This is a genomic window from Clostridioides mangenotii TR, from assembly GCF_000498755.1.
Classification (GTDB): Bacteria; Bacillota; Clostridia; order Peptostreptococcales; family Peptostreptococcaceae; genus Metaclostridioides; species Metaclostridioides mangenotii_A.
The window spans coordinates 115,343-173,013 of sequence record NZ_AXUS01000001.1; the positions used below are offsets into that span (position 1 = coordinate 115,343).

The 57,671-nt window shown below is 31.3% G+C and carries 55 protein-coding genes and 1 pseudogene (2 of these 56 running past the window's edge); 52 read left to right on the forward strand and 4 right to left on the reverse strand.

Annotation, left to right across the window (positions count from 1 at the left end):
- From recQ to T473_RS0100545, 9 genes are all read left to right on the forward strand, one after another.
- A protein-coding gene (recQ, locus tag T473_RS0100505; protein ID WP_024620134.1) for a DNA helicase RecQ crosses the window boundary here: on the forward strand, nt 1–674 show its 3' portion. Its footprint begins 1,864 nt before the window's first position; 674 of the gene's 2,538 nt are visible here — the last part of the coding sequence; its start codon lies off the left edge, out of view; it ends in the stop codon at nt 672–674.
- 401 nt (nt 675–1,075) lie between these two features.
- Nucleotides 1,076–2,443 (forward strand): GTP pyrophosphokinase, encoded by a 1,368-nt coding sequence (locus tag T473_RS0100510; protein ID WP_024620135.1) that lies wholly within the window; start codon nt 1,076–1,078, stop codon nt 2,441–2,443.
- A gap of 90 nt (nt 2,444–2,533) precedes the next feature.
- A complete protein-coding gene (locus T473_RS17105) occupies nt 2,534–2,746 on the forward strand; it encodes an NTP transferase domain-containing protein (RefSeq protein ID WP_024620136.1) in 213 nt (70 codons plus the stop codon).
- Between the two features lie 178 nt (nt 2,747–2,924).
- Nucleotides 2,925–3,299: a CoA-binding protein gene (locus T473_RS0100520; protein WP_024620137.1), complete on the forward strand. Its 375-nt coding sequence runs from the start codon at nt 2,925–2,927 to the stop codon at nt 3,297–3,299.
- 265 nt (nt 3,300–3,564) lie between these two features.
- Complete coding sequence (locus T473_RS0100525) at nt 3,565–4,068, forward strand: MogA/MoaB family molybdenum cofactor biosynthesis protein (RefSeq protein WP_024620138.1); 504 nt, start codon at nt 3,565–3,567, stop codon at nt 4,066–4,068.
- Nucleotides 4,069–4,090: 22 nt separating this feature from the next.
- On the forward strand, nt 4,091–5,047 hold the full coding sequence (gene moaA / locus T473_RS0100530) for a GTP 3',8-cyclase MoaA (RefSeq protein WP_024620139.1): 957 nt from the start codon (nt 4,091–4,093) through the stop codon (nt 5,045–5,047).
- A 1-nt stretch (nt 5,048) separates the two neighbouring features.
- Nucleotides 5,049–5,516, forward strand: a complete 468-nt coding sequence (moaC, locus tag T473_RS0100535; protein WP_024620140.1) for a cyclic pyranopterin monophosphate synthase MoaC — start codon at nt 5,049–5,051, stop codon at nt 5,514–5,516.
- Nucleotides 5,517–5,532: 16 nt separating this feature from the next.
- Entirely contained in the window at nt 5,533–5,961 is a 429-nt protein-coding gene (locus T473_RS0100540) for an MOSC domain-containing protein (RefSeq protein ID WP_024620141.1), read from the forward strand.
- Between the two features lie 156 nt (nt 5,962–6,117).
- Nucleotides 6,118–6,396 (forward strand): hypothetical protein, encoded by a 279-nt coding sequence (locus T473_RS0100545; protein WP_024620142.1) that lies wholly within the window; start codon nt 6,118–6,120, stop codon nt 6,394–6,396.
- A 139-nt stretch (nt 6,397–6,535) separates the two neighbouring features.
- Here the strand turns inward: T473_RS0100545 and T473_RS0100550 are convergent, their stop codons facing one another.
- Nucleotides 6,536–8,146, reverse strand: coding sequence for a Na/Pi cotransporter family protein (locus tag T473_RS0100550; protein WP_024620143.1), 1,611 nt, complete (start codon nt 8,144–8,146; stop codon nt 6,536–6,538).
- Between the two features lie 309 nt (nt 8,147–8,455).
- On the opposite strand from T473_RS0100550, the gene T473_RS0100555 reads away from it, so the two are divergent.
- The 7 genes from T473_RS0100555 (at nt 8,456) to T473_RS0100585 (ending at nt 12,617) form a co-directional block, all read left to right on the forward strand.
- A complete protein-coding gene (locus tag T473_RS0100555) occupies nt 8,456–8,893 on the forward strand; it encodes a COG2426 family protein (protein WP_024620144.1) in 438 nt (145 codons plus the stop codon).
- A gap of 310 nt (nt 8,894–9,203) precedes the next feature.
- The gene (locus tag T473_RS0100560) at nt 9,204–9,740 is read left to right on the forward strand and encodes a biotin transporter BioY (protein ID WP_024620145.1); all 537 of its coding nucleotides are present in this window, start codon (nt 9,204–9,206) and stop codon (nt 9,738–9,740) included.
- Nucleotides 9,741–9,880: 140 nt separating this feature from the next.
- Complete coding sequence (locus T473_RS0100565) at nt 9,881–10,261, forward strand: hypothetical protein (protein ID WP_024620146.1); 381 nt, start codon at nt 9,881–9,883, stop codon at nt 10,259–10,261.
- Nucleotides 10,262–10,306: 45 nt separating this feature from the next.
- Entirely contained in the window at nt 10,307–10,744 is a 438-nt protein-coding gene (locus T473_RS0100570) for a hypothetical protein (RefSeq protein WP_024620147.1), read from the forward strand.
- 126 nt (nt 10,745–10,870) lie between these two features.
- Nucleotides 10,871–11,242: an MmcQ/YjbR family DNA-binding protein gene (locus T473_RS0100575; RefSeq protein WP_024620148.1), complete on the forward strand. Its 372-nt coding sequence runs from the start codon at nt 10,871–10,873 to the stop codon at nt 11,240–11,242.
- 190 nt (nt 11,243–11,432) lie between these two features.
- Nucleotides 11,433–11,855 carry a DUF1284 domain-containing protein gene (locus tag T473_RS0100580; protein WP_024620149.1) on the forward strand — a complete coding sequence of 141 codons (423 nt, stop codon included), beginning with the start codon at nt 11,433–11,435 and terminating at the stop codon, nt 11,853–11,855.
- Nucleotides 11,856–11,981: 126 nt separating this feature from the next.
- Nucleotides 11,982–12,617, forward strand: coding sequence for a hypothetical protein (locus tag T473_RS0100585; protein ID WP_024620150.1), 636 nt, complete (start codon nt 11,982–11,984; stop codon nt 12,615–12,617).
- 101 nt (nt 12,618–12,718) lie between these two features.
- Here the strand turns inward: T473_RS0100585 and T473_RS0100590 are convergent, their stop codons facing one another.
- On the reverse strand, nt 12,719–13,237 hold the full coding sequence (locus T473_RS0100590) for a GNAT family N-acetyltransferase (protein ID WP_024620151.1): 519 nt from the start codon (nt 13,235–13,237) through the stop codon (nt 12,719–12,721).
- 586 nt (nt 13,238–13,823) lie between these two features.
- Here T473_RS0100590 and T473_RS0100595 point away from each other — a divergent pair.
- The 5 genes and pseudogenes from T473_RS0100595 (at nt 13,824) to T473_RS0100615 (ending at nt 17,685) form a co-directional block, all read left to right on the forward strand.
- The gene (locus T473_RS0100595; RefSeq protein ID WP_024620152.1) at nt 13,824–14,036 is read left to right on the forward strand and encodes a FeoA family protein; all 213 of its coding nucleotides are present in this window, start codon (nt 13,824–13,826) and stop codon (nt 14,034–14,036) included.
- Between the two features lie 19 nt (nt 14,037–14,055).
- Entirely contained in the window at nt 14,056–14,277 is a 222-nt protein-coding gene (locus tag T473_RS0100600; protein WP_024620153.1) for a FeoA family protein, read from the forward strand.
- A gap of 23 nt (nt 14,278–14,300) precedes the next feature.
- Nucleotides 14,301–16,447: pseudogene (gene feoB, locus T473_RS15865) on the forward strand (ferrous iron transport protein B).
- Nucleotides 16,448–16,481: 34 nt separating this feature from the next.
- A complete protein-coding gene (locus tag T473_RS17545) occupies nt 16,482–16,619 on the forward strand; it encodes a FeoB-associated Cys-rich membrane protein (RefSeq protein WP_077065750.1) in 138 nt (45 codons plus the stop codon).
- Between the two features lie 94 nt (nt 16,620–16,713).
- Nucleotides 16,714–17,685, forward strand: a complete 972-nt coding sequence (locus T473_RS0100615) for an arsenic resistance protein (RefSeq protein WP_024620154.1) — start codon at nt 16,714–16,716, stop codon at nt 17,683–17,685.
- Nucleotides 17,686–17,825: 140 nt separating this feature from the next.
- On the opposite strand, the gene T473_RS0100620 is transcribed toward T473_RS0100615, so the two are convergent.
- A complete protein-coding gene (locus T473_RS0100620; RefSeq protein ID WP_051365838.1) occupies nt 17,826–19,073 on the reverse strand; it encodes a sodium/glutamate symporter in 1,248 nt (415 codons plus the stop codon).
- A gap of 413 nt (nt 19,074–19,486) precedes the next feature.
- Here T473_RS0100620 and T473_RS0100625 point away from each other — a divergent pair, with 413 nt between their 5' ends.
- The 31 genes from T473_RS0100625 (at nt 19,487) to T473_RS0100780 (ending at nt 57,562) form a co-directional block, all read left to right on the forward strand.
- Nucleotides 19,487–21,094, forward strand: coding sequence for a hypothetical protein (locus T473_RS0100625; protein WP_024620156.1), 1,608 nt, complete (start codon nt 19,487–19,489; stop codon nt 21,092–21,094).
- 326 nt (nt 21,095–21,420) lie between these two features.
- Entirely contained in the window at nt 21,421–21,576 is a 156-nt protein-coding gene (locus tag T473_RS18395; protein WP_161627520.1) for a hypothetical protein, read from the forward strand.
- 268 nt (nt 21,577–21,844) lie between these two features.
- On the forward strand, nt 21,845–22,633 hold the full coding sequence (locus T473_RS0100635) for an FAD binding domain-containing protein (protein ID WP_024620157.1): 789 nt from the start codon (nt 21,845–21,847) through the stop codon (nt 22,631–22,633).
- Complete coding sequence (locus T473_RS0100640) at nt 22,633–23,082, forward strand: (2Fe-2S)-binding protein (protein WP_024620158.1); 450 nt, start codon at nt 22,633–22,635, stop codon at nt 23,080–23,082. The genes T473_RS0100635 and T473_RS0100640 overlap by 1 nt, the downstream gene beginning before the upstream one ends.
- A 1-nt stretch (nt 23,083) precedes the next feature.
- Nucleotides 23,084–25,354 (forward strand): xanthine dehydrogenase family protein molybdopterin-binding subunit, encoded by a 2,271-nt coding sequence (locus T473_RS0100645; protein WP_024620159.1) that lies wholly within the window; start codon nt 23,084–23,086, stop codon nt 25,352–25,354.
- A gap of 400 nt (nt 25,355–25,754) precedes the next feature.
- The gene (locus T473_RS0100650) at nt 25,755–26,273 is read left to right on the forward strand and encodes a YfbU family protein (RefSeq protein WP_024620160.1); all 519 of its coding nucleotides are present in this window, start codon (nt 25,755–25,757) and stop codon (nt 26,271–26,273) included.
- 336 nt (nt 26,274–26,609) lie between these two features.
- Entirely contained in the window at nt 26,610–27,113 is a 504-nt protein-coding gene (locus tag T473_RS0100655) for a QueT transporter family protein (RefSeq protein WP_024620161.1), read from the forward strand.
- A gap of 178 nt (nt 27,114–27,291) precedes the next feature.
- A complete protein-coding gene (locus T473_RS0100660) occupies nt 27,292–28,008 on the forward strand; it encodes a hypothetical protein (protein ID WP_024620162.1) in 717 nt (238 codons plus the stop codon).
- A gap of 78 nt (nt 28,009–28,086) precedes the next feature.
- Nucleotides 28,087–29,127, forward strand: coding sequence for a sigma-54 interaction domain-containing protein (locus tag T473_RS0100665; protein WP_024620163.1), 1,041 nt, complete (start codon nt 28,087–28,089; stop codon nt 29,125–29,127).
- A gap of 314 nt (nt 29,128–29,441) precedes the next feature.
- Nucleotides 29,442–30,833, forward strand: coding sequence for a uracil-xanthine permease family protein (locus T473_RS0100670; protein ID WP_024620164.1), 1,392 nt, complete (start codon nt 29,442–29,444; stop codon nt 30,831–30,833).
- A 46-nt stretch (nt 30,834–30,879) separates the two neighbouring features.
- Nucleotides 30,880–32,235, forward strand: coding sequence for a uracil-xanthine permease family protein (locus T473_RS0100675; protein WP_024620165.1), 1,356 nt, complete (start codon nt 30,880–30,882; stop codon nt 32,233–32,235).
- 55 nt (nt 32,236–32,290) lie between these two features.
- Nucleotides 32,291–33,685: an amidohydrolase family protein gene (locus tag T473_RS0100680; protein WP_024620166.1), complete on the forward strand. Its 1,395-nt coding sequence runs from the start codon at nt 32,291–32,293 to the stop codon at nt 33,683–33,685.
- A 70-nt stretch (nt 33,686–33,755) separates the two neighbouring features.
- Nucleotides 33,756–34,226, forward strand: coding sequence for a (2Fe-2S)-binding protein (locus T473_RS0100685; RefSeq protein WP_024620167.1), 471 nt, complete (start codon nt 33,756–33,758; stop codon nt 34,224–34,226).
- Nucleotide 34,227: 1 nt separating this feature from the next.
- Entirely contained in the window at nt 34,228–36,441 is a 2,214-nt protein-coding gene (locus tag T473_RS0100690; protein WP_024620168.1) for a xanthine dehydrogenase family protein molybdopterin-binding subunit, read from the forward strand.
- Nucleotides 36,442–36,539: 98 nt separating this feature from the next.
- Nucleotides 36,540–37,211 (forward strand): flavodoxin family protein, encoded by a 672-nt coding sequence (locus T473_RS0100695; protein WP_024620169.1) that lies wholly within the window; start codon nt 36,540–36,542, stop codon nt 37,209–37,211.
- 45 nt (nt 37,212–37,256) lie between these two features.
- Nucleotides 37,257–38,624 carry a dihydropyrimidinase gene (hydA, locus tag T473_RS0100700; RefSeq protein ID WP_024620170.1) on the forward strand — a complete coding sequence of 456 codons (1,368 nt, stop codon included), beginning with the start codon at nt 37,257–37,259 and terminating at the stop codon, nt 38,622–38,624.
- 17 nt (nt 38,625–38,641) lie between these two features.
- Nucleotides 38,642–40,048: an amidohydrolase family protein gene (locus T473_RS0100705; RefSeq protein ID WP_024620171.1), complete on the forward strand. Its 1,407-nt coding sequence runs from the start codon at nt 38,642–38,644 to the stop codon at nt 40,046–40,048.
- A gap of 49 nt (nt 40,049–40,097) precedes the next feature.
- The gene (locus T473_RS0100710) at nt 40,098–40,550 is read left to right on the forward strand and encodes a (2Fe-2S)-binding protein (RefSeq protein ID WP_024620172.1); all 453 of its coding nucleotides are present in this window, start codon (nt 40,098–40,100) and stop codon (nt 40,548–40,550) included.
- 146 nt (nt 40,551–40,696) lie between these two features.
- A complete protein-coding gene (locus tag T473_RS15870) occupies nt 40,697–41,413 on the forward strand; it encodes an FAD binding domain-containing protein (RefSeq protein WP_024620173.1) in 717 nt (238 codons plus the stop codon).
- Nucleotides 41,403–43,682 carry a xanthine dehydrogenase family protein molybdopterin-binding subunit gene (locus T473_RS0100720; RefSeq protein WP_024620174.1) on the forward strand — a complete coding sequence of 760 codons (2,280 nt, stop codon included), beginning with the start codon at nt 41,403–41,405 and terminating at the stop codon, nt 43,680–43,682. Before T473_RS15870 ends, T473_RS0100720 begins: the two co-directional genes overlap by 11 nt.
- Before the next feature lie 13 nt (nt 43,683–43,695).
- Complete coding sequence (locus T473_RS0100725) at nt 43,696–45,006, forward strand: amidohydrolase family protein (protein ID WP_024620175.1); 1,311 nt, start codon at nt 43,696–43,698, stop codon at nt 45,004–45,006.
- Nucleotides 45,007–45,054: 48 nt separating this feature from the next.
- Nucleotides 45,055–46,140, forward strand: a complete 1,086-nt coding sequence (locus T473_RS0100730; protein WP_024620176.1) for a hypothetical protein — start codon at nt 45,055–45,057, stop codon at nt 46,138–46,140.
- A 416-nt stretch (nt 46,141–46,556) separates the two neighbouring features.
- Complete coding sequence (locus tag T473_RS0100740; protein ID WP_024620177.1) at nt 46,557–48,338, forward strand: glycerophosphodiester phosphodiesterase; 1,782 nt, start codon at nt 46,557–46,559, stop codon at nt 48,336–48,338.
- Nucleotides 48,339–48,579: 241 nt separating this feature from the next.
- Entirely contained in the window at nt 48,580–49,344 is a 765-nt protein-coding gene (gene yqeC / locus T473_RS0100745) for a selenium cofactor biosynthesis protein YqeC (RefSeq protein WP_038300099.1), read from the forward strand.
- An 86-nt stretch (nt 49,345–49,430) separates the two neighbouring features.
- Nucleotides 49,431–50,012: a molybdenum cofactor cytidylyltransferase gene (mocA, locus tag T473_RS0100750; RefSeq protein ID WP_024620179.1), complete on the forward strand. Its 582-nt coding sequence runs from the start codon at nt 49,431–49,433 to the stop codon at nt 50,010–50,012.
- Nucleotides 49,999–51,018 carry a molybdopterin-binding protein gene (locus T473_RS0100755; RefSeq protein WP_024620180.1) on the forward strand — a complete coding sequence of 340 codons (1,020 nt, stop codon included), beginning with the start codon at nt 49,999–50,001 and terminating at the stop codon, nt 51,016–51,018. Before mocA ends, T473_RS0100755 begins: the two co-directional genes overlap by 14 nt.
- Before the next feature lie 92 nt (nt 51,019–51,110).
- Nucleotides 51,111–52,739 carry an ABC-F family ATP-binding cassette domain-containing protein gene (locus tag T473_RS0100760; RefSeq protein WP_024620181.1) on the forward strand — a complete coding sequence of 543 codons (1,629 nt, stop codon included), beginning with the start codon at nt 51,111–51,113 and terminating at the stop codon, nt 52,737–52,739.
- Nucleotides 52,740–53,239: 500 nt separating this feature from the next.
- Complete coding sequence (locus T473_RS0100765) at nt 53,240–54,574, forward strand: SpaA isopeptide-forming pilin-related protein (protein ID WP_024620182.1); 1,335 nt, start codon at nt 53,240–53,242, stop codon at nt 54,572–54,574.
- Nucleotides 54,575–55,058: 484 nt separating this feature from the next.
- Entirely contained in the window at nt 55,059–55,631 is a 573-nt protein-coding gene (locus tag T473_RS0100770) for a class D sortase (protein WP_024620183.1), read from the forward strand.
- Nucleotides 55,632–55,963: 332 nt separating this feature from the next.
- The gene (locus tag T473_RS0100775) at nt 55,964–56,605 is read left to right on the forward strand and encodes a lactate utilization protein (protein ID WP_024620184.1); all 642 of its coding nucleotides are present in this window, start codon (nt 55,964–55,966) and stop codon (nt 56,603–56,605) included.
- Nucleotides 56,606–56,935: 330 nt separating this feature from the next.
- Nucleotides 56,936–57,562 carry a TetR/AcrR family transcriptional regulator gene (locus tag T473_RS0100780; RefSeq protein ID WP_024620185.1) on the forward strand — a complete coding sequence of 209 codons (627 nt, stop codon included), beginning with the start codon at nt 56,936–56,938 and terminating at the stop codon, nt 57,560–57,562.
- 80 nt (nt 57,563–57,642) lie between these two features.
- Here T473_RS0100780 and T473_RS0100785 read toward each other — a convergent pair whose 3' ends face one another.
- Nucleotides 57,643–57,671 carry the end of an N-acetyltransferase gene (locus tag T473_RS0100785; protein ID WP_024620186.1) on the reverse strand. 730 nt of this gene lie beyond the right edge of the window, so 29 of the gene's 759 nt are visible here — the last part of the coding sequence; its start codon lies beyond the right edge, outside the window; the stop codon is at nt 57,643–57,645.

Consider the following 57,671-nt stretch of genomic DNA (forward strand, 5'->3'; position numbering starts at 1 on the left):
AATTAAGCTCTAAAAGAAAATCTGAAAAAGTTGAAATAGAAGATGAGTTTTTTAGTGTTGAGTCCAATAAAGAATTGTATGATGTGTTAGATATATTTAGAAAAAAGTGTGCTGAAAAGGATAGAAGTTTACCATCAATGGTTTTATCTAAAGATACTATTAAGGAAATAAGTGGTAGATACCCAATAAATGAGGAACAGCTCTCTGATATAGCTGGGATAGGGCCTACTAAAGTTAAAAAGTACGGAGAAAGTATAATTAGTATTGTTAAAGTGTATATTGATAAAAATTCAATAGATACTTTATGGACTGATAAAAAGAGAAAGACATTGATACTTGACGGAGAGAGCAGAAAGAAAAATGAAATAGCTTTAGATTTATTAAACCAAGGTCAAAACGTAGAAGAAGTAGGAGAATTTTTGGAAGCTTCACAGTCTACAGTCTTAGGTTATGTACACAATTATTTAGAAGAGGGAAATAACCTGACATTTGATTTAGACATAAATGGATACTACGATGAGCAAGAAAAAGAAATGATATTAGATATGTATAGTAAACACGGTGACAAAAACCTAAATATTTTAAAGAGAAAACTGCCTGATAATATAAAATACGAAACTATACGAGCTGTCTTGTTGGTTAAATTGCTCGAAGATATGGACAAAAAAATGTAAAATTGTGATTCATGCCGTAAGTTTTTTGCATAAAAAAGCAAGTTTTGATATGAAATAGATTATATATGCGAAATAATGCGTTAAAATCAATTTTAAGAACAATTATTGATGCAGACAACAAAAGCATCTGAAATAATGCAGAAACGCATAGAGGGTGTAAATATTGCCTGGGAAATGGTAATAGATATATCTAGAAGACGATATTATATTAATAAATAAATGTGAAACATGTAAATAGTTTTCATACTATTAATATAGTATAAAGTATACGCATATTTAGAGTTTCGTTTGAATTATATGTGAATTTTAGTCTGTAAGACTCAAATAGCTTTAAAAAAATGTTAGAATAAATATGTAACAAAAAATAAAGATCGACTACGAGAATTACAGGAGAATTAATTATGGGATTAAAAGAATTTGACTTTATTGAAGAATCTATAGAGATGTTGAGAACAATGAGTCCTGCTCTAGAGAGTATATCAGATGAAATAAAGGATCACTTTGAAGAAATTTTGAAAGAAAAAAATCAGGAGTATATAAACCTTACTTCTAGGATTAAATCTGAACCGAGCTTGAGAGAGAAGATTATAAGAAATAGATATATCAAGAAGTACAGTGAAGCTGGTGATTTGATAGACAATATGTCAGATATAATCGGTATCAGAATAGAGTGCAGGTTTATAGAAGATGAAGCTAAAATATATAGATTGTTTCGTAGACACTTCAATAAAACAGATGACAAAATATACTACTACAATAAAGATAATAAAAATATCAAACTAAAGTTATCAGAAAAACAACCTAATAAGCAGAAAAATGGTTTTGAGATATACAAGATCGACGGTGTTTACGACTATTTAAATAAAGAAGTAAATTTTGAGCTTCAGATAAAATCACTGGTAAATGTGTTCTGGAGTGAAATTGAACATAAAATAATTTACAAAAATAATACTTATTTACTAGCGGATAAGTTTATAAAAGATATGATGTCTTCGATTAGAAGCAATTTAACAATGATTGATGGTCAGTTGCTTAGTCTTTATAAAAACTTTAATTCAAATCAAAAGTTCAACATGAATACTAGTAAGATGGAGATGGAAAAGCTATTTGCAAAGCTTGTGTACGATGTATTCTACGATAAGATGGACAGCAGTATAGGTTTTGTAGTGGATTTTAAAAAGCCATGTGAGACTATACTAAACTACTCATTTAGCAAAAAGGATATTGTAGAAGACGATTTAGGTGAATTTATGTTGGAAGAATTTTTGAGGTTAGGTGAGATTGTAAATAAAGAAATCGACTTTAATGAAGAGTTAGTATTCGTAAACGAACCAGATTTTGAGGATGATTTCTGTAAAACAGTTGGAGAACATTTTAGAAGTAGATTGAATACAGAGTTCCCTTGGAATCTATTCTTTAGGATCTTATTTGAAATAGAGCAATGTGATAACAAACAAGATTTTGAAAATTTTGTACTATATATAAAAGAAAATATAATAAGTTTGGAAATTAAGGAACAACTTCAAAGTTACTTTAAAGGAGATTCCGATAAGATTGTAGATGAAATATATAAATGCGTTGCTGAAAGCATAACTAAAATAGACAGCGTGGAGATATTATATAATTACAACTTAGAAAAGATAGCTTTCAACTGCGGTGAAGTAGTAGGATTGATATGTAGGGAATTTGATACTTATGAAGAGTACTTAAATAACAAAGAAGATTTACTGACATCATTTAAGGAAAAGATAACTCAAATATTTGAATAAATTTGCAACAACACTCATATATTAATTTGCAAAAGGAGAGGAGCCAAAATTAAACCTATACAGAAGACAGGAGTTATTTTAGCTGGAGGATTGGGACCTAAAGGTGGTATATACGCAGCTTTAAACGTTTCAAAACACGATATTGTTGTCGTTTCCTGTGATATGCCTTTTGTAAATACCTTTGTAGTTGAAAAAATTGCAAAGCAGATGTATGATAGAAGTATAGTTTCTGTATGCAATGAAAAAATAAAGCCGTTGTGTTCTGGCTATAAAAAAGAAATATTAAAAGAAGTTTATGCATAAGCAAGAATAATTTAAAGCTTAAAAATCTAGTAGACAGAATAGATAAAAAACATGTATACTTTAACCTAAGCGAAAATTATTTTGAAAACATCAATACTATAGAAGAATTTGAGATATGTAGAATATAAAATAGTATGGTAAATTTATAAGATATGCTTAAGTATGGAAGGAGATATATATGAATCTTAATAGATACAATTCATGGGCTGTTGTAACTGCCGAGTGCAGCAAAGAGAGCAAGGTTTTTTCAATAATTAAAGAATTACAGGATAAGGATTTTAAAGTAGTCGCTATAGATGAAAATTTAAATCCTATAGATGGAGTAGAGGTGTACGAAAGCCTTAAAGATGTACCAAATAATATCGATGTTGTCACAATCGTTGAAAAATACACTATGATAGAATCTATTTTTGATGAAATGGAACTTTTAGACATAAGAAATCTGTGGTTTGAAGAGGGAAGCTTTAATGCAGCAATTTTAAAGAAGGCTAAAGAGCTTAAATTAAATATAGAGCATGAATCAGATCTTTGCAGAGAACTTAACGATCTATAGGATCGGTAGTTTTTTTGTGAAATAAATAGTTTTGTAGAGTTAATAAATAGCTTTGTCAATATAAAAGTATATTATAATTTAAAATTAATTGAAAGAAATCATTAAACTTTACGGATGATTTCTTTTTTTATGTAGATTAAGTATGAATATAGGGATTTATATTATATAATGTATATGTAGACTTTAATTTTTTTTTTAGTATGTATTAAAATAATAATCAATATATAAATTAAAACAAATTAATAATTTGTTTTGAGGAGGATATATGTTTAATGTTGCAATTATAACTCTTAGTGATAAAGGATCTCGCGGAGAAAGAGAAGATATTACTGCTAAGAGACTTATGGAATTTGTTGAAGGTAAAAAAATATATAGAGTTGTAAAGTATTTGTTGCAAAGTGACAATTGCGATGAATTAAAAGAGAATTTAATAAAATTATGTGATAGCAATGAAGTGGATTTGATTCTTACCAATGGCGGTACAGGGTTTTCAAAGAGAGATAATACCCCAGAGGCAACTAATGCTGTTTTAGAGAGAGAAATACCAGGACTTAGTGAGTACATGAGAATGAGATCGACAGAAATAACAAAGCAAGCTATTTTAAGTAGAGGTGTTAGTGGTATAAGAAAGAATACAATAATAGTAAACTTGCCGGGAAGTCCTAAGGGAGCAGTTGAAAATCTAGAGTTTATTATAGATGTATTGCCTCATGGTATTGAGATATTAAAGGGAGAAGCTACAGAATGTGCCACTAATGACAAAAAATAATTAGCAAAGAGGTAGATTCAATATGGTAGATAATTATGGAAGAGAAATAAACTATCTTCGAATTTCGCTAACTGATAAATGCAATTTAAGATGTCTATATTGTATGCCAAATGGCGTAGAATTTGATGATGAGTATATAAATGATTTTTTAAGTTTTGATGATTATAAATTTATTATAAGTTCTATGGCTGAAATGGGAATCAATAAAGTTAGATTCACGGGTGGAGAACCTCTTTTATATCCTAAATTAGAGCAACTTATAAAGCATACCAAAGACTCTGGTATAGATGACGTGTGCATGACTACTAATGCGATAGGGTTGACTGAAAGACTGCAAACGTTGAAGCAAAATGGGCTTAGTAAAGTAAATATTAGTCTAGACTCTTTAAAAGAATATAGATACAAGTCTATAACTCAGGGTGGAGAGTTAAAATATGTACTATCGGCTATAGATAAATGTATTGAACTTGGTATAAAAGTTAAGATAAACTGTGTTGCAATCAAAGAATTTAATGATGATGAGATACTAGATCTTATGAATATGACTATAAGAAAATATGTAGATGTTAGATTTATAGAATTGATGCCGCTTGGAGAAGCTAGGAAAATATACAAAAAAGGATATTTAAATATTAAGGACATGATAAACTCGGTTGGTGGGCTAGAAAAAGTTGAAGATACCGAAAACAGTACAGCTGATTACTATAGATTTAAGAATTCAAAGGGGAAAATAGGTGTAATTACACCTTTAAGCTGTTCTTTTTGTAATACTTGCAGTAGACTAAGACTTACATCAAGAGGTTTTATCAAAACATGTCTACATTCAAAAGAAGAAATAGACATAAAACCTTTTATAAATAAGCCACTTCTGTTTAAGGCTGAGATGAAAGACATTGTAAAATCTAAACCGGAGAGACATCATTTAATAGAAAATAAAACTACAGATACTGATAGATGTATGTACGAAATTGGAGGTTAGAATGTTAACTCATATAAATGAAAAAGGCTATGCTAAAATGGTAGACATAAGCGATAAAGATGATACTCAGAGAATAGCCGTAGCAACAGCTACAATAACTCTGAGCAAGGAAGCATTAGAAAAGGTAAAAAATGGTCAAATTAAAAAAGGTGATGTTTTATCTGTAGCACAGGTTGCCGGTATTATGGGTGCAAAGAATACTTCTAATAATATACCTATGTGCCATCAAATAAACCTTGTAGGATGCGATCTAGACTTTGAGATAGATGATGAAAACTCTAGTATAAAGATATATTCAACATGTAAATCAATGGGTAAAACAGGAGTTGAGATGGAAGCGTTAAATTCATGTTCCATAGCAGCTCTTACAATATACGATATGTGTAAAGCAGTAGATAAGAAGATGGTAATAAGCAATATCCATCTAATAGAGAAAACTGGTGGAAAATCAGGTGACTTTAAATTTTAGGGTGAGGTAGGAGATTATGGCTAAGGTAGTATCAATTAACATTAGTAAAAAAAAGGGAGTAATAAAAGTCCCTGTAAAGAGTGCTGAACTAAAAATAGATCATGGAATAGTAGGAGATGCTCATGCTGGCAACTGGCACAGACAGATAAGTTTACTTGGTGATGAGAGTATAGACAAGATGAGACATGCAAAGTCTGATTTAAAATCAGGTGACTTTGCAGAAAACATAACTACATCTGGTATTGAAGTATTCACTCTTCCGATTGGGACAAGACTTAAAATGGGTGGGTGCGTAGTAGAAGTAACTCAGATAGGTAAAAAATGCCACAGCGGATGTGAAATAAAACAGATAACAGGCGACTGTATAATGCCTAGAGAAGGTATATTTGTTAAAGTCATAGTAGGTGGAGCATTAAATGTAGGAGATGAAATTGCAATTCTGTAGTTTATATTCTACTAAAATAGATGATATTTTAAAGATTAAACGGTATTCGTTAAGTGCGAGGCCGTTTTTTTATGTGCTATTTTTAAAAAAAGTCATAAATAAGCTATTGTGCGAATATAATCTAATATTTAGATAATGTATTTAGGTGGTGATTTTATGGCGTCAAAAGGTTTACCTAGAAATTCAGATGAGAAGTTTTTAAGGATAAGAGTTTTATCACACACTGGTGACAAGGTTAATATAAAGTTGCCAATAGAATTTTCTAAGCAGATGATTCAAGACAACGCTTTAGATTTTTTTGAAGAAAATGATGGTGTAATAGACGGTAAGAAGATAACAGATATGTTAATAAGCGCTTTCGACTACGATCTGACAGGTGAGATAGTTACCTTTGAAAGGAATAATAAGGATATAATAAAGGTATTTATCGGATAGAAGTTTAGATATGAAAACCTGTAAAACTAAAAATCACTTCCAGTATTGTAGATTTTAAATGATTGTGTATTTAAATCTATAAATATTGAAAGTGATTTTGTTTTTTATTTAAATATTTTATTATACTTAAGTTAAATGTTTACTGAAAATCTAGAACCATTCTAGCAATATTTTTACAGTGGTCCGAGATTCTCTCAATATTTGTAAGTAAATCTAAGAATATTACTCCGGCATCTATAGTACAATCGCCTTCGTTAAGTCTAGTTATATGAGCTTTTCTATATGTTTTTTCTAAATAGTTGACTTCTTCTTCAGTTTTTAATACTTCATTAGCTAAGTTGAAATCCATATCGTTAAGAGCTGTCATAGAGAACTCAAGATTTTGTAAAGTTTTACCGTAGATTTCATTTATTTCTTGTATAGCAGTTTCAGAGAATACTAAATCACTCTTGATCATTTCTCCTGCTAATTCTGCTATATTTTCTGCGTGATCTGATACTCTCTCGATATCATTTACAGTATGGTAAAGTGAATCTATCATAAATCTCTCATCATCTCTTAGTGGCTCTTTTGAAAGCTTTAATAGATAAGTAAGTAGGTCTTTCTGAAGTTTATTGACCGTCTTTTCAGATTCGAAAGCTTTTTTAAGTACAGCACTATCTTTATCGATCAAGGCGCTCATCGAATACTTTAGAGTGTTTGTAGATTTATTTCCCATTCTAATAACTTCTTGTACAGAGTTTGCAAGGGCTATTGAAGGTGTTTCGAACATTCTATCATCAAGATATTTTGTATTGCTTGAAATTTCATCTTCATTGTCTCTAAGAGGCATAATCTTAGTAGAAAGTCTTACTATGTATTTAGAGAATGGAAGCAAGATAATCACGTTTGTTAAATTAAACAGTGTATGTGCATTTGCAAGTTGTCTAGCCGTATTTCCCGGATCTAGATATGTTACAATTGCAGAGATAGGTTTGTTTAATATAAGCATAAATATAATTGTTCCTATTACATTAAAAGATAGATGCATTATAGCTGCTCTTCTAGCGTTTCTACTTGCACCAACGCTTGATATAAGAGAAGTTACACAAGTACCTATGTTATCTCCATAAAGAATTGGCAGCGCAGCAGATAGTGGAAGAATTCCCTGAGATGCTAAAGCTATAAGCATACCCATAGAAGCACTCGAACTTTGAATAATACCAGTAATCATAAAACCAGCTAGAACTCCTAGAATTGGGTTCTTACCAAAGTATAAAAGGGCATCGGTAAAAGACTTATAATGAGCGAGAGGTTCCACTGCATTTTTCATAAATTCCATACCAGTAAAAAGTATACCAAAACCTATAAGAATTTCAGCAGTATGTTTTACTTTATCATTTGTAGCAAATAAATAAAATATAATACCTATACCAAGTGCTAATGGAGCCAATGCGTTAAGATCAAAAGATACCAACTGTGCTGTAACAGTAGTACCGATATTAGCCCCCATTATAATACCTATTGCCTGACTCAAGTTCATAATACCTGCATTTACAAAACCTACGACCATTACCGTAGTGGCACTAGAACTTTGGATAATACCTGTTACGACTGCTCCAACGAGAACTCCCATAACGACATTGCTTGTTAGCATTTCGATTATTTTCTTTAACTTATTTCCGGCAGATTTCTGAAGTCCTTCACCCATAAGGTTCATTCCGTAAAGAAATAGACCAAGTCCGCCCATAAGGCTAATTGCTATATTCACTTGTATCCTCCTAAATGATTTATTTAATTTTTATTTTTGGCATAAAAAAGTCTCACAGATATAGAATAACAAATTTGTTCAAAGATAATATTAACATACTGTTAAGTAAAAGTTAAGAAAATGTTAAATGAAGGTTATGGATATTTGTTGAATTTGTTAAATTTGTTATAATATTTAACAAAAAGTTTAAATTTCAATTTAATTTAAAATAGATTTAATATTTCACAAATTATTCCATTTGAGCTATACTAAGAGGTAGAATTAAAATAAAGGAGATGTATATAAATTGAAAAAATTTAGGAGGTCGCTTTGAAATACATACAAATAATGATTCTATCAATGATACCAATTACTGAACTCAGGGGTGCGATACCAATAGGTATAGCTATGGGTCTAAACCCAATTGCTGTGTATATTGTAAGTGTGATAGGGTCAACTTTAGTTTCAATACCACTTGTGATGACTTTTAGGCAAATAATGCTCTATTTAAAGAGAAAAAAACTTTTCACTAAAATAGTAGAAAAGATAGATAGAAAAATTGATACTGGAATCAAAAAATTAAAGAGTGCAACAATAATTGGGATTATAATATTTGTTGGAATTCCACTTCCAACTACTGGAACATGGACGGCTTCTGCTATTGCCTCTATATTGAAAATGAGGATTAGGGATGTGCTATTTGGGGTATTTGTAGGTAATGCTGTCGCTGGAATTATAGTTTCTGCGATTTCTTTACATCTAATATAAAAATAACAAAATCAAGTTTAATTTTACATATTTGACAGTTTAAAGATGGTTATATGAATTATAACATACAAATTTAATTTTATAAGTTTTGTAGGTAGGAATTTAGATTTGGCGCCATAGTATAAAGTGTGGTGCCAAATCTTATTTAATTTATTTAATTTTTTTTGGATAATAAAGCACTTTATAAAATTAAGTTTATACATGCGATTTGACAAGTTAGAACTTAATAATTAAAATTATAGATGTAATTAATTTAATTAAGATAATTAACTTCATTTTTAATTATAAATTTCTGATAAGGGGTTGAAATATGAAACTATCTACTAAAGATTTAATTTTATGTGGTATATTTGCAAGTATTACGGCTATTCTTTCTCAGATATCTATACCGCTACCTTTTACTACAGTTCCTCTTACAATGCAGACTTTTGCAGTAGGACTAACTGGTGTAATCCTCGGTGCTAAAAGAGGATTTATATCCCAGCTTATCTACGTTTTAGTTGGAGCAGTAGGATTACCGGTATTTGCTCAGATGACAGGAGGAATGGGAATTGTTTTGGGACCCACAGGAGGTTATATACTAGGGTTTCCGCTTATGGCACTCATAGTTGGTTATTTTAAAGATAAATTTGATTCAAAGATTGCAATTATATTTGGTATGATTTTAGGGCTATTGGTGGATTATACACTTGGAACTGCAATGTTTATTTTTATAACAAAGATGACCGTTGTTCAAGCTTTACTTGCATGCGTAGTACCATTTATTCCACTGGATTTAGTAAAAGTAGTATTTGTTTCTGTAATAGGGGCAACTTTATCTAAAAGATTGTATTTAGGTAAGGTTTAAATTAAAATGATATATAGATGAAATAATGGAGATTCTATTTATGGGATCTCTATTATTTTGTAGCATCTTTTTATAAAACACAACAGGAGAATTTTTAAGAATTTTATTTAAATTATTCTTTAAATTTTGAGGAGAGAAAAATGGAAAAAGAAGATTTTTACTTTATGTTAAGAAATCTGTATGAGAATTGTGATGGAAGAGAGAATAAAATAGACGTCGAGCTAATAAAGATGTATATAAATGATTTTAAACCATTTGATGAAAACTTTTTAGTTTTACAGCCAAGTGAGCCAATAGGGGAAAGTCGTTACTTACAAATGGCATCATCGAGAAAAAATGAAGAACTGGAAATAGAGACTAGAATCTATTTCTCAAATTCAGATGATGACTTTAAACACTACAGAAAGAGTTTTGGATTTTCAGAGAATGATTTTGATGAAATATATACAATTTTTTGCAGTTATTTAGATAAAAAAGTTCCGGATTTAAAATTGTGGAATGATGTAACTGAAGAATTTTAATGTACTTAATAATAATTAACAAGAATCAGAGGAGATAAAGATATTATGGAATTACTAAATATATACGCTATTACTAGCGATGATGGACTAGATATGTTGGGACAACTTTTAGAGAATATGGATTTTTCAGATTTCAGACTAAAAGATATGATCGAAAACTTGGAAAGGGACAATGCTTTTGAATACGAAGAAAGAGGGGATATTGCAGCGATACTTTTGGCTGAGATTGTATCTATTTACAAAAAGGAGCTAGAGGATGGGTTTGAAATAACTTTTAGAGATAAATCGAGTATATTGATACTTGATAACGACAGTTTGTTGATGATATTGAAGAGTTTAGAAATAATAGATGAACAACATGAGATATACGAAATATGGAGTGAAGATGATAATGGGGAAGATTGGTTTTCACATTTAGAAAGAATGAAATCGGTTATCGATGATACTTTAAAACAAAATATAGATATCTTAGAGTTATATTAACATAATTATGTATTATTTTACATTACAGATATAATTTAAAGAGATATAATAGTACAAAGATTTTTTGAATGATATAATAAAAAACATTTGGAATTAATAAAAAGATGTTTGAAAGGATTTAATAATATGATAGAGAAATACAACTGGATAACTGAAAAAGCAAATTCATTAAATGGAACAGATATAACATTTAAAGAAGAATGGAAGGCACATGTTTTTAAAATTGCTGATAAAATGTACGCATTTATAGGACATGATAATGAAGGTCGAGATATTTTAAATATAAAAGGGCTCCCTGAAGCAAATGAAGAGCTTAGAACTTTTTATAAGAGCATAATACCTGGATATTATTCAAATAAAGTTCATTGGAACTCTATTCTGCTTACGAATGACGATGCACCAGAGAATAATGTAGTATTGGACTTACTTAAAGAATCTTATGATTTAGTATTTTCTAAACTTACTAAAAAAGTAAGGGATGAGATTGAAGGAAAATAAGTAGCGTCGACATAACAAATATTATAAAAAAGTACCGTATAGTAATAAGTAAAAGCCTTAATATATTAGGGCTTTTTATTTTTTATTAAATTAAAGTATAATATTAATAGCAACTAATTTTTAAAAATAAATTAAAGAAATTTATTATATTAACCAAATAAATAACATAATAAATAAGTAAGGAGAATATATGATAAAAATAAGACCGCATCATATTTTGTGTATGAGAGCATATCAAGGCAATGGATATAGTGAAGAGTTTAATATTAATATGAAAAAGGTAATTATAGATGTTGATTTATACAATAGGGCCTATAACAAAACCCCCGATATTTATAAAGATACCCAAGTCGAACTTATTTTTGGATTAGATTCACTTTGCGGTAGTTGTCCAAATAATTTAGGCGAAGAATGTAGAAGTCAAGATAATATAAGTAGATTAGATAAAAAAGTAATAGAGATATTCGATTTAAAAGAGGGCGTATACTTGTATAAAGAATTGGAAGAGAAGGTATTTAATGATATGAATAGTGATTTTTATAATCAAATATGCAGTAAATGTGAATGGAACATCAGTATGAAGTGTAGGGACTTTGTGGTTACACAGGATTAATTAAATGTGCATTAGAGGGGAGTCAAAGATTATATTTTAACAGGATATTTGATAATAATATCTAATTAATATTATATATAGTTAGTTAAAAATATTATTTTAAAGAAAAGCTATGGTGGTATTATTATGAAAGTCAGAAAATATATAGTAATATTTGTTGCTGTAACGCTACTGGGTCTTGTCGGGTGCTCTTCAAATGACGAAGCCACTGATGAAAAAAACAATAGTGGAAAAGCAAATACTAAAAGTGAAACTACTAAAGAAGACAATGATCAAAATAGATCAGAAACTGAGGATTTATACGGTATAGAAATAAAACCTACATACAATAAAGAAAAATTGAATCAGTCTGGTCAAATAGACAGTATAAAGTATAAAATAACAGATATACAAGTTTCTAAAGGAAAGGTATCAGATGAGGCTAGAGCAAAAGAATTAGAGGTTGTGAAGGACAAAGAGTTAACTGTAGTTACTTTATTTGCAGTATTTGAAAATAAAACAGATAGAATCGTGACTTACAATCCAAGTTCATCTACTTTAGTTGCAAATACAGATGGCGGTGAGACAGAAAAAGCGGATTTTGCACATTTAATCGATGAAAAATTAGATGAAGATTATGTAGCTAAAGACAAAAAAGAAGGATCATTTTTCTTTATACTTAAGAATACCAACGTAGAAGATTTAAAAAGCGTCGATTTATCTTTAGATGTTCCGGTTAAAAGTTATGTAGATCAACCAGTAATCAGCATCAATACAAAATAAAGATTGGATAAGCTCTCAAATGATAATATGTATTATCACTTGAGAGTTTTCTTTTATAATAAATTTGGGATTAAGTATTAAATAATTAATTCTATTATTTTCTAGAGATTGGGATTAGTAGCTCTGAAAACCAAATGCGGCATATCTATTCTGTAGTAGTGCTTAGTGAATTTACCGACTACTTCCATTCCATTTCTCTTTGCAACATTTTGAGAAGAGATATTGGTATCGCGTATTATAGAGAAAACTTCATTTATATTTAATTCCTCAAAAGCATATTTTTTGCATCCGACTGCAGATTCAGTAGCATAGCCATTATGCCAAAAAATTTTCTGAAAGAGGTATCCAATCTCCAAAACATCTCTTCCGTCGAAATCTTGAACCGTAAGCCCGCATTGGCCTATCATTTCATTTGTATCTTTTAGTATAACCGCCCACAGCCCGAATCCGTATTTACTGTATCTCGTAAGTTGATTTTCAAGCCATGCGCTACATTCTTGATCACTAAATGCGTGTTCATATGCGTACATAACTTCTTTATCTTGTAAAATTCTACATAGAGAATCGTAGTCGGATTTATTCATTTCTCTTAAAATCAGTCGCTCGGTTTCAAGTATCATAGTCTATAGTCTATAAATCAAAATAGTATTGATTATCTCCTTTCAAATTTCTTGATTATAAAATTATAATTTTTGTAATCTTTTAATTATAAGTCTAACTCATAATCATTTAGATATAATTAGATCATTTATTTCTAAATATATTATATCACTGAAAAGTTATTGTATTGAGATTAAAAAAAAGTAAGAAAGTTAAAAATATTTGTATAAATATAGAGCTTAAGTACTCAAATTGGGTATTATATATGAAATCAATAATTAACATATATAATAATACATAGAATAATCAATTTGAATGTCGAGAAAAATCTCTTGAAATAAGGGGGTTTTCTTGGCTTTTTTATTTAAACTATTATACTAGACTATTGCAATATTTAATATTTGGAGTTATTTATAATCTAAGCAGTATTTATCTTTTATCATAATAAAGGGAGTTCTAAAGAAATTATAAATATTAATACATGAGAATGAATTTCGTTATTGTTTTTTGGAGCATTGATGTTATAATGACAATAGTTAAATATTGCTAGTACCTTAATTGGTGAGCATATAGTTATTATTTAAACACTAAGGATGGTGAAAGTTTATGATGCCGCTTACAATGTTACGTTCAGGTGAGACCTTTTCCGTTAAAAAAATAACTGGAAAAGATGAAATAAAACATCATTTAGAAAATCTAGGATTTACGGTAGGAACAGAAGTTACTGTTGTTGCTGAAAATGCTGGAGGAATAATCTTAAATGTTAAAGGTTCACGTATAGCAATAAATAAATCTATGGCAAAACGAATTATGATATAAATACAAGGGGTGAGGGTTTATGAAGACACTTAGGAATGTTGCAAATGGCGAAACTGTACGTGTAATTAAGATACATGGACAAAGTGATATCAAGCGCCGTATTATGAATATGGGTTTAACAAAAGGTACAGAAGTACTAGTACGTAAAGTTGCTCCTCTAGGGGATCCAATTGAAATAAATGTACGAGGTTATGAACTGAGTCTGCGTAAAGATGATGCAGAAATCATCGAAGTTGAGTAAAACATACTAAAGGAGGAGATTAGATGTCATTGAAGATTGCACTAGCTGGAAATCCCAACTGTGGAAAAACGACAATGTTTAATGACTTGACTGGAAGCTCGCAATATGTGGGTAACTGGCCAGGTGTAACTGTAGAGAAAAAAGAGGGAAAATTAAAAGGTCAGAAAGATATTATTATACAAGATTTACCGGGAATTTATTCATTATCACCGTATACACTGGAAGAAGTTGTATCGAGAAATTATTTAATTAATGATAAGCCAGATGCTATTATAAATATTGTTGATAGTACTAACATTGAAAGAAACTTATTTTTAACTACACAATTAATTGAAATAGGTTTACCTGTTGTTATTGCCTTAAATATGATAGATTTATTGGAAAAAATGGAGATACAATTGATACAAAGAATTTGAGTAAACTTCTAGGATGTGAAGTAATTGAGACTTCAGCGCTTAAGGGGATCGGTTCAAGAGAAGTGGTAGAAAAAGCTGTATCGGCTTCTAAAAGAACTTCTAGCATTAGACAAAAAGGTATTTTCTCAGAGGAGATTGAAACAGCTTTAGAAAAAATAGGAGACTTAATTAAAAGTAAACTAGATGGCGAAAATATACGTTGGTATTCAATAAAAGTATTTGAGCGCGATAGTGAAATAATGAAACAAATTAAACTTGATGAGTCAACTAAAAGTGAAATAGAAAGTATAATCGATCAGTGTGAAACTGATTTAGATGATGACAGCGAAAGTATAATTACAGATTCGCGTTATATTTATATAACTGATATAACTAAAAAATGCGTTAAACATAAAAATAGAAATAAAGAGTCAGTATCGGATAAGATCGACAAGATCGTTACGAATAGAATACTTGCGCTACCAATATTTGCAGCTATAATGTTCCTTATTTATTATATTTCTATATCGACAGTTGGTACGTGGATGACAGACTGGGTAAATGACAGTTTATTTGGAGATAGTATGATACCAGCAGTTATAGGAAATTTCTTAGATAGTGTTGGTACAGCTGAATGGTTAAACTCTCTAATTCTTGATGGTATTATTGCTGGGGTTGGAGCTGTTCTTGGATTCTTACCACAAATGCTTACATTATTCTTATGTTTAGCAATCTTAGAAGATTGTGGTTACATGGCTAGAATAGCATTTATTATGGATAGAGTATTCAAGAAATTCGGTTTATCTGGTAAATCTTTTATACCTATACTTATAGGTACTGGTTGTGGAGTTCCTGGGATAATGGCATCTAGAACCATTGAGAATGAAAGTGATCGCCGAATGACAATTATTACTACTACATTTATACCATGTGGAGCTAAACTTCCAATTATAGCACTGATTGCAGGAGCTTTATTCCCTGGTTCAGCTTGGGTTGCCCCTTCTGCATACTTTATTGGAATTGCAGCTATTATTACTTCAGGGATCATATTAAAGAAAATGAAGCCTTTTGCTGGAAATCCAGCACCATTTGTTTTAGAACTACCACCATACCATATGCCTGCTGCTAAAAGTGTTTTAATACATATGTGGGATCGTGGGAAAGCATTCGTTAAAAAAGCGGGTTCAATTATATTACTTGCAAGTGTTTTAATATGGTTCTTAAGTACATTCAACTGGTCTATGCAGATGGTCGAAACTAATGAATCTATGCTAGCTTCATTAGGGAAAATAATTGCTCCACTATTTGCTCCATTAGGATGGGGGAATTGGAAAGCAGCAGTTGCTTCAATAACAGGATTAATTGCTAAAGAAAATGTTGTTGGTACATTTGGGGTACTTTACGGATATGCTGAAGTTGCTGAAGATGGTTTAGAGTATTGGGCAACATTAAGAGCAGAGTATACTCAACTTGCAGCATACAGTTTCCTAGTATTCAACTTACTGTGCGCTCCTTGTTTTGCTGCTATAGGTGCAGTTAGAAGAGAAATGATGTCAGCAAAATGGACTTGGTTTGCAATTGCTTACCAAACAGGATTTGCATATATAGTTTCACTTACTATATATCAATTAGGTATGTTCTTTACTGGTAATGGTTTTGGATTTGGAACTGCAGTGGCAATTCTAATACTAATAACATTTATTTATCTTCTGTTTAAGAAATCTTATACACCAGAAGAAAAAGTAAAAACTGCTGCATCGCATGCAAGTCGTTAAATTAGGTTTTATTATAGAAAAGTGGTGAGAAAAAATGGCTACTATAGTTATTGCTTCAATTGTATTTATATGTATTGCATTTGCAGGATACAATACATATAAATCATCAAAAAAAGGCCCTGGTTGCAGTTGCGGTTGTTCTGGCTGCGACAAAGCTAATGGGTGTCATTAATCAATTTATAAGGGTGCAGATAAAGTTCTGCACCCTTAATATATTTTACAACAGTATATTTTATTGTATAAATTATTTATTAGAAAGGACATATATGAATTTAATATCCAAATTACAACCAGTATTTATTATCATAGCTGGAATAACAGGTATTGTACTGGGACAAAATCATTCAATTGCATCAGTATCAACACATTTGATTGAGTTATTATTGATGTTTTTGTTATTTTTTATATTTTTAGGGATAGAGATAAAAGATATAACAAATTCATTTAGCAATATAAAATTTTCGATATCTAGTTTGATCATTAACTTTATGTGGACGCCTATTATTGCGTTGATACTAGGCAAAGTTTTTCTTTCAAATGAAGTTGATTTACAAATTGGATTACTAATGCTACTCGTTACACCATGTACCGATTGGTATCTTATATTTACAGGGATGTCAAAGGGGAATATACCTCTAGCATCATCTATTCTCCCTCTAAATTTAATTCTTCAAATTTTATTACTTCCTGTTTACTTATATTTTTTAATGGGTAGCACAATATCTTTTGATATTATGCAAATAGTATATAGCATTGTTATTGTTTTGGTAATTCCTTTAACTGTCGCAACAATAATGAAGTGGATACTTAGCAAATCCAATAAAGGAGCGAGCATTTACGGCATGTTTAAAGTAAATGAGGATAATATACAATTAGTAGTATTATGTTTAGCAGTGGTTGCTATGTTTGCATCACAAGGTGAATTATTGGTAAATAATCCTTCGTTATTTTTAATGATGTTAATTCCACTTATTTTATTTTTCGTTATAAGTTTTGCTGTAGCACTTTTGGTAGGTAAAAGCTTAAAAATGCCTTATAGTGATAGAATATCATTGTTATTTACTACTTCTGCAAGAAATTCACCGATATCTCTAGCTATTGCTACAGTAACTTTTCCAGATCGCCCGGTTATATCTTTAGCATTAGTTATTGGACCATTAATTGAATTGCCTATTTTGTCTATGTACACATACATCGTACAAAGAATAAAAAATAGAATTGATAGTAAGTCGTCTTAGAATAATAAATTTGATTATTAAATGACGATTGATTAATATATTAAGAATAAAGTTAAAAATAGACCTTTACTCGACAAACTCATCTCAGTAAGGGTCTATTTTTATATAAAGATTTCAAGTTTTTTATGTAAAATATTATTTTAGCTAAAAATGTTTATAAAGAATAATATACAAGGGACGCTCACTATGTCTAAAAGAAAAGAGCTTACCATTGGAACAACTAACAAAGCTTTTGGAGATGGACCGTATTTATCTGTGAGTGTAACCATATTAGACATTGCATTTGGAGTAGCACCGATTCCATGGCCTATAAGACCACTTATTATTATAGCGGCATCAAATGTTTTTCCAAGAACTTTAAAACAAATAAACACCCCGTATACGATAATAAAAATTACCTGACAGATAACCATAAACAGTATAAGTGGAAGTAGAGAAGAAAGCTTATACAGGTCTATATTCATTAAAGAGATAGTCAAAAAAAGACCTAGTGAAATTTCTCCGATAAAAGTCATAATATTAAAGTCAATTATAAAAAATTTAACTCTATCATTTACATTTCTAAGAATTACAGCTGTAAACATACATGTAACAACTATAGGTAAAACAAATCCATTTATTTTAAATGCTAATTTGCTTATTAGATCGCCTGTATTTATACACAAAAGTATTATCATAAGATGTTCCATAAAAACTAAAGGGCTTAAATTGAAGGAAATATCTTTTTTTACAATTGATTTATTTTTTAAGGAAGACCTATTTGTATTTAAATCAACATTAGGTTTTAGATTATGTCTTTCTATTAAAAATTTGCCAACTGGGCCACCTAAAATACCTCCAAATATCAATCCTAAAGTGGCGGCAGTAACTCCAAAGCTTATAGCATTTTCAACTCCAAAGTTTTCTATTGTCTGACCGAAGGCAGCTGCGTATCCATGTCCACCTTCCATTGAAATACTCCCACACATCAGACTCAGAAGTGGATCTATATTTAGGAATTTTGAGAGAGATAAAACAAGTATGTTTTGAGAGAATGCCAGAAAAGCACATAAGACCCAATATCTGAATAGAAGATTACCTCCGTTTTTAATGAGTTTAGTACTTATGCCTAGACCTATAGTGGTGAAAAATAGATATATAAACATAGTAGAATAATGTGCGCTAATAATAATTTTAATTAATCCCAGCTGTTGAAGTATTAAATTCAAAAGTGAAAATAAAATTCCCCCTATAATTGGAGAGGGAATACATAGATTATTTAAAAATTTTATTTTGTTTCTCAAAAGATTCCCAATCATGAAAAAAATAATAGCAACCATTAATGTTTGAGCGGTATCTAACTTTAAAATCAATTTAATTACCCCCGTATCGTTAATAAAGTAATACATTTTTACATTTGTTAATATTTAAAAAAAATATTCTTATTAAATCTATGATTATTTTATTGTGTAATATAACCAATTAACGAATATGATAAAAACAATTAAATAAATTTGATATTGATGCATCGTAATAGAGTAGAGTTAATATATCTAAAAAACTTATAAGGGGAAGGGTATATTTATATACAAATTACACCAAATGATTAAACATTACCGAGATTAGAAGATGCTACAGCGCATTAATTCATTCATCAAGTTAGATTTGTTTAGAACCATATAACCATGGAAATATAATGTAAGCAAGAATATCAATTAATATAGTTGAATTTAAATAAGGTTTGTTATATATTATATATAACAAATAGATTGAAGATAATCTTCTCTGTTTGTATATTCGCGTATGAAATGGAGTGGTTTAGTTGGGTAATCTGTGTTTGCTATTAAAAATAGACTTTATAAATTTTTTGAAAATAAATAATTTAAAGTCAAATAAAAGCAATGATAATAAAAAAATGATAGCATTTGCTATTATATGTACAATAATTTTAGGATTTATAGGTTATTTTATTTATAATATATCCTCAGGGATTATAACTTTGTTGATAGAATATAATAATCCAAACTTTAGACCGGAGATTGTGTTGTTAGGAGGATTTTTTCTATCAATTCTAATTACGCTTTTTACTTCGATTTATAAAGCTCCATCGTATTTATTTCATTTAAGAGATTTTGATATACTTACTAGCTTGCCCATAAAAGATTCTACGATACTTGTAAGTAAGATAGTTGGGATGTTATATACAAATTACTTCTTTTCGTTTTATATAATGGTTATTCCTTGTATAGCTTATCATGTACAGCTAGGTAACTATCCGTTATTTGGATTAGTACTTTTTTTACTTTTTTTAACTACTCCGCTATTGCCAATTACAATATCTACTATTATATCTTATGTACTTGGAGGAATATCATCAAAGATCAAGTATAAAAACCTTATTTTAATATTTGGAAGTATGGTTTTACTTATAGGTTATATGGTTCTTATGATGAAAATTCAGTCTTCTTCAACATATTTTATTGAAAATGGGTCATCCATTATAAGAATAATTGAAACGGTGTACCCGCCAAATTATTATTTTGTTGATGCACTGAAAAATTGTAATATTATTTCGCTTATAATTTTTTCTTTGTACTCTTTAGTTCCTTTTGCTATTTTTATATTGATTTTTTCAAAAGGATTTAGAAAAATTAATTCTAGAATGAAGGGAATTGGTAGCGCTTCAACTTACAGTGTAGAAAAAGTCAAATCATCTTCACCTATAAAAGCCTTGGTAAATAGAGAGTTTAAAAGATATTTTGGTACTTACAGTTATATAGTAAATACATCTTTTAGTCTCGTCATGCTAGTTGTAGCTTCAGCAGCATTGATTTTATTTGGAGTTGACAAAGTTGGAGATTTTTTAGATGTCGAAATTATTATGAATATAATACAACTGCAAACACTATTTTTTATACTTCTTATTTTGTTATTAACATGCACAACATACTGTTCGATATCTTTAGAAGGAGAAAATCTATGGATACTAAAATCAAATCCTATAGAAGAAAAAGATATATTTAAGAGTAAAATATATATGAATACAATACTGAATACTCCTATAACTGTATTTAGCTTTATACTCTTAGCAGTTTATTTTAAATTTGATTTAGTTTTTAGTATTATTTCAGTTGTAGGTATTATAGCTTTTACATTTTTAGTAGCTATAATTGGATTGGTAGCAAATCTTATGTTCCCAAATCTAAATTGGAAAAATGAGGTCGCAGTTGTAAAAAGAAGTGCCAGTATGTTTGTTACTTGGATAGCAATTGCTATATACTTAGGTTCATTTTTCATTGTAGGTTCATTTACTAATTTTAATAATGTAGACTTATTTATACTGTTAGCTGTTTTAATAACGGTTTTTATAGATTTAGTTATTTGGAAATGGCTTAAAGTTAAAGGATCAGAAATTTTTAGATCATTGTAATACAGAAGGAAGTCTTACAACTGGCTTCTTTCTGATAAGTATAATAGCTGTCTATAGTATTCTAGATTACCTGTAGAAAAATAATTAAACAAATGTTAAATCATTACATGTGGAAGAATTTCTAAATATCTTACAAGGTTAAATTTAAATAATATATTATTTAAAATAGATTAAAGATAGCTTCTATTTATATTATCTATAATGGATTTTATAAAATATAGAAACTAAAATACACGAACTTTAATATAAATTTGATATATGAATATTTATAGGAATATATACAATAATAAAAGTAAATACAAAAATAATTTACTGGAGATGTGTATATGAATATAGAAAATAGAACTATTAAAGAAATAAAAAAATCGAAAAAAATTGATAAAGATAAATTTGAAATTTCCAAAGAATTAACAGAAGTCAAAAAGATTGGCGATATATTGGGAGATAGAGTGAAGAACAAGAAGAGAGGTTTACCATCTTAATGATAATATAATAGATTTTATATTTGATAAATACTATAAATTTGTTATAATGTATAAGTAGAAAGAATTTTATAGAAACAAATAAAATCATCAAAAATCGAATATCAACACTATTTGTAAGATTCCCTTGTAAATATCATATACGAACATTACAGTTTTATATGACATGTGGTATAAGGGTTTTTTATATTTTATGGCGATAATTTGAAAAAACTTTGTTTTGTAATACTTTTTATATTAAACTTAGAGACTTTAGGAGGATGATGGTGTGTTTACTGTTATGGATATAGAACAGCCTACCACTGAACAAGAAGCCTATTCTATACTGACAAAGAGAAAGAACAATCAAGTTATAGGTGGAAGTGCTTTCTTGAGAATGGGAAAAAAGAGAATAGGGACAGGAGTAGAACTATCTAAATTAAATTTAGACTATATTAAAGAAGTTGATAGCTACGTGGAAATAGGGGCTATGACGACTTTAAGAACATTAGAAACTAGTACTATATTAAAAGAGTCATTTGGAGAGATAATAAGTGATTCACTAAGGGATATTATTGGTGTACAATTTAGAAATGTTGTAACAGTAGGAGGCACAGTCTTCTCAAAATATGGATTTTCTGATTTAATAGTTGCGCTGCTATCTCTTGATACTGAGGTAGAACTATTTAATGCAGGAAGAATGAAATTAGATGATTTTTTAGTTAAAGAATGTGAAAAAGATTTACTCACAAAGATATACATAAAAAAGGCAGATAAGAAAGCTGCGTATAAATCTCTTAGAAATGCTAAAAGCGATTATCCAATATTAAATGTGTCTGTATCTAATGATAAAGATGAATTTAAGATATGTATAGGAGCTAGACCTCAGAGAGCCGTTGTTGCAAGACTAGCTAGTGACTTTTTATCAAAAAATGAGCTAAATGTTTCGAATATAGATAAAGCTCTTGATTTGATAACTGAAGATGTTAGTTTCGGAACTAATATGAGAGGAACTAAAGAGTATAGAGAAGCTATTAGCAAGGTTCTTGTAAAAAGAGCTATTACGGAGGTTATTTAATGTTTGTAGAATTAAAAATAAATGGAAAAATAAAAAAGATAGATATACAACCAGAAGAATGCTTAGTTGATACACTTAGAAACCTTGGAAATTTAAGCGTAAAAAGAGGTTGTAATACAGGAAACTGTGGACTATGTTCAGTTTTAATAGATAATAAACCAGTACTATCTTGTGCAATACTTACAGTTAGAGCTGTTGGTAGTGAGATAGTTACTATAGAAGGTATGGAAGAAAAAGTGGCTAAATTTTCGGATATACTTGCTAGTCAAGGTGCCGAGCAGTGTGGATTCTGTTCTCCAGGATTTATACTTACGGTTATAGCTATGAAGGATGAACTTCAAAATCCAACTGATGAAGAAATAAAACACTATTTAACAGGTAACTTATGTAGATGTACAGGATATATGGGTCAGCTTAGAGCGATAAAAACTTATCTAGGGGGTGAGTAATATGAGGATAGTAGGAAAAGGAGTTAAAAAAATTGATGCAATGTCAATAACTACAGGGAAAGCTGTATACACAGATGACTTAACTTCTAAAGATGCACTTGTAGTTAAAATTCTTAGAAGTCCACATGCTTACGCCAAGATAAAAAATATTGACACAAGTAGAGCTGAAAAGTTGGAGGGTGTAGAGTGTATACTCACGCACAAAGATGTACCAGATATCAGATTTACTCTTGCTGGTCAAACTTATCCTGAACCGTCTCCATACGACAGACTTATACTTGAAGATGTTGTTAGATATGTAGGCGATGAAGTAGCGATAGTTGCGGCAGTAGATGAAAAAACTGCGATTAAAGCAATGAATATGATAAAAGTTGATTATGAAGTGTTAGAGGCAATTATAGATTTCGAAAAAGCTATAGAGAGCGACGTAACAGTTCACGAAGAAGAAGTAAAGTGTAACTTTGATATAGGATTTGATTCAAAGAAAAATATAGCTTCTAAGCAGGAGTACGCTAAAGGAGATGTAGAAAAAGTTTTAAACGATTGCGATATAGTCGTAGAAGAAACTTACTACACTCAAGCTCAAGCTCATGCTATGATGGAGACTTACAGATCGTACAACTATTTAGATCATGCGGGAAGATTAGTAGTGATAAGTTCTACTCAAATACCTTTCCATGTAAGAAGACATTTATCGAGAGCTTTAAATATACCTGCGAGCAAAATCAGGGTAATAAAGCCTAGAATAGGTGGAGGTTTTGGTGGAAAGCAGACTGCATGTACTGAGATATTTTCTGCAATAGTTACATTGAAAACTGGAAAACCTGCTAAGATAATTTACGATAGAACAGAGACTTTTAATTCAACTACTAGCAGACATGCCACTAGAATTAAAGTAAAGATTGGCTCAAATAAAGATGGAATAATAAGAGCAATAGACATAGAAGGGCTTTCAGATACAGGGGCTTATGGCGAACATGCTTCGACTACTTTCGGTTTAATAGGTGAAAAGACATTACCTCTTTACAATAAACTAGAAGCGGCTAGATTTGCTGGTGATGTTGTTTATACTAATAAAATGCCAGGTGGAGCTCTGAGAGGGTATGGAGCTACTCAAGGTAACTTTGCTGTCGAGTCTACAGTAAACATGCTTGCAGACAGATTAAATATAGATCCTACAGAACTTAGAATGAAAAATGTTGTAGTTGAAGGTGAGACTACATTTGCATATGGAAAACATATACAAAGCGCTGATATAGAGAGATGTATAAATAGAGGTAAAGATTTAATCGGTTGGGATGATAAATATCCATCTAAGGATCTTGGAAATGGAAAAGTTAGATCAGTAGGTATGTCGCTTACTATGCAGGGATCAGGTATACCTAATTTAGACAAATCTACTGTTGAAGTAAGACTTGATGATTATGGAAGCTACGTACTTATGGTAGGATCGACAGATATGGGGACCGGTAGTGATACTGTTCTTGCACAGATGGTAGCTGAGGTTCTTTTAACAGATATGGATAGAATAACTGTTATAGCATCTGATACAGATATGGTACCTTATGATCCAGGTTCTTACGCATCAAGTACTACTTATGTTACAGGAATGGCAGTTGTTAAAGCAGCTGAAGATCTTAGAGATAAAATTATAGAGTCTGCTTCAAAGCAATTAGAAATAGACATAGATAATTTAGAATTTGATGGAAATAAGGTGTTCTCAGTAGAACACAGTAAAGAAATATCAGTGTTTGATATATCTGTAAACACTACTATAGGGAATAAATGGGAACAACTTATAGGATTTGCTTCATATGGAAGTAGTGTTTCTCCTCCTCCGTTTATAGCTGGATTTGCAGAGACAGAAGTCGATAAAGAAACTGGAAAAGTTGATTTAATCAATTATGTTGCAATAGCTGATTGTGGTACAGTTATCAATAAAAACCTTGCAAAGATTCAAGTTGAGGGTGGTATTGTACAAGGTATAGGTATGGCGATGTTTGAGGAAGTTAGACACACTGATAATGGACATATGGATACAAACACTTTTATGCAGTACAAGATACCTTCAAGAGAAGACGTTGGCAATATAAAAGTTGAATTCGTTGAGACTTATGAACCAACAGGTCCTTTTGGGGCTAAATCAATAGGAGAAGTAGTAATAAACACTCCTCTGGCAGCTATACAAGATTCAGTATTCAATGCTGTAGGTGTAAGAATTAATAACCTACCTATAACTCCAGAAAAAGTATTTATGAAATTAAATAAATAATCAATCAAGCAAATAATTAAATATATAATTTATAGATAAATAAGAAAAGATAAGGCTCTTTTATGAAGTTAAAGCATAAAGGGGTCTTGTTTTATTGCAAATTTAGACTAACATAACTATATAACAATAATGGGAGAATAATAAGAACAGGGATGTCTATGTCTAGAGTAAAAAGCAGCTTATCAAGGATAAAGTGTGCCCTGAAAAAGGTTTTAAGTTATGTACATATAAAGATGGTATTAGAAAGTAATATTTATTTGTTAAATAGTAGTCAAAAGGAGTTTTTTTAGAGTATAATAAGAGTAAGAAGACAAACATAGTTTAAATTAAATTTATGCGTTTTCTTTAATCATTAAAAGCTTGTATGTACTTCTAATATTATCGATTAGGAGGGGATACTATGGAACTTAGTTCAAAGGAAAGATTATTTTTATTTAATCAATATGAGATACTTAAACATCTAGATAAAGATAATGTTAAAACTTACTTGGAGTATCAGGAAATCATAAGAAAAGGTTATAAATACAATTATATCGATTTAATAGAGAATATCAACAGTAAAGGCACTGAAGAAGAAGTATCAAAGTTTATATTTGATGTATTTGAAATGTATAGAATGCTTATCAGGTCTTATAATGATTTAAGTCGAATAGACAAAACTAGAATGAACAAATACGATATTATTTTTAGAGGGTTTGACATACTTGAAGAAAAAAATTACTACACTTATGCTAAATTTATTATTGAAGATTTAGGGCTTTATAAAGATATAATCAGAGAAGAAGGATTTAAAATGGAATCAAAGTCTCCTATGGTAGAAATTTACAAAAAAAGAATTGATACGTGTAGAACAGATATAGAAGAGCCTTATAGCGTTTTAAATTTAAAAGAGATAAAAAATATAATAAATATTAATTAATAACCGCATCAAAACTTAACTATTGTTAAGTTTTGATGCTTTTTTATATTTGATATGTTTTCCCTAGTACCTGGTATTTTCACACAGAAAATGAGAGGCTGTAAAAATTAATAGGTGAAATTTATTAAAAAATAGTATATAATGTATATTGAAATTAATAAGACAGTTCGTGAGCCTCCTGTCTCTAAATAAAACTACGGTGAATAATATGCATTTATTACATAGATGTATTATTTTGTATCAAAAAACCGTAGAATTTCTCTGCGGTTTTATTTTGATTGCAATTATATTTACGTACTCTAGGCTTAATATTTAAAAAATATTAGGAGGAAAAAAATGAAAGGAAATACTAAAAAAATTGCTGTTACAGCTTTAATAGCAGCAGTATACGCAGTTCTTACAATCTCTCTTGGATTTATGAGTTACTCAAATATCCAGTTCAGAGTTGCTGAAATTATGATACTTTTGGCGTTTATAGACAAAGACTACATACCAGGACTTACTTTGGGATGTTTTCTGGCAAATATATTAGGAGTTTACGGTATACCAGATACGATATTTGGAACACTTGCAACGTTTATAAGTGCATGTTTAGTTTATCAAACAGGTAAACAACTGGGTAAAAGCACGATGTCACTGATAATAGCATCTCTGTGGCCAGCTGTAGTCAACGCTCTTATAATAGGTTGGATGTTGAACAAGTTTGTAGGATTACCTTTAATCTTATCTATGGCGCAAGTTGGAATTGGAGAGTTTGTTGTTATAACAATAGCAGGTATACCACTTTTTAAAGCAGTTGAAGGTAAATATGGTATTTTAGTAAAAAACGCTTTTAATTAATAAAAGTAAATAAAATATGTATTTTTGAAGGATATATGAGATAATATTTCATATATCCTTTGTTTGTAAAAAATATATTAAATTTAAATATAAATTTCAAAAATTATAAAATATTTTGTAGAATTGTATTATATAGGATAATAAGTAAAAATAATATACAATAGTTAGGAGCATTTTAATGGAAGAAATGGTAAAGAGCGCTAAAATTATAGCAATAGGTGATGAAGGAATAAATAACTTAAAACATATAGAAAAAGATATTATAGGAAATATGGATACTGAAAAGATTGAAATAAATCAAGATGTAGACAAAGAATATATTAGAAGTATTTTTGACGGTATTGAGATGCTATTTTTAATCTACTCATCAGAAGATAAAAGGACTAGTGATATTGTAAAAGCAATATCTTATATGTCTTCAGAGAGGAGAGTTTTATCAATAGGTATAAACACTTTATTTGATGATAAAAAAGAAGATATGGGAGTAAATAGAGAGTTTAGATTGCATACTGAAGAACTTAGTGAGTTCACAAACATGATGAATTTGATTGTAGAATCAATTTCTGATTTAACTCTACTTTACTTAGATATAACAGATTTAAAAGAAGTGATAGCAAATGAAAAAGGTATAGGTTACTCTTATGTAGAATTTAAACAAAGTGATGATTACATTAATGTAGCAAAAAATATAATCGACAGTATGAAATCAATAGGTAATGTTTTTTTAAACAAGAAAAGCCTTATGCTTATTGAAGGAAAAATAAGTCTAGAGGATGTAAATAAACTTACTGATTGTATTTATGAGATAAAAGAAGAGAATTACGATATAATTTTCTCTCTAAATCTAAAGGAAAATGATGATAATAAAGTGAAAATTGGATTAATTCATAATTAATTTGCAACTTAATAAGAACTTAGCTTTTATATGATATAATATATTGATATATATTTTAATAATTTGGAGTTGGTATGATTGTTAAGACAGGATGATTCAACAATTTATGAAGGAATAAAAGTACACAACGTCTGGGGAACCACTACAGTTGACTCTATAATTGGCGAATCTGATGTGATGATTGCACTAAAGAATCGAATAAAGAAAATAGGCAATAGCGATTCTACAGTTGCAATAATGGGAGAGAGCGGTACAGGAAAAGAACTTATTGCTAGAGCTATACACCTAGCAGGCAATAGAGGAAATCAAATGTTTGTTGCTCTAAACTGTGCAGCTATACCAGAACCGCTCCTTGAGAGTGAACTGTTTGGATATGTAAAAGGTGCATTTAGTGGTGCAGATGCTAAGGGTAAAGTAGGAAAATTTGAACTTGCCAATGGTGGAGTAGTCTTTCTAGATGAAATAGGTGATATGCCACTTCAGCTTCAATCAAAACTTTTAAGAGTGCTTCAGGAAAAGAAATTTACAAGAATAGGCTCAAATGAACTATTGGATATTGATGTTAGAATTGTATCCGCGACCAATCAGGATTTATATAAATTGGTTGAAGAAAAAAAGTTTAGAGAAGATTTATATTATAGATTAAATGTAATACCAGTAGAAGTTCCCCCGTTGAGAGAAAGGGGAGAAGATATACAGATATTAATAGATAACTTTATAGATAAATATTCTAGAAAGTTGAAGAAAAATGTCACTTCTATAGACCCTGAAGTAGAGTATATTTTTAATCACTATCCATGGCCTGGTAATATTAGAGAACTTGAAAATGCTATTGAGTTGGCTATTAATTTGCTTGAAAGCGATGGCGTTATTCACAAAGGTCTAGTTAATAGAAAAATAATTGAATACTTTAAAATGAATAAAAAACAAAATAAGTCTTTAGATGATAGTATATGCGATATATCAAACAGCCAAGAGATACTGACGCTAGACGAATTTGAAAAGCTGTACATAAAAAAGGTAGTTGAGCATTTCGGAAATGATACTAAATCAAAAAAATTAGCTGCAAAAAAACTAGGAATATCTTTAGCAACGCTGTATAGAAAAATTGAAGGATAAGATTTTTCTTTTCTCAATTTTAAAAACTGTTATATAAATATTAGAAAAAGTACTTTGAAATCGATTTCAAAGTACTTTTTTATTATTCAAAGGAGTTTTTTGGAAAGAATTTAATAATTTTAACAAAAAATTAACAATATGTAAGATTAGACTTATAAGCCTTCATGATGATTATTTGGAAAAATAAAACTGATTTCATATAAAAAATCAAAACTTGGCATCATTTATGCTTTAAATTAAGTCAAAGGCAATTGACATAAAACATAATATCTAAACTTAAATTGACCTTATAAAATTGTTAGGAGTGATTTTCGTTGGAAAAGAACAAGGTTACAAATGAATCTGTATTTGATCTTGAAGGAAAACCGCCATTATTAAAATGTCTGCCGCTATCGTTACAACATATACTCGCTATGATAGTTGGTACAGTAGCCGTTCCGATAGTAGTTGGGAGCGCAGTAGGTGTACCAGGAGACCAGATAACGCTCTTAGTACAGTATGCACTCATAACAGCAGGTGTGGCTACACTAATTCAGCTTTATCCGCTATTTGGATTAGGATCTGGTTTACCGATAATCTACGGTATAGGTTTCACCTATGTACCAACATTAGTGGCCGTGGCGAAAGGATATGGTATAGCTAGTATATTTGGAGCACAGATTGTAGCTGGTATTGTAACGATATCGATTGGTCTCTGTATTAAGAGAATAAGAAAATATTTTCCAAACATTGTTACTGGAACAGTTGTATTTACAATCGGTCTATCATTATTCCCAGTAGGTGTAAATTATATTGCTGGTGGTACAGGTAACGCCAACTATGGATCATTAGCAAACTGGGCTTTGGCTACATTTACACTAGCGGTAGTAATTGGATTAAATCAATTTTCAAAAGGATACGCTAAGTTAGCATCTCTATTTTTAGGTATTATGATTGGTTATGCTGTTGCATTTGTATTTGGAATGGTTGATTTATCTCCTATCAAAGAAGCGGGATGGGTGGCTTTGCCAAAACCTTTAGCGTTTGGAATACAATTTGATCTACCAGTTGTAATATCAGTTGCGATAGTAAGTATTGTAAATGCAATCCAAAGTATAGGTGACCTTTCAGCTACAACTATAAGTGGCATGGATAGAGATATCACAGGAAAAGAGCTATCAAGAGGAGTTATAGGCTCTGGTGTCGCAACTATCTTTGGATCAATATTTGGAGGACTTCCTCCATCAGCATACAGTCAAAATGTTGGGATTGTAGCTATGAATAAGGTTATAAGTAAATATGTATTTGCTATTGCTGGAATATTCATGCTATTAGCTGGATTTATACCGAAATTTGGTTCGCTTATGACAACCATCCCATATGCAGTTTTAGGAGGGGCTACAATGTCAATCTTTAGTATGATAATGATGACAGGTATGAGACTTATATTTACTCAGGAGCTATCATCAAGAAATACAATAATTGTTGGTCTAGCAATAGCCCTTGCAATGGGAATAACTTCTGTACCAGAAGCTCAAGTATTGTTTCCGGAGTTTGTACAGATGGTATTTGGAGAATCTCCAATAGTAATAGCTGCAATAGTTGCATTTACTTTAAACTTAATAATACCTGAGAAGAGTTTAGCTCAAGAATCCAAAGAAAGGGCGGAAATGGAATCAGGAAAGAAGTCAAAAACTAAAGACTTGGAAAAGGAATTAAATTCATAGGCATAAAAATATTTAGAAAATATTTACGTATGGGAGGATTTATTTTATGAAAGTTAATAACGCATCAAAGTATGATTTAGATGGGATTCCACCTTTAAAAGAGGCGGTGCCTCTAGCTTTACAACATTTACTAGCGATGATAGTAGGAAATATGGTTCCAGCAATTCTTATTGCAAACGTTGTCGGACTTAATCAAACGCAGTCGACTATGCTTATACAAGGATCTATGTTGGCAGCGGGATTAGCAACATTTTTACAATTATATCCGATTCCTTTATTCAAAGGATATAAAATTGGAGCAAGACTTCCACTGATGATGGGTATGAGTTATGTATTTTTAGGGGCATGTATTTCAGTAGCAGCTGAACACGGTCTTGCAGCGCTATTTGGAGCACAGATTGCAGCGGGTGTAGTAGTCTTCTTTGTAGGATTTATTATAAAAAAGATTAGACATATTTTTACGGCTGTTATTTCGGGAACAATCATTGCATGTATGGGAATTGGACTTTTCACAACAGCTATAAAAAATTTAGCTGGCGGTGAAGGTACTGAACTTTTTGGTAATCCGATTAACTTTTTAATCGGTGGATTCGTAGCGATTATAATAATTATGATAAACAAATTCGGAAGAGGATTAGTAAAAAATTCATCAATACTTATAGGTATTGTAGTAGGATATGCGGTTTCTCTTGTAGCTGGAATAATTGATTTCTCAGCAGTACAAGGGGCAGCTTTAATATCTCTACCGACACCAGTAGCATTTGGATTAGAATTTAAACCTGAACTAATAGTTATGTTCACTATAATTTATATAATAGGAATTGTGGATATGATGGGAGCGACTACAATAGTTACGATGGGCGCAATGGACAGAGAGGTTACAGATGAAGAACTATCATCAATAGTTTTAGGTAATTCAATATCTTCAATAATATCTTCAGTTTTCTCAGCACTACCGACTGGGGTATTTAGCCAAAATACAGTAATAGTTTCAATGAATAAAGTAATAAGCAGATATGTAATCGCTTTAGGCGCTGCAGTTTTATTACTAGCAGGTGTATCACCATTTTTAGGTGCTATTATGACTACAATTCCTAACTGTGTAATAGGTGGAGCTACAATAGTAGTATTCTCATCTATAGCAATGTCAGGATTCTCTATAATAGGTTCAGACGGATTTACAGAAGAAAATAACCTTATAGCTGGAGTTTCTATAGCAGTAAGTATAGGTGTATCTACATTCCCACAGGTATTAAATCAGTTCCCAGCTATTGTACAGACAATAGTAGGAAATTCTTATATAGTATCAGGAGCTGTTATAGCGATTCTTCTTCAAACAGTATTTAAACTAAAGGTATTTGGTAAAGATGAAGTAGCTGCTTCAAAGGAGAAAGTCGGATAGTATTTGAAGAAATGTATTATAATAATAAATTTTATTTCAAATGGAGGGGATTTAAGTGATCGATATACTTATAAAAAATTCAATAATTGTCACGGTGAACAAAGGTAGAGAGGTTTTGTTTGATGGGGCTATTGCAATAAAAGACGACAGAATACTGGATATAGGAAACTCTAAAGATTTAGTATTAAAATATACAGAAGTTAAAAAGGTTATGGATGGAAATGGAAAAGTAATCTTCCCAGGATTTATAAACACTCATAACCATCTTTTCCAAGTTCTTCTTAAAGGTCTTGGAGATGATATGGCATTAGATGGATGGTTAAACAGCATGATGTTTCCATCGGCTAAGTTTTTAACTGAACAAGACACTTACGATGCAGCTATGCACGGATGTGTAGAGGGACTGAAGAGTGGAATAACTACAATGGTCGACTACATGCACACTCACAATAGAGCTGGTCTAACAGATGGAATTATAAAAGCTTATCAAGATTTAGGAATTAGAGGTGTAATAGGAAGAGGATGTATCGATCTAGGTATTCACAAAGAACTAATTGAAGATGTAGAAATCGTAGAAAAAGATCTTAGAAGATTATTCGATAAATATCATAACTCTGATAATGGCAGAATCAAACTATGTGTAGCACCTTCTTCAATGTGGGCTATATCAGAAGAAATGGGCAGAATGTTGTGGAAAATAGTTAAAGATTACGATTCATATTTTACAGTTCACTTATCAGAAACTGATTTTGCAAGAAATAAAACGAAAGAGATACATGGAGAAATAGATATTAAACTACTTGAAAAGTGGGATATATTAGGGCCTGAAGTTGTAGCAGTACACTGTGTATGTGTTGATGATGAAGATATAGAAATGCTTAAAAAATACGACATCAAGGTTTCGCACAATGTTGCAAGTAATATGTATTTAGCATCAGGTGTATCTCCTGTTCCCGAAATGCTAAAGGCTGGGATAAATGTAAGTTTAGGATTGGATGGCGCCGCTAGTAACAACTCACAGGACATGGTAGAGCTTATGAAACTTACAGCACTTCAACATAAAGTAAACAACTGTGATCCACTAGCTATATCAGCGGAAAAAGTTTTAGAGATGGCAACTATTGAAGGGGCTAGAACTCTTAGAATGGAAGATGAAATTGGATCGCTTGAAATTGGTAAAAAAGCAGACTTAATAGTGTTTAATTCGATGATTTCTCCAAAATCGATACCACTTCACAACCCAGTATCTACATTAGTTTACTCTTCAACTATGGACAATATAGAAACTGTAATAGTAGATGGAAACATGATAATGGAGGATGGAGACATCAAAACAATTGAAAGCGAAGAAAAAGTATATAAAAATACACAAAAGGCAGCAGAAGAATTATGTATAAGAGCTGATATAAGTAATAGAATGGAAGGCCATGTTTGGAATAGCTTGTTCTAAGACGGATTTAAACTAATATTTCAAATTGTAAATTCCATAAAAGCGTTTATTTATTCTTAGGAGGTTAAATATGAAACAGATAAAATTAGATGTAAATAATTATATTTACGATGTCTATATAGAAGATAATGAAACTCTTTTATATGTACTTCGTGAAAAATTAAATTTAACTGGGGCAAAAAAAGGATGCAATAGCGGTAGTTGCGGTGCATGTAAAGTTTTAATAGACGGTGTTGATACTAAAACTTGTAAAGCGCTTGCTAAAGACTTTGAATATAAAAAGATTGTTACAATTGAGGGATTTGCAGATGGAGATAAGCTTCATCCAATACAGGAATCATTTATTGAAGTAGGAGCAGTTCAATGTGGCTACTGTACTCCTGGAATGATTATAACAACGCAGGGACTTCTAAATAGAAATCAATCTCCTAATGAAGATGAAATTAGAAAAGCTTTTAACGGAAGTCTCTGTCGATGTACTGGATATGTAAAAATTATAGAAGCAGTTAAGTTATCTGCTAGAAAGTTAGGGGGTAAGTAATATGGAAAAAGTTATAGGTAAATCTTACCCAGTGAAAGATGCAGCTCTAAAAGTAACGGGGCAAATGAAATACGTTTCAGACCTTAAACCTCAAAACGTATTACACGCTAAAATGCTTTTAAGCCCAGTTGCGCATGCAAAGATAAAGAACATAGATGTAAGTGACGCTTTAAAGGTTGAAGGTGTAAGAGCAGTAGCAACTCATTTAAACTCACCCTGTATAAAATACAACGGAGCGCTTAGATTCTTTGAACACGATATACCAAAAGATGAAGCAGTGTTTAATGAAATTGTTAGATATGTTGGGGATAGGGTTGCAGCTGTTGCAGCTGAGACAGTAGAAGCAGCAGAAAAAGCTGTGAGCCTAATAAAAGTTGAGTACGAAGAGTTGCCAGCAGTGCTTACTATACAAGATGCAATAAAAGAAGGTGCAGATTTAATTCACGGTGATACTAATAAAATCGCAGAAATGAAGATAGATGCTGGGAATGTTGATGAAGCTTTTGAAGAATGTGACCATGTATTTGAAGATGAATACAATGTACCTGCTATACACCACGGCGCAATAGAAACACATTCAGCAATTGCTCACTATGACTACAACAACAATTTAACAGTTTATACCCCTTGCCAAAATACATTTGCATTTAGAATAATACTTTCTCAGATATTTGAGATGCCACTTCACAAGATTAGAGTTGTAAGACCGGCAATAGGCGGATCGTTTGGTGGAAAACTTGAAATGACAATAGAGCCAGTGTCTGCAGTACTATCTAAAATGACAATGAGACCTGTAAAGCTTGTTTTAAATAGAAGAGAATCAATTATAGCTACAAGAACTCGTCATGGTGCTTATGTAAAAATTAAAACTGGTGTTAAAAATGATGGGGAGATATTAGCACAAAATATTGATATATATACAAATACAGGTGCATACGCATCGAGTGCACTTAATGTTATGGGTGCTCTAAGCCACAAGGTATACAAAGTATACAAGATTCCTAACATGAGATTTAAAGGAATTCCTGTTTATACAAATACACCTATAGCTGGAGCTATGAGAGGTTATGGATCTCCACAAGTATTTATGGCTCAGCAAGCACAGATAGGTAAAATAGCAAAAACTTTAGGGCTGGATTTAACTTATGTTCAAGAGAAGAATGTAGCTGAACCTGATGGTGTAGATGTAAGATTTAACGCACCTCTTGGAAATCCGAGAATACTAGACTGTATTGAAAAAGGAAAAGAGTTATTTGGATGGGATGAGAAAAAGAGACTACCTAAAGAAGAAGAAAAGTACTATAGGGGAGTCGGAATGGCTATAGGAGCTCACGGAAACGGTGTTTTTGGAGCTCACAGAGATGTAATAACTCTTACTCTTAAGCTAAACGAAGATGGAACTGCAACACTTATCACCGGAGTTCACGATATGGGTAATGGAGTTGCTACAATGCAGACTATGATGGTTTCAGAGGTTTTAGGGATAAGACCAGAAGATGTTGAAACTTATGAAGCAGATACAGATGCGTGTACATTTAACTTAGGGGACTATGCAAGCAGAGGTGTGTTTGTAGAAGGTGCAGGAGCTAAAAATACTGCTGAAAAATTAAAAGAGATGATATTAGATGAAGCTGAAAAATTAATGGAAGTACCAAAAGAAAATTTAATACTTGAGGATGGTTTAGTTGTAAATAAAGAAGACAAAAATCAAAGCAAAACTCTATCAGATGTAGCGGTATTTACTCAAAGTAAATCATTAAAAGAACTATCTGTAGTAGAGAGCTTCTCATCTCCAGCGGGGATAACATCTTATGGAGTCCACTTCGCAGAAGTACTAGTAGACAAAGAAACTAAGAAAGTAAAGGTTGAAAATTTCGTAGCAGTCCACGATGTTGGAACAGTAATTAATCCTATGAATCTAGAAGGTCAGCTAGAGGGCGGAATTCATATGGGTCTAGGATACGCTCTTAGTGAAGAAGTTAGCTTCGATGAAAAAGGAGTTCCATTAAATGATGAGTTCACATCTTACAAAATGCTTAGAGCAAATGAAATGCCCGACATTAAGATTCATTTTGTAGATGGATTTGAAAAAGATGGTCCGTATGGAGGTAAAAGTATAGGTGAATGTGCAGTAGTGCCATCAGCACCAGCAGTAGCAAATGCTGTACTAGATGCCACTGGAATAGAAGTTCATTCATTACCAATAAAACTATAATAATTAATTTTATAGGCTTATATAAACTTTGAGTAATCAAAAGTAATCAAATCATTAATTTTAAATTTTATAATATAAAGATAAAAAGGGGATACATTATGGCTAAAATATTAGGAATTTGCGGAAGTCCAAGAAAAGGCGCGACGGAATATGCGCTTATGGAAGCTTTAAAAGAGGTTGAAAAGGTACCGGGAATAGAGACAGAATATTGGTCTGTTAGAGGAAAAAAGATTGGACCTTGTGTTCACTGTGACGCCTGTATTAGAAATAAAACTATGTGTATTATAAAAGACGATATACAAGAGCTAGAAAAGAAAATACTTGAAGCTGATGGGATAATAGTTGCTTCACCAGTTTACGATATGAGCATTACAGCTCAACTTACAGCGGCATTTAATAGGCTAAGACCTATATACTTAGTTCACTCAGGAGAGTTACAAAACAAAGTAGGAGCTGCTATTACAACTGGAGGTACTAGATATGGTGGTGAAGAACTCGCAAAACTGCCAATAATAAACTTCTTTTTAATGCACGAAATGCTAGTAACTGGTGGGCTTGGAGGGTGTTATATAGGCGGTACAATATGGAGTAAAGACGAAAAAGCTAAAGGAGCAAAAGAAGATGAAGTCGGAATGGATTCAGTTGTAAGACTTGCAAAAGGTGTAGCTGAAGCTGTGATGGTTTCAAAGTATGGATTAGAAATCTGGAATAAGCATAAACAAGAGTTAAACATAGCAAAAGACGAAAAATCACCACTCAGAGATCACTAGAACGACGGCATATAAAAAAATTGATAAATGAAGGTCTGATGTTTTATGGGAATAATTATAAAAGGCGGGACAGTTGTAACTGCAGAGAGAACATATATTAGCGATATTAAAATAGAGAATGAAGTAATAGCTGAAATAGGTAAAGATTTAAAGTGTGAGGGTTTTGAAGTTGTAGAGGCAAATGGATGCCATATAATACCGGGTGGAATCGATGCACATACACACTTTGATATGGATTCAGGTTCTATAAAAACAGCAGATAATTTCGAAACTGGGACACGTGCAGCAATAATTGGAGGAACGACTACAATCCTAGATTTTGCAGAAAGCAATGGAGATGAGAGCTTAATTGAGGGAGCTATATCTTATCACAGAATGGCAGCTGGTAAATGCAGTTGCGATTATGGTTTTCATATGACTATAACAAAGTTGGACGAAAAAACATTTAAACATATGGAAGAGTTAATCTATGGTGGGATTACCTCTTTCAAAATGTACATGGCTTACGATGGAATGAAGATAGATGATGGAGCGATATATAAGGTTCTAGAAAAGGCACGAGAGCTAGGATGTATAGTTGAATTTCACTGTGAGAACGGAGACTTACTAGACGCGTTGATAGAGGAAAATGTAAGCTCCGGGAATCTAGAACCCAAGTACCATCCATTGACTAGACCTACATTGGTTGAAAAAGAAGCTGTTTCAAGACTTTCAGATATAACAAAACTGGCGGACTCGAGATCCTATGTTGTGCACCTTAGTTGTAAGGATTCATTAGAAGTAGTTAAAAGTGCACGAAAACAAGGGGTAAATATGATCGTTGAAACTTGCCCACAGTACCTTGTTTTAGATGACGAACTTTATAACAAAGAAAATTTTGAAGGTGCAAAGTATGTTATGTCACCTCCTCTTAGAAAAAAAGAAGACATAGAGTGTCTATGGGATGGAATAAAAAATGGTGATATTCAAACAGTCGGGACTGATCACTGTTCGTTCAATTTCAAAGGTCAAAAGGATTTGGTAAAAGATGATTTCAGCAAAATTCCAAATGGTGCACCTGGAGTTGAAGAAAGAATGGAGCTTTTCTATACGTACGGAGTAGCAAATAAAAGAATTAGCTTTAATAAATTTGTAGAGGTTACATCTACAAATGCAGCCAAGATATTTGGTTTATATCCCCGTAAAGGTGAAATACAAGTTGGAAGTGATGCAGATCTAGTAGTACTAGATACAAATAAAGAAAAGCTTATAACTAACAGTACTCTACAACATAATGTGGATTACACTCTGTACGAAGGCTTTAAGGTAAGTTGCCAGGTAAGAGATGTATTTCTAAGAGGAGAGCATGTAGTAGAAGATGGAGAAATAAAGAAAGTGTATAGAGGTAAGTATTTAAAAAGTAAAATAAAATAAATTTATGAGGTGAAAAAATGATCGATATTCTTATAAAAAATGCAATAGTAGTTACTGTAAACAAAGAAAGAGAAGTATTATTTGACGGTGCAATAGCAATAGAAGGAAATAAAATTATAGATATCGGAAGTTCAAAGGAAATAGTATCTAAATATAGTGATGCAAAAAAAGTTATCGATGCAAAAGGTAAAGTTATATTCCCGGGATTTATAAATACACACAACCACTTATTCCAAACTCTACTAAAAGGGCTAGGTGATGACATGGTTTTAAAAGATTGGCTTGAGACTATGACATTCCCAGCAGCTAACTATTTAGAGCCAAAAGATACTTACGACGCAGCTATGTTGGGATGTGTTGAAGGGCTTAGAGGTGGAATTACAACTATGGTTGACTATATGTATCCTCATAGTAAGCCGAATTTATGTGATGGGATAATAGACGCGTATAAAGAACTTGGAATAAGAGGGATACTTGGTAGAGGATGTATGAACACTGGAGCGCAATTTGGAGTTCACCCAGGAATAATGCAAGATGTAGAGACAGTTGAAAAAGATGTGAGAAGGTTGTTTGAGAAACACCACAATTCAGAAAATGGAAGAATAAAAATAGGAGTTGCACCAGCAGCAATATGGTCTAACTCACAGGATATGTTAGAGATGCTGTGGAGAATAGCTAAGGAGTACGATGATGCGCTATTTACAGTACACATCTCAGAAACACCTTTTGATAGAGAGGCGGCAAAAGAGCTTCACGGAGAGTACGATATAAATGTTCTAGAAAAATTAGGAATACTTGGTCCAAATGTGCTTATGGTTCACTGTGTATACCTAACTGAAGAAGACATGGAACTTACTAAAAAGTACGATATGAAAGTATCTCACAATACTGCAAGTAATATGTATCTTTCTTCAGGGGTAGCTCCAGTTCCAGAGATGCTTAAAAAAGGTATCACTGTTAGTTTGGGAGTAGATGGTGCTGCTAGTAACAATTCACAAGATATGTTAGAACTTATGAAGCTTACAGCGCTTCAGCATAAGGTAAACAAATGTGATCCTTTAGCTATATCCGCAGAAAAAGTTCTTGAACTTGCTACAATAGACGGTGCGAGGGCGATAGGTATGGATAATGAAATAGGATCTTTAGAAGTTGGGAAGAAGGCAGATTTACTTATATTCAATCCGATGTTATCACCTAAAGCTATACCTATGCACAATCCAGTTTCTACATTGGTTTACTCATCGAGCTTAAAGAATATCGAAGGAGTAATAGTAGACGGAAAAGTAATAATGGAGGATTCAAAAATTCTTACTACGGATGAAGAGAGAGTTCTTAGGGACGCACAAAATACAGCTGAAAGGCTGTGTGAGAGAGGATCAATAAAAAACAGAATGGAAGGCCACAAGTGGAATAGCCTTTACTGATAAATTTTGAGTCAATTATAATTACTATACTGAATTTGGAGTGATATGTTTGATTATTAAATGTACTATAAATGGGAAAAAGAAAGAATTAAATATTAGTCCAGATGACTTTTTAGCAGATACACTTAGAGAAAATGGGTATGTGAGTGTTAAAAAAGGATGCGACACAGGTTCATGTGGACTATGTACAGTGATGATTAATGATAAAGCAGAGTTATCATGTAATTTCCTTTCAGCTAGAGCAGATGGTCAGAGTATCACAACTCTAGAAGGGGTGCAAAAAGAGGCTAAAGAATTCGGAGATTTTCTTGCAGAAGAGGGTGCAGATCAATGTGGTTTCTGTGCTCCGGGATTTATAATGATGGTTTTAGCTATGAAGAGAGAGTTAAAAGATCCTGCTGAAGAAGAAGTTATAGATTATCTAAATGGGAATTTATGTAGATGCACTGGTTATAAAGGTCAACTTAGGGCTATACACAAGTACCTAAATTCAGTGAAATAACATTCTCTTAAACTGATAACAAGTAATAAAGATATTAGAAATAAAAAAATCATACAAAAGGGGGATATTATGATAACCATAAAGGAATATGTGGTCCCAACGAGTTAGATGAAGCTTATGAATTATTAACATCTAAAAGAAACAACGTGGTACTAGGAGGAAGTAGTTTTTTAAAATTGGGCAGTAAAAATATAGGGACAGCAATTGATCTTAAAGATATAAATTTAGACTATATAGATGAAGACGATGAAAACATACTTATAGGCGCTGATGTGAGCCTTAGAAAATTAGAGCAAAATAACTTAATAAAGAGTTACTGTGGAGGTATAATTTCATGTGCAGTTTCTAATATAGTGGGTGTGCAGTTCAGAAATGGAGCTAGGGTTGGCGGTAGTGTCTTTTCAAAATATGGATTTTCTGATTTAATTCCCCCGTTATTGGCAGCTGGAGCGAAGGTTAAACTTTATAAAACAGGTACTGTAGATTTAGAAGAGTTTTTAGAGAGTAACCACGAAAAAGATATACTTATAGAGGTTATATTAAAGAAAAGAGAGGCTAAAGGAGTATACGATTGTATAAGAAAATGTACAGGTGATTTCCCGGTATTAAATGGAGCTATAGTCTGTGAGGATGAAAAGTACACTATTGTAATAGGTGCCAGACCGCAAAAAGCTATAATAGCTAAGAGATCAAGTGAAGTACTAACTATAGAAGAGGATATAGAAAAGGCATCAGATTTAGTTAAAGAAGAGTTGTCGTATGGCAGCAATTTAAGAGCTAGCAGAGAGTATAGATCTGATATGGCTAAGGCGCTGGTGACAAGAATGTATATGAGTATTGGATGTGATAAGGATGATAAATAAAGGGATAAGAAAGATTGATAGCGAGGCAATAGTTACTGGTAAACCTATATATACTGAAGATCTTATAATGCATAAAGATGTCCTTACAGTTAAATTAATGAGAAGTCCTCACGCATTCGCGAAAATTAAGAACATAGATGTAAGCAAAGCTCTTAAAGTTGAAGGTGTAGTAGATATATATACGTACAAGGATGTACCCAATTATAGATATTCAATGGTGGGTGAGTCTTATCCAGAAGCTTCTCCTCACGATCAGCTAATTCTTGAAGATGTAGTCAGATATGTAGGAGATGAAGTAGCTATAATTGCAGCTGATGATGAAAAATCGGCTTTAAAAGCGATGAAATTAATTAAAGTTGAATACGAAAAGTTAGAGCCTATACTAGATGCGACTAAATCAGAAAATAACACGATATTAATTCATACTGAGAACGATCTTTTTTCTCCATTCGACTTTGGACTTGATGCAAGTAGGAATATTGTTTCAAGAGAAAGATTTTCAAAAGGAGATGTAGATAAAGAATTTGAAAACAGTGATGTGGTTATAGAGAGATCGTATATAACTCAACCTCAAGCTCACTGTATGATGGAGACGCATAGGGCATACACTTACATCGATGCAAATGGTAGATTAGTAGTTATATCTGCCAACCAGTCAGCTTATCATATGAGAAGACAAATAGCCAGAGCTATAGGATTAAAGCACTCACAAATAAGAGTTATAAAACCTAGAATCGGCGGTGGATTTGGAGGTAAAAATATAGCTGTAACAGAGATATATGCTTCTTTTGTAACTTGGATGACAAAAAGACCTGCAAAGCTTATATACACTAGGAAAGAAACTTTTGCTATGACAAATACAAGACATCAAATGTTCTTTGACATAAAATTAGGTTCGGATAAAGAAGGAAATATAAAAGGTATAGATCTTAGAGCATTAAATAATACAGGAGCATACGGAGATAATGGACCTTCTGTTTGTTCAGAGTCAGGTCATAATACTCTGCCTGCTTATAACGATGTGCCTGCAATAAAGTTTGATGGAAGAACTGTATATACAAATTTAGTTCCAGGTGGAGCACTCAGAGGATATGGAGCTACTCAAGGTACATTTGCTCTAGACAGTGCTATAAATGAGTTGGCTCAGGAGCTAGAAATGGATCCAATAGATCTTAAACTCAAGAATATAATAAAAGATAAAACAGACGGCGGAATAATGAACTTTCCGATAAGAACTTGTAAACTAGAGGAGTGTATCAAAAGAGGTAAAGAGCTGATAGGATGGGATGAAAAATATCCTGCTAGAAAAATTGGAAATAACAAAGTTAGAGCGGTAGGAATGTCTATAGCTACTCATGGATCTGGTATCACAGGAATTGATATGGCTATTGTAAATATGAGAATGGATGAAGATGGAACGTATAAACTTATGTCTGGATCATCAGACCTTGGAACAGGATCAGATACTATATTAGCTCAAATAGCTGCTAAGGCATTAAATACTACAGTAGATAGAATATCTGTTCATACAGGAGATACAGATATGTGTCCATACGATACAGGTGCATTTGCATCTTGTACGACTTATGTAACAGGAAGTGCAACAATAAAGTCAGCGGAGAGTTTAAAAGCTAAGATATTAAAAGTAGCAAGTAAAAAACTTGAAATTCCAACTGATGATTTGATGTTATTTGAAGATAGAGTTAGCAGTATAAATGAATTAGATAAATTTGTGCTCCTAGAAGAGTTAGGAAGAAAGTCAGTTGGAGGTGGAGACCAAGAAGTGCTTTATTCATCTGAAAGTTTTGGAATCAAAGAGAGCGCTAAACCTTTCTTGGCAGGATTTGTTGAGATAGAGTTAGACAAAACAACAGGTGAGTTTGAAATCATCGACTACGTTTGTACAGTAGACTGTGGAGCGGTTATGAACCCAACACTTGCGAGGATACAAGTAGAAGGTGGAGTTACTCAAGGGATAGGCTTAGCGGTCTACGAAGAGCCGATACATGGGGAGGATGGTAAACTTCAAACTACTAGTTTTCTTCAGTACAAAGTCCCAACTAAAAAAGAAGTTAAAAATATACAAGTAGAGTTTATAGATAACTACGATCCATCAGGTCCTTATGGAGCAAAATCGCTTGGAGAAATAGTAATACACACTCCAGCACCGGCTCTAGCAAATGCAGTATTCAATGCTGCAGGAGTAAATATTAGGGAATTGCCGATAACTGCTGAAAAAGTTTATATGGCTATGAAGAATAAAAAATAGGGGGTAAGCATTGATGATTGCTATAAAGAGTAAGTTCTTAATGTCCTCTGTAGATGAAATATACGTTGATCACGCTGTAGTTATAGAAGACGAGATTATAAAAGATATAATTCCAAATGTTGAGTTAAGAAGTAAATATCCCGGTGTAGAGATTATTGATAAATCAGATGCAGTGGTAATACCAGGATTTATAAATGCTCATATGCATCAGTATGGAGTTCTATCTAGAGGAATTCCAGCCAATGTCAAATTTAATGATTTTGAAGGTTTTTTAAATGAATATTGGTGGCCATTTGTAGAAAATAGAATAGGTCTAAAGGAAGTTAAGGCAACTACAATTACTTCAGGAATCGAGCTAATAGAATCGGGTGTCATAGGTTTCTGTGACACTCTAGAAGCTCCGAATACAGAAGAAGGAACTCTTATAGAACAAGGTAAAATTATAGAAAACTTGGGAATGAAAGCAGTAGTATCCCTTGAAAGCTGTGAGAGGATAGATTGTGAAAATGGACTTAAGTGTCTAAAAGAAAATGCCGATCTTATAAGATGGAGCAAAGAAAACAGCAAATTGATTTCAGGTATGATGTGTACTCACACTAGTTTCACATGCTCAGCAGATTTTATAAAAAGAGCCAAACAAATTGCCTTAGAATTAGAAGCTCCAATGCAGTTCCACTTATCCGAAAGTATTTACGAACCGAATTACACAGCTAAACACTTTGGAAAAAAACCCGTAAAGTACTACAATGATTTAAACATTTTAGACGGAAATGTAGTTGCTTCGCAATGTGTTAAAGTTGATGATGATGAAATAGAGATATTAAAGGAAAGAGGGATGAAGGTAGTTCATATGCCTCTGAGTAACTGCGAAGTAGGGGGAGGTTTTTCACCAGTACAGAAAATGCTAGATAAGGGTATAAAAGTCGCGCTTGGAACTGATGGATATATTAATGATTTCTTTGAAGTAATGAGAGGAGCTTTTTTAATTCACAAGTCGGTTGCAGAAGATACGACAGTTATGTCTGCAAAGACTGTACTTCAAATGGCTACTGAACATGGAGCTCACGTTTTAAACTTAAAGGACTCCGGAAAGATAAAAGTTGGAAATAAAGCAGATGTAATTGTCTTAGAAAATAAATTCAAAACACCTGTAAACCTTGATAATATATATGAGCAGATAGTTGTACATGGAAGAAAAGAGTTTGTATCAAATGTATTTATAAATGGAAAGAGGGTTTTAAAGGATTACGAATTATTTGGTGTTGACAAAAAATCTGTTGAAGAAGATATGAAAAAAGTTGCGGAAGATTTCTGGAAGTTTTAATTAAGTTTTATAAATATATATCGATAAAGATGAGAAAAGAGGCATATTATGTATAATTTTTTAGGGAAAAATTTAAAATCACCGTTAATAATAGGATCAGGGCCTTTAACTTATAGTGCTGAAGGATGTAAGATACTTAGCGATGCAGGTGCTGGTGCAGTGGTTACTAAAACTATAAGGAAATCAAGAGCTATAAACCCAGCTCCACATATGGTTAGAAACACAAATAACGCACTAATAAATAATGAAAAATGGACTGACTTTGAACCAGATCAATGGATAGATTTCGAGATTCCAAAGATGAAGGAAGATGGGACTGTATGTATAGCATCAATTGGTCATACTCTTGAGGAGAGTAGTGAGCTAGTAAAAAAAGTGGAAGAAGCAGGAGCAGATTTTATAGAATTGGTTTCTTACGATTATAACGATCTTATACCGATGCTTAAAGATGCAAAATCCAAAGTAAAAATACCAGTAATTGTTAAACTGCCACCAATGGCTCATGATATAACAAATCTATGTAAATCATTAGAAGAAGCAGGAGCAGAAGCTATAACAGCTTGTGATTCTGTAGGACCTGCTTTTAGAATCGATATAGAAACAGGGAGACCTCTTTTAGGTGGAGATGGATTTGGATGGTTAAGTGGAGATGTTATAAAACCAATAACGCTTCATAAAATATATGAAATAAGACAAAAGATAAGTATACCTATAATAGGTCTTGGAGGATGTGTAAGCGGAGATGATGCTTTGGAGATGATTATGGCTGGTGCCGACTTTGTTGGAATATGCTCGGTAGTTATATTAAAAGGACCGGAAGTAATTGCTAAAATCCACAAAGATCTAAATATGAATTTAGATAGATTAGGATATGGAAGCATTGAAAATGCTCGCCATGTAGTTCACAAACACATGGGTGTTGCAAACGAGAGAGAGAGTTTTGAGTTTACTTTTGAAGAAGACAAATGTGTTAGATGTAGAATGTGCGAAAAAGTCTGTGCATATCAAGCTAGAAAGTTAAATGAGAATATGGAGTTAGATGAGAAAGAATGTAGATACTGCGGACTATGTATATCAGTATGTAAGCCAAAGGCACTTGGAAGAAAGTTGGATACAGTAAAAGTCACTGTTTAATAAAATATCGATCGACTAAAGCTGATGAATTAAAAGGAGCTGTATCAAAATGATTTTTTGAGACAGCTCCTCTATTTATTTTTATTATATTTTGTAGTAGTATAATTTAAAGAGATTTTTTTAGAATAGATATTTAAAGAAACTATAAATTGAGCAAATACAAGTACTCGATATTTATCGAGCTGGATTTTATATTTAAATAAAGGGGGGAGTGATAGTTTGAATGTAAACAGAAAAAGAATACAAAATACAATAGAACTGTACATAGTATTAATGGAGATAGCCACTGCTCAGAGGAGTTGAATGACATTAAAGATATAGAGTAGGCTGCAATATCTTATTAGATGTAGTTTATAAACTGGCACAGATGTAAAATATGAAATACAACTATTTAGAGAAAATAAAAGGTATTTAAAATGTTAAATATAAAATTGTTTTTTAAAAATTTAATCAAATATTTAGAAGTAGTATCTATACCAAGTTTAATAATACTTCTAATTTTGATTCCGATACTTTCAAGTGTTACAACATTTATACTAGATATAAGTGGGATATCTTACATATCGTATACGAATATAAAAGATATACTTTTAAATCATCCTATAGCATTATTGGGATTATTAACAGTATTTTCTATAGTGATAATAACGGTATTTCTAGAATTTACATTTTTACTTTTAAGTGTCTACTACATAAGGATGGATAAAGATATAAAAATTGTGAAGATTTTAGCGTTAACTGTAGATCAAATTAGTAAAGTTTCGCCGGGATCTTTTGTATTCTTTATATTTTATTTTTTACTAATACTTCCATTTAGTGGTCTAGGGTATACAACAGCATTGTTATCAAAAGTCGCTATTCCAAATTTTATTATCGATTACATATTTGAGGGAAAGTTTATATTTATAGCACTGCTCGCTATTTTCTATATTGCGATGTTCTACCTTGCAATTAGATTGGTATTAGTTTTACCGCTTTTGATTTTAAAAAAGAATACTATAAAATCAGCAGTAGTTGAGAGTTGGTATATCACAAAAGGTAAAATTCTTAAAATTATTTTTAAGTTTATGTCAGTAGTCGTAGCTTTTGTATTTGTAGTGATTTTAGTCTTTTTTTTAATTTACCAAATGCAAGTATTTTTTGATAATAACTTACCTGATTTCGCGCTTTACAGTGCAGTAGTATCTCTACTTTTTATTCAGCTTATAGCGATTGTTTTAATGGCATATGTAACTGTTTACTTTTTTGAGATTATACTTGAAATTTTATTTAAAAGTAAAGCGATTAAATACCGACCGAATAATAGTCTAAAGTACCATAAAGATAAATACAGTAAAATAAAAATTATTGATATTTTGATTAGAATAAGTGTGCTTATAACTTTAGCTGGTGTTTTATTTTTTAACTTCGAGTATATGCAGGGACTTTTGACATCAAAACCTATGACAATTTCTCACAGAGGAGTTAGTTTGAGGAATGGTGTTCAGAATACAATAGAATCATTAAATACTATAGTTGGTTACGGTCCAGACTATGTAGAGATGGATATACAGGAAACTAAGGATCATAAATTCGTAGTTATGCACGACAAATCTCTCAAGAAACTAGCTGGATTAAAAGTGAATACCTCCAAGCTTACTTTAAAAGAGCTTGAAAAAATAACTATACGTGAGAATGGATTTGAAGCTAAGATACCAAGCTTTGATGATTACTTAAAAGAAGCTAAACTAAAAAATCAAAAACTTTTGATAGAGATTAAAACAAATAAATTCACAAGTGATGATATTGTAGATTTATTTATAAAAAGATATAAAGAAAACATATTAGAGAACAAGCATATAGTGCAGTCATTAGACTGTAAAGTTGTAACTGAATTAAAAGAGAAATCACCTGAGCTGAATGTAGGTTACATACTTCCGTATAATTTAGCGGGTATGCCGTCCATTAGGGCAGATTTCTTTACTGTAGAATACACTAGTACAGAAGGTAGGTTTGTAAATAAAGCTCACAAGTTAGGTAAAAAAGTTTTTGTGTGGACTGTTAATGATGAAGAGGTTATAAATAATATGATATTCCTCAATGTAGATGGAATTATAACTGACAATATGACTCTATTAAATAGGGTTATAGAGGATGAGACTAATTCTCCGACTTATGCAAATAGATTAATAAGTTTTATATTCGAATTAATTAGTTAAATTAAACTCTATAAAATTTGAGTGTAAAGTTATTAATCTTTATTTTTACATAAATTTCAGTAGCATATTTAAAATATATCTCTAATAGGAGGCCTTTTTATGAGAGAGTTAGAGGTAATGATAGGAAAATCTATGAACAGTTAGATATGATAATTGACGTAATTTATGATGTATATTATAGAATAACGAAAATAAATTTAATTTATATATTGGATTAAATTAAGGAAATAGAGGGATGTTTATGAGTTTAGATAGTTTAATTGATTTAAAAAGCGGTATGGATAAAAAAGAAATAATAACCGTAGTAGGGGCGGGGGGAAAGACATCATTTATAGATTCGATAGCACAAATATACAGGAATAAATCTAAAGTTCTTTTAACTACTACTACAAAAATATTTGTTCCGTCTGAAGGTTCTTATGAAAATATGATTTTGCTGGATGATATTTATGAAGAGGAACTTTCAAATTTAGATTTTGAAACAGGCATTACAGTATGCGGTAAATGTATTAATGAAGACAATAAAATTGTAGGAATCGATTTTGATGATCTAAAAAAGCTTGAGGATAAATTTGATTTGATCTTGATTGAGGGTGATGGATCAAAGAAAAAGAAACTAAAGGGATGGAACGACAACGAACCTTTAGTATATGAAAATACCACAAAAACTATTGGTATATTAGATATTACCTCTTACAAGATGAAGATAAATGAAGAGAATATACACAGATTAGATAAATTTATAGATCAAATAGGATATAAAAACAATTTATATAAAAGATTAAACAAAGATGTAGATGTGTCTGATCTAGTGAAGATAGTATTAAATAAAAAAGCTCTATTTAAAAACTCAAAAGGGGAAAGAGTACTATTTATAAACAAAGTTGAAAATAATGGAAGAGAAGCTATAGCAAGAGAAATTATGAAAACAATTATAGAAAAAGATGAAAATATAAAGCTGTATTTTGGGAGTATTAAGCAAAATACATGTACACTATACAAATAAACTATACTTAAATGTAGAAATATAGTTGAAATAAATACTATAATGTATTTTAATATAATTATGTAGAATTATGAGGATGATATAATATGATAAGTGCGATTATTATGGCTTCTGGATTATCCAGAAGGATGGGTGAGAATAAATTGCTGTTAAGGTACGGCAATTCTATTTTGGCTGAAAATGTATTTAGAGCAGTTAAAGAGATGGATTTTGACGATGTAGTCGTAGTTAGCCAGTATGAAGAAATTTTTAAACTAAGTGATAAATATAATTTTAAGATTGTAAACAATAAAAATGCTGAAGTAGGTCAGAGTGAGTCCATAAAATTGGGATTAAATAATGTTGTGGATTCCAAGGGTTATATGTTTTTTGTAGCGGATCAGCCTTTTATTGATATTTTTTATTTAAAAGAACTAGTTAAAGAATTCGAAAATTACCCTGAATATATTGTGATGCCGAGGAGCAATGGAATAACTGGAAATCCAGTCATTTTTCCATGTAATAAAAAGGGAGAGCTAATGAATTTACAAAATGATGAAAAAGGCAAAAAAGTGATAGTTCAATCATCCAAAATAAAATACTTAGAAGTACCTGAAAAGATGTTGCTTGATATTGACACAAGAGAAGACTACAAAAGGTTGGGAGGAAATAAAGATGAAGTTAATTAATACAGTTGATGCAGTTGGTCAAGTTTTGCTACACGATATAACTCAGATAATTCCTGGAGAATTTAAGGGAAGAAAGTTTAAAAAAGGACATGTTGTAAGTGAAGAGGATATTCCGGTACTCTTATCACTAGGTAAAGATCACCTTTATGTGTGGGAAAAAGAAGAAGGAATGGTTCACGAAAACGATGGAGCAATATTTTTAAAGGAACTAGCAGCTGGTGAGAATCTAGAGTTTTCTGAGCTAAAAGAAGGAAAGATAGATTTCTTTGCAGCTTGTGATGGATTGCTTAAAATAGATAAAGTAGCTTTATTCGATTTAAACTATGTAGATGAGATTATGATGGCTACTCTTCACGATAATTTTGTGGTAAAAAAAGGGTTGAAAGTTGCTGGAACTAGAGTAATACCTCTCCTTATACACGAGGATAAACTTAAAGAAGCAAAAGAAGTTGTTGGAGATAGAAAAATAGTAAATGTAGTTCCGTTTAAGCCTAAAAAAGTTGGTATAGTTACTACAGGGAATGAAGTATTTTATGAGAGAATAAAAGACAGATTCGGTCCAGTTATAGATAAAAAGGTTAAAGATTTCGGATGTGAAGTTATCGGACAAACAATCTGTCCAGATGATAAAGAAGTCATAACAAAAGCTATAAAAGACTTTATAGATCAAGGGGCTGAACTTGTATGCTGTACTGGTGGGATGAGTGTAGATCCAGATGACGTAACTCCTACAGCTATAAAAGATACTGGCGCCGATCTTGTAACTTATGGATCTCCAATACTGCCAGGGGCTATGTTCTTACTTGCATACTATGGAGAAGTACCAATAGTAGGTATACCAGGATGTGGAATGTACAGTAAAATAACAGTATTTGATGTTGTTTTACCTAGACTATTAATAGATGAAAAGCTTACAAAAAGAGATATAGCAGCTTACGGTCATGGTGGATTATGTATGAATTGTGAGGTATGTACTTACCCTGCATGTAACTTCGCGAAAATATAGTGATATTAAGGCTTGCGCCTTGACTTAATCCTATATTTATTATATGATAATAACGTTGCGTAAATATAAAAAGAAGAAAGGAAATATCATTAATGTTACAAGTTACGGATGTAGGTCTAAGATTTGGTGATAAAGAATTATTTAAAGATGTTAATTTAAAATTTACAAAAGGTAACTGTTACGGGATAATCGGAGCTAATGGTGCAGGAAAATCTACGTTCTTAAAAATATTATCTGGTGAAATAGAGCCAAATAATGGTAATGTTTCTATTACAGATAAAGAGAGAATGTCAGTACTTAAGCAGGATCACTTCGAATACGAAGAAGAAACAGTTATAAATGTGGTAATTAGAGGTCATGAAAGACTTTGGAATATAATGAGCGAAAAAGATGCTCTATACATGAAAGAAGATTTCAGTGAAGAAGATGGTATAAAAGCTGCAGAGCTAGAAGGAGAATTTGCTGAACTAGATGGATGGGATGCAGAGACTAATGCAGAAAAAATACTAATGGGTCTTGGAATAAACAAAGACATGCACCACAAATTAATGAAGGAATTAACTGGGGGAGAGAAAGTAAAGGCATTATTAGCTCAATCTCTATTTGGTAAACCAGAAATACTACTAATGGATGAGCCGACTAACCACTTGGATTTCAAATCAATCAACTGGTTAAATGACTTCATAATGGATCTTGAAGATTCAATTGTAATCATAGTTTCGCATGATAGACATTTCTTAAACAAGATATGTACAAACATAGTAGACGTAGACTTTGGTAAAATCCAAATGTACGTAGGTAACTACGACTTCTGGTACGAATCAAGTCAATTGGCATTACAACTTTCAAAAGATCAAAATAAAAAGACTGAAGAAAAGATAGCTCAATTAAAAGAGTTCATCGCGAGATTTAGCTCAAATGCTTCTAAGGCAAAGCAAGCTACATCTAGAAAGAAACAATTAGATAAATTAGAGCTTGATGACATTCAACCTTCTAGAAGAAGATATCCATATGTTGGATTTACTCCAGCCAGAGATATCGGTAACGAAGTACTAGAAGTTCACAATTTAACAAAGACAATAGACGGAGTTAAAGTATTAGATGATGTATCATTTAGATTATCAAATGACGATAAAGTCGTATTCCTAGGTGATGAATTATCAACTACTGCTTTACTTAATATACTTATGGGTGAGATGGAACCAGATAGCGGAAGCTTCAAATGGGGAGTTACTACTACACAAGACTATCTACCAAAGAACCATAATAAATTCTTCGATGGTGTAAGTTACTCACTAGTGGATTGGTTAAGACAGTTCTCAGAGGAAAAAAGTGAAAGCTTTATAAGAGGTTTCTTAGGGAGAATGCTATTCTCTGGAGAAGAAGCTCTAAAAGAAGCTAAAGTTTTATCTGGAGGAGAAAAAGTAAGATGTATGCTTTCTAAGTTAATGTTATCTAATGCGAATGTGCTAGTATTAGATGATCCAACAAATCACTTAGACCTTGAGAGTATAACATCAGTGAATAAGGGGCTTGAGAAGTTCCCAGGAGTACTTCTATTTACTTCTCATGACCATCAATTTATTTCTACTCTAGCTTCAAGAATTATTGAGATTACTCCAAGTGGTCTTATGGACAAAACTATGGATTTTGATGAGTACCTAGATAATGATGATATTCAGAAACAGTTAAAAGAGATGTATGGAGATGCTAAGAAGTAGTCTGAATAGTATTTGATGTACATTATATAGATTTTAAAAATACCTTTTTATATAATCTAATGTGACAAAATATGTGTCAATATTTTGCACTATGATTATATGGGAGGTATTTTTTTATGTAATTAAAAGATTCTATTGCTTTTATTTAATATGCCATTTTATAGTATTAGAATGTGTTTTTGATTAATTATGGTGGTTAATAGTTTTGTATTGAATTGAAATAGATACTAATACTTTATCTTAACAAAAAAATATATTATTTTGTTTTTAAATTTACAAACGTCATATAAAAAAAGATTACGTAATATGTAGAAGTTTATCAATATTTAATTAAAATTCGATACAAAATTTAGAGAATTATATGAATTATATTCGAAACTAGAATAGTATTTAGGATCTGTATTATAAAGTTTTCTAAATAAAAAGAATGGATTTTTAACCCTACCAATTATGTTATACTTACTATATATAACTATTTTGGAAATTTAAGGGGGGATGAAATGAAGAAATTATTGGCAATTTCACTAACAATTTGCTTAATACTTAGCAATATTATAGCAGTCACAAATCCAGTAAGCGCGGATGAGAAAAAAAGTATACTTGACTCAGCGAAATTAATTCATAGTGATTCAACTGAAAAACATGTATGGGGATCATCTGAAGCAGTGACACTTGAGTACAAATGGTCTATAAAGAGTAAGGAAAAGGATTTCAAAGAGACGTTTAATATTCCAGAGGAGTTAAAGATAGAGAACGATCTTAATTCCAACATACTGACTTCAGAAGGTATTGATTTGGGTACACTTAATGTAACTACTGATGGTAAAGTTACAGTGCATTTTACTGATCAAAGCAATTATATTGAGAAGAATAATGATATTAAGGGTGTATTTACGTTTAATACTATATTTAATCCTAAAGTAGTAGACAAACCTGGAGATTATAAAATTAATTTTGGTATAGGTTCTGATATATATAATATCAAAATTGTTAATGAGGAAGCATTTTCAAACATTGGTGAAAAAAATGTAGACAAAACATCGGATAAGTCAACTGGAAATACAGATGTTATATTAACAACTGTAGATTCTATAGATAAGAACAAATTATTTGGGGCTATATTTGATCTATTAGATGAAGATGGAAATATGATTAGAGAAGGATTGACTACTAATGGTGATGGAATAATCACTGTTAAAGATTTAAAGCCAGGGAATTATAACTTTGTTCAAACAAAAGCTTCTGATGGTTATGTACTAGATTCAATGAAAATCTTCTTTGAAATAAAAAGCGGACAGCAAGCAACTATAAATTTAGTTAAAGAGAATGATAAGGAAGAAATGATAAAACCTAATACAGGAAGTGTTATGCTTGTTGCTGTAGATTACAAAAGCGATTACAATATACCAGGTGCTGAGTTTAAATTGCTAGATTATAAAGAAAATATGATAGAAGAAGGATTAATTACAGATAGGAATGGAAAGATAACAATTAAGAATTTAAAACCAGGGAAATATATATTCGTAGAGACAAAAGCTCCAGAGGGATATAGATTAGACAGTAAAAAGATTGAATTCCAAATTAAAAAAGGAGAATTAGTTGTTGTAAAATCAGTTAATTATAAAAATGGTGAATATCCACCTGGTACAGAAACAGGAGGAAACAATAAAAATTCTGGAAATACGAATAACAATGGAAAGCTTACTGGACTAAACATAAAAAAACCAGCAACTTTGCCTCAAACAGGAGGAATTCTAGGAAGCGCAGGCATCTTGTTTGCCGGATTATCTATGGTAGGTTTAGGAGTATATCTATTTAGAGTTAAAAAAGCATAGTTAAAAATAGATACAGGATTAAAGATATTTAAAGTTATCTATTCTAATTAGATAGAATCTTTTTATAACATTAAATAAAAATAAAATTAGTAATACTACTATAAAGAAAATAACCTTGTGTTAAAACTATTATATTTTAACACAAGGTTATTTTAATTAGTATTAATATAGATTACAAATGTATTTTAGAAAGAACTTTTAAAAATAATACAGATTTGAGTAATATTGGTTATATGGTATACTTAATTTGTAAAAATATATTTAGTAATAAATTGAATAAATATGAAATTCGTACGCAGAAAAAAGGATAATATACCCTTAATAAATACTATTATAATGCTGCGTTGGAAGATGAGGTTTTTAGTAACTGTTATTAGATAATATAATCCGGAAATAAAATATTATTAAATAAAGAAAGGAAGTTACAAGGAAGATATATTAAAAGCTTGAAACAGAATTTAATGCTTTCAGTAACAACTGAGATATGAATATAAAAAGACTAATAGGAATTATTGTAATAGCAATAGGAATAGGGTTAATAGGATTTTCATTCTATGCAAGATGGGATACAAATAAAGAAAATAATAAATCTATAGATAAATTCGAAGAGGTTATATTGGAAAAGAAAAAAGGAAAAACCAATGGATCAGTCGATCTCAATGACGGAATAGGTATAATAAGCATACCTAAAATAGATCTAAAAGTAATTATAAAGGAAGGGACTGATATGAAGACTCTTAGACGTGCAGTCGGTCATTTTGAAGGGACACCAATGCCTTGGGAAAATGGGAATTTTGCAATTGCGGGTCATAGACAGTATACATACGGAGAGTTTTTTAATAGAGTTGATGAAATTGAAACAGGGGATTTAATAGAGATACAAACTTTAAATGGAAAATTTGATTATAAAGTTGATGTAAAAAAAGAGGTTGAAGCAACTCAAGTAGAAGTATTAGATAACACACCAGAAGATAAGATTACTATTGTAACATGTGTTAAAGGCGGTAAAAAAAGAGTAGTTTTAACTGCTTTGAAAGTTGGAGATCAAGTGAATTAAAAAGTTGCTACTTAATTAATTATTAGATTAAGCAGTCTTTGTAGTAACTATCCTATGTGGCTGTATAAGGATTGTTTGAGCCTTTCATGGGGATAAAATCTGAAACTATGAAATATTAAAAAATAAATTATTAACGATAATAAATGTAAGTATTATTTAATTTTTTATGTATACAAAAAATTTCTATATTAACATAATTTAAAATATAAATTATGTTAATATAGTAGTATAGAGAAATTTTACTGAAGCTAAGAATGAATTTCAACAACAAATGTACATTATAATACTAAAGAATAAAATACAATAAATAGTAAAATATGGGGGAGATATAAGTGGATAAGAATCTTAATTTTGTAAACGAAAAAAAAATCGAGAGAACTATTAAAGCACTAGAAAAAAATAACATGAATGGCTACCTAGTTAAAGGCAAGGAAGAACTCATACAAAAAATTGAAGAGCTAGTTGATCAAGGGGCTACTGTAGGTATAGGTGGATCTATGACACTCTTTGAAACAGGCTTAATAGACTATTTAAGAACAGACAGATACAAATTACTAGATAGATATGCTGACGGGCTTAATGGCGATGACATGAAAAATATATTTAGGCAGTCTCTTTTATCAGATGTATATTTTACAAGCACAAATGCTATAACTGAAGACGGTGAGCTTTACAATGTAGATGGTAATGGAAATAGGGTAGCTGCCATGCTTTACGGACCAGATAAGGTTATAATTATAGCCGGAGTAAATAAAATCGTTAAAAACGAAGCAGAAGCGATTGAAAGAGTAAAGAATATTGCTGCTCCAGCAAATACGAAACGACTTGGAATTAAAACTCCTTGTGAAGTTACAGGTAAATGTATAGATTGTTCAAGTGAAGGTAGAATTTGTTGCGAGTACACGACAATAAAAATGCAGAGAGCTAAAGGAAGAATACATGTAATTTTCCTAAATGAAAGTTATGGATATTAATAAATTAAGTATTTTATTTATCTATTTAATATGAAATACAAAAGTTTTAAGATAATTTATCAGTTGAGTTAATTTTACGATTAGTATAATATTTATAAGTAATTTTGATATTTTGGGGAACTATTTCGTTTTCCACTTTTTAATACAGTTTTAAGTAAAAAACTAGCTAGTAAATATCTCATTTTTTAGAGCTGTATAGTGCTTATACTATACAGCTTTTTTTGAAAAGTAAGAGATTTATAAAGCCGTCATTTAAAATCAAATGATAGCAAATGAAGGGTTAGTGCTTTAGTTATAATTAATATTTTTAATGTAAATAAGGAGGTCATCATGGAAAAGATAATTACTCATGATATTGTTCTTGATGAATCACTAAAACTATTTTCTGTACGTGGATATGACGGTGTGGCAATAAGTGATATAGCAGAAGAGATGGGTCTAAATGAAGATTATGTCTATAAATTTTTCAGCACTAAAAAAGATATATTCAAAGCAATAATAAAAGAAGTTACACATAGAGTTGACGCGGTTTACAAAAAAATGCCTGTTCCAATGGGCAGTTATGCTATAAAAGAGTATGCAAATATGTCATTTCAGAGATTAGAAGATTTATGTTTTGAAATTTTTGATATGTATTTAAACGATGAGGTTGTGTCTAAGTTTAGAAAAATGCTTACGATACAGCAGTATTCAGATTTAAATATGTCAAAAATATATAATGGAATTTTTATAGATGGTCCTTTGAACACCGAGGTAGAATTGTTTAGGGGATTAAAAGAAAAGGGTGTGCTTAAAGATGCAGATCCGCATATAATGGCTTTACAGTTTTACGCACCTCTTTTTCTATTATTTTATAAATTCGATTATAGACCATCCGATGAAAAAAGGATAAGAGAATTGATAAAAAAACATATATCATCTTTTTCAGATAATTATTTGGTTAAGTTAGAGAATTGAACGATTGGAAATTTTAAAAGACGACCTTTACTTTACTTACTTAAAGGTCGTCTTTTATTAAATAGCGATACTAATAAATATTAAATACCAATATCGTTTAAAAGTTTAT

What these genes read in the sequence shown, in the direction of transcription:
- T473_RS0100510 (WP_024620135.1), top strand. Translation starts at nt 1,076, where the DNA reads ATGGGATTAAAAGAATTTGACTTTATTGAAGAATCTATAGAGATGTTG.
- T473_RS0100520 (WP_024620137.1), top strand. Translation starts at nt 2,925, where the DNA reads ATGAATCTTAATAGATACAATTCATGGGCTGTTGTAACTGCCGAGTGC.
- T473_RS0100525 (WP_024620138.1), top strand. Translation starts at nt 3,565, where the DNA reads ATGTTTAATGTTGCAATTATAACTCTTAGTGATAAAGGATCTCGCGGA.
- moaA (WP_024620139.1), top strand. Translation starts at nt 4,091, where the DNA reads ATGGTAGATAATTATGGAAGAGAAATAAACTATCTTCGAATTTCGCTA.
- moaC (WP_024620140.1), top strand. Translation starts at nt 5,049, where the DNA reads ATGTTAACTCATATAAATGAAAAAGGCTATGCTAAAATGGTAGACATA.
- T473_RS0100540 (WP_024620141.1), top strand. Translation starts at nt 5,533, where the DNA reads ATGGCTAAGGTAGTATCAATTAACATTAGTAAAAAAAAGGGAGTAATA.
- T473_RS0100545 (WP_024620142.1), top strand. Translation starts at nt 6,118, where the DNA reads ATGGCGTCAAAAGGTTTACCTAGAAATTCAGATGAGAAGTTTTTAAGG.
- T473_RS0100560 (WP_024620145.1), top strand. Translation starts at nt 9,204, where the DNA reads ATGAAACTATCTACTAAAGATTTAATTTTATGTGGTATATTTGCAAGT.
- T473_RS0100565 (WP_024620146.1), top strand. Translation starts at nt 9,881, where the DNA reads ATGGAAAAAGAAGATTTTTACTTTATGTTAAGAAATCTGTATGAGAAT.
- T473_RS0100570 (WP_024620147.1), top strand. Translation starts at nt 10,307, where the DNA reads ATGGAATTACTAAATATATACGCTATTACTAGCGATGATGGACTAGAT.
- T473_RS0100575 (WP_024620148.1), top strand. Translation starts at nt 10,871, where the DNA reads ATGATAGAGAAATACAACTGGATAACTGAAAAAGCAAATTCATTAAAT.
- T473_RS0100580 (WP_024620149.1), top strand. Translation starts at nt 11,433, where the DNA reads ATGATAAAAATAAGACCGCATCATATTTTGTGTATGAGAGCATATCAA.
- T473_RS0100585 (WP_024620150.1), top strand. Translation starts at nt 11,982, where the DNA reads ATGAAAGTCAGAAAATATATAGTAATATTTGTTGCTGTAACGCTACTG.
- T473_RS0100590 (WP_024620151.1), bottom strand. Translation starts at nt 13,237, where the DNA reads ATGATACTTGAAACCGAGCGACTGATTTTAAGAGAAATGAATAAATCC.
- T473_RS0100595 (WP_024620152.1), top strand. Translation starts at nt 13,824, where the DNA reads ATGATGCCGCTTACAATGTTACGTTCAGGTGAGACCTTTTCCGTTAAA.
- T473_RS0100600 (WP_024620153.1), top strand. Translation starts at nt 14,056, where the DNA reads ATGAAGACACTTAGGAATGTTGCAAATGGCGAAACTGTACGTGTAATT.
- T473_RS17545 (WP_077065750.1), top strand. Translation starts at nt 16,482, where the DNA reads ATGGCTACTATAGTTATTGCTTCAATTGTATTTATATGTATTGCATTT.
- T473_RS0100615 (WP_024620154.1), top strand. Translation starts at nt 16,714, where the DNA reads ATGAATTTAATATCCAAATTACAACCAGTATTTATTATCATAGCTGGA.
- T473_RS0100620 (WP_051365838.1), bottom strand. Translation starts at nt 19,073, where the DNA reads ATGTATTACTTTATTAACGATACGGGGGTAATTAAATTGATTTTAAAG.
- T473_RS18395 (WP_161627520.1), top strand. Translation starts at nt 21,421, where the DNA reads ATGAATATAGAAAATAGAACTATTAAAGAAATAAAAAAATCGAAAAAA.
- T473_RS0100640 (WP_024620158.1), top strand. Translation starts at nt 22,633, where the DNA reads ATGTTTGTAGAATTAAAAATAAATGGAAAAATAAAAAAGATAGATATA.
- T473_RS0100645 (WP_024620159.1), top strand. Translation starts at nt 23,084, where the DNA reads ATGAGGATAGTAGGAAAAGGAGTTAAAAAAATTGATGCAATGTCAATA.
- T473_RS0100650 (WP_024620160.1), top strand. Translation starts at nt 25,755, where the DNA reads ATGGAACTTAGTTCAAAGGAAAGATTATTTTTATTTAATCAATATGAG.
- T473_RS0100655 (WP_024620161.1), top strand. Translation starts at nt 26,610, where the DNA reads ATGAAAGGAAATACTAAAAAAATTGCTGTTACAGCTTTAATAGCAGCA.
- T473_RS0100660 (WP_024620162.1), top strand. Translation starts at nt 27,292, where the DNA reads ATGGAAGAAATGGTAAAGAGCGCTAAAATTATAGCAATAGGTGATGAA.
- T473_RS0100675 (WP_024620165.1), top strand. Translation starts at nt 30,880, where the DNA reads ATGAAAGTTAATAACGCATCAAAGTATGATTTAGATGGGATTCCACCT.
- T473_RS0100685 (WP_024620167.1), top strand. Translation starts at nt 33,756, where the DNA reads ATGAAACAGATAAAATTAGATGTAAATAATTATATTTACGATGTCTAT.
- T473_RS0100690 (WP_024620168.1), top strand. Translation starts at nt 34,228, where the DNA reads ATGGAAAAAGTTATAGGTAAATCTTACCCAGTGAAAGATGCAGCTCTA.
- T473_RS0100695 (WP_024620169.1), top strand. Translation starts at nt 36,540, where the DNA reads ATGGCTAAAATATTAGGAATTTGCGGAAGTCCAAGAAAAGGCGCGACG.
- hydA (WP_024620170.1), top strand. Translation starts at nt 37,257, where the DNA reads ATGGGAATAATTATAAAAGGCGGGACAGTTGTAACTGCAGAGAGAACA.
- T473_RS0100705 (WP_024620171.1), top strand. Translation starts at nt 38,642, where the DNA reads ATGATCGATATTCTTATAAAAAATGCAATAGTAGTTACTGTAAACAAA.
- T473_RS0100720 (WP_024620174.1), top strand. Translation starts at nt 41,403, where the DNA reads ATGATAAATAAAGGGATAAGAAAGATTGATAGCGAGGCAATAGTTACT.
- T473_RS0100725 (WP_024620175.1), top strand. Translation starts at nt 43,696, where the DNA reads ATGATTGCTATAAAGAGTAAGTTCTTAATGTCCTCTGTAGATGAAATA.
- T473_RS0100730 (WP_024620176.1), top strand. Translation starts at nt 45,055, where the DNA reads ATGTATAATTTTTTAGGGAAAAATTTAAAATCACCGTTAATAATAGGA.
- T473_RS0100740 (WP_024620177.1), top strand. Translation starts at nt 46,557, where the DNA reads ATGTTAAATATAAAATTGTTTTTTAAAAATTTAATCAAATATTTAGAA.
- yqeC (WP_038300099.1), top strand. Translation starts at nt 48,580, where the DNA reads ATGAGTTTAGATAGTTTAATTGATTTAAAAAGCGGTATGGATAAAAAA.
- mocA (WP_024620179.1), top strand. Translation starts at nt 49,431, where the DNA reads ATGATAAGTGCGATTATTATGGCTTCTGGATTATCCAGAAGGATGGGT.
- T473_RS0100755 (WP_024620180.1), top strand. Translation starts at nt 49,999, where the DNA reads ATGAAGTTAATTAATACAGTTGATGCAGTTGGTCAAGTTTTGCTACAC.
- T473_RS0100760 (WP_024620181.1), top strand. Translation starts at nt 51,111, where the DNA reads ATGTTACAAGTTACGGATGTAGGTCTAAGATTTGGTGATAAAGAATTA.
- T473_RS0100765 (WP_024620182.1), top strand. Translation starts at nt 53,240, where the DNA reads ATGAAGAAATTATTGGCAATTTCACTAACAATTTGCTTAATACTTAGC.
- T473_RS0100770 (WP_024620183.1), top strand. Translation starts at nt 55,059, where the DNA reads ATGAATATAAAAAGACTAATAGGAATTATTGTAATAGCAATAGGAATA.
- T473_RS0100780 (WP_024620185.1), top strand. Translation starts at nt 56,936, where the DNA reads ATGGAAAAGATAATTACTCATGATATTGTTCTTGATGAATCACTAAAA.